This window comes from Stenotrophomonas hibiscicola ATCC 19867, from assembly GCF_000382065.1.
GTDB lineage: Bacteria > Pseudomonadota > Gammaproteobacteria > Xanthomonadales > Xanthomonadaceae > Stenotrophomonas > Stenotrophomonas hibiscicola.
Genome location: NZ_KB907499.1, coordinates 385561 through 441280 on the forward strand (window position 1 = coordinate 385561; position 55720 = coordinate 441280).

Here is a 55720-nt window from a genome sequence, read left to right on the forward strand (position 1 = left end):
AGCGCGCACCGCAGCAATCGAATCGAACGATTCGCCAGCGCGGAAAATGTAGTCACCCGCATGGAACGGACCGACATGGTCCACCAGCACGTGCAGATCGCCCAGTGCTGTCTTGTCGTAACCCTGCGACATGCATGCGTCGGAGAACGCACAGGTGCTGCAGAAGTGCAGTGCGTCGCCATCATCGGCGGCGGCGGGGTTGGGTGTGGCCCGGCCGAGACGGCCCTGCGAAGGCGGAATTGAAGACATCGGTGCAAGACTCAAGCGATGGCGGCCGCCGGCCGGAAGCATGCGGCCATCATACGCCACAGCAGGCGCCCTTCTTCGGCCAGGCGCAGTACGCGCGCATCCCACTGCGCCCAGCCGCGTGCCAGCAACGGCGACAACGCGGGCAGCTGGTCGGCAAAACATTCCTCGAACGGTTCATCGTTGCGCCACTCGAAGGCAGCCGCATCGAGGGCATGGTCACAGGCGATGCTCTGCGCCACTTCGGCCACCAACCGCTCGTCCTCGGACAGGATCAACCCGGCAGACACGCCCATGTGCCCGGCCTGCAGCCGCGCACGCCATTCGCCCAGTTCGTCCTCCAGCCGGTAGAACACCTCGCCGATCTGGCTGCAGGCGGACAGCCCAAGGCCGATGAAATCGCTGCGGTCGCGGCGTGGCACACCGGCAAGATCGCAATGGCGCTGGCCATCGCCCGGACCGTGCGGGTTCGGCAGATCGCCGCGCTGATAGTGATCGCCACCAATCGGTTCGTAACCCGCAGCGCGCAGCAGGCGCCAGGCCTGCAGCCAATGGACGGCCGAGGGATGTTCCGGCAGCGCACACGGCGCCGGCAGCAGGATGCGCTCCGGCGCCTCGGCCAGCACCTCGTGCAGCCGTTCAATGAAGCCGGCGTCCTCGCTGCCGGGTACCCGCAACTGGTAGTAGCGCGCGGTGAAGCCCACCTGTCGCGCCTGTGCCAGCAGGGTCGGCCCCGGTGCATCGGCACGATCGATCACGTTCAAGCGGGTGCAGCCCACCGCACGCAGCTGCGCCGGCGCCAGCGCGCTGCCTGCGTCCAGCCGCACCTCCACCTGGGGCCGCGCCACGGTGCGCAGGTGCTGCGGCACCGCATCCAGCAGCTGGCCCAGCTGCGGCGGCGGCAACGTCTCGGCCAGCCCCAGCTGCAGCACCATCGCCACCACTTCACGGTCCTCGGCCAGCGCGTCGGCCTGCAGCCGCAGCGCCAGCAGCAGGGTATCCAGATACGCCTGCGGTGGCGCATCGCGTCCGCCACGGCCGGCCTGGAAGCCGAGCGTCAAGCCACGCGGGATCAGGTGCTCGTTGCTGGCGCGCACGGCGGCGCGCCACCCGCTTTCGCCAAAGCCGGTGCTGAACTGGTCAGCCGGCGGAAACAGCACGTGCCGGGGCTGCCGCAGCAATGCCGCCTGCAGCGCAGTGTCCTCGCTCTCGTCAACGTGGAAGCTCATGGCAGACATCTTCGGGCGTTCCTCTTCGCGTGGCCCTGATTGAAATCAAGCGCGGCGCATCTGATGGTTGCTGCCGGCCAGCGGCCGGCACTACCACTTCACCCACCATTTGGTAGTGCCGGCCGCTGGCCGGCAAACACCTTCACCCGCCGCGCACCCGCTCGGCGGCGGCCGCATCGATGGCTTCGGGCAGATCGGTTTCGCGGTCGATCTGCGGGAAGTGGCGGCGTTCCATGCGACGGATCGCAAAGTGCATCCACGCCAGTGCAGCCGCCACCAGCACGAACAGCAGCATGAAGCAGCTGCTCCAGATGCCCACCGCGTCATTCAGCGCGCCAAACACGATCGGCAGGATGAAGCCACCCAGGCCACCGATCATGCCGACCACGCCGCCCACCGCACCCACGTGCCTGGGGTAGTACACCGGAATATGCTTGTAGACCGCGGCCTTGCCCAACGACATGAAGAAGCCCAGCACGAACACCAGCACGGTGAACATCACCACCCCGATGGCCAGATGGAAGTGGATCGGGCCATGGATGCCCTTCACCACATACTCGGTATCCGGGTAGGCCAGCAGGAAGGTGCAGATGGCCGACACGCCGAAGGTCCAGTACATCACCCGGCGCGCGCCCATCCGGTCCGACATCCAGCCACCGACCACGCGGAACAGGCTGGCCGGGATCGAATAGCACGCCGCCAACATGCCGGCGTGGCCCACGTCCATGCCATAGGCGCCCACCAGGTAGTGCGGCAGCCACAGCGCCAGCGCCACGAAGCCGCCGAACACGAAGAAGTAGTACAGCGAGAACCGCCAGACCTGCAGGTTCTTCAGCGGCGCCATCTGCTCGGCGAACGGGACCGGCTTCACGCCCTCGCGGCGGCGCTGCTCCAGCGACGGGTCTTCCTTGCTGAAGAGGAAGAACAGCACCGCGGTAACTGCCAGCGCAACGGCCCAGACCTTGGCGACCATGGTCCAGCCGGCCGCCACCATCACCAGCGGCGCCAGCAGCTTGGTCACCGCCGAGCCAATGTTGCCGGCACCGAAGATGCCCAGTGCGGTGCCCTGCTTGCTGGCCGGGAACCACTTCGAGACGTAGGCCACGCCCACCGAGAAGTTACCGCCGGCGATGCCCACGCACAGCGCGGCAATCAGGAACTGGGTGTAGGTCTGTGCGTAGGTCAGCATCCAGGTGGCCACTGCGCCACACAGCATCACCAGCACCATCACCTTGCGGCCACCGAACTGGTCGGACCAGATGCCGAGGAAGACGCGGCTGACCGAGCCGGTCAGCACCGGCGTGGCGATCAACAGGCCGAACTGGGTGTCATTCAATCCGAGCTGTTGACTGATCTGGATACCGATGATCGAAAAGATCATCCACACCGCGAAGCACACGGTGAAGGCGAACGTGCTCAGCCACAGCGCACGTTGCTGCTGCCCGGCACTGGCGGGGGCAAGGGCCTGGTTCATGAATTTTCCTCGTTCAAGGGGGTTCAGCCGATATCCGCTTCGGCTTCGATCTCATCCAGCCCGCGCACCGGGTAGCGCTCCTGCAGCTGCAGCAGGTAGGCCTGCACCTCGCGTTGCCGTACCTGTAGCTCCAGGTAGTCACGCAGCTGCGGCAGCACCGTTTCGAACGGCTGCGGGTGGCCTTGCTCGCGGGCATCGACGCAGACCACGTGGTAGCCCCAGCGCGATTCCACCGGGAAACCGGCCAGGCCCTCGCGCAGGCGGAACACCTGGCGGTCGAACTCCGGCGTGGTCTGCCCACGCTGCAACCAGCCCAGGTCGCCGCCCTCGCTGCTGGATGGGCATCGCGAATGGCGCAGGGCGAAATCGGCGAACAGGTGCGGCGACTCCTTCAGCAGCCCGACCAGTCGCTCGCCCTCGGTGCGTGCGGCAAAGCGCCCGGCCACATCATCGGCCGGCGCAGCCAGCAGGATATGGCGCAGGCGCACGCGGTCGGGGGAGCGGAAGCGCTCCGGGTTCTGCTCGAAGTAGCGCCGGCAGTCTTCATCGGTCGGCACGCGGTCTTCGATCGCATCTTCCAGCAGTTGCTGGATCAGCACTTCCTCGTCGCTTACCCGGTTGCCCTCCGGCGCCTGCAGCCCAAGCCGCTGCGCTTCCAGGCGCAGCAGCTCACGCACCACCAGTGCACGTGCCGCTTCAGCACGTGACTGCTCCGGGCGCATCGCCCGGTGGTGCTGCATCTCGCGGGCGATGTCAGCCTCGCTGATCGCGGTCTCGTCCACGAACAGCCGGCACGGTGCCGGCTGCCCGAGCGAGCGCGGCCCCTGCGCTGCCGCGTCATGGTGGTGCGAATGCGCCTCGGCGGGAACCGGCGCAGCGGAGTCGATCACGGTGATCGGCAGGAATTTCGGCAGGCTGCCCATGGCTTACTCCCGCGGACCGTAGCGCAGCGTGGCCTGGCGGCGGCGCACCACCTGGTAGGGCCTCCACAGGTAGCTGATCGGAATGCTCCACACGTGCACCAGGCGGGTGAACGGCGCGATCAGGAACAGGGTCAGGCCCAGGAAGATATGCATCTTGTACACCCAGCTGACGCCTTCGATGTAATCAGCAGCACCGGCACGGAAGGTCACGATGTGCTGCGCCCACTCGGCCAGCTGCACCATCACCCCGCCGTCCAGGTGCCCGGACGAGATGCGGATGCTGTACAGGCCCAGGCACAGCTGCGCGAACAGCAGCACCAGTACCAGGGTGTCACCGAAGCTGCCGGTGGCCCGCACGCGCGCGTTGAACAGGCGGCGTACCAGCAGGATGCTGATGCCGATGAAGCACAGTGCGCCGAACACACCACCAACCACCATCGCCAGCATCTGCTTCTGCGAGGAGGTGATGAAGTGCTCGTACACCGCGTGCGGGGTCAGCAGGCCGACCAGATGGCCACCGAGGATGGCCAGGATGCCGATGTGGAAGCAGTTGCTGCCGATCCGCATGCCCTTGTCCGACAGCATCTGGCTGGAGCCGGTTCGCCAGGTGTACATGGCCTTGTCATAGCGGGCCCAGCTGCCGATCAGCAGCACCGCCACGGCGATGTACGGGTAGTACTGGAAGGCGAATTGATGCAGGGAGTAACTCATGGCTGGACCTCTCGATGCGAAGGACGGGCCGGCGAACGCACGGGCGGCTTGCAGTCTTCGGCGGGGGCTTCGGCGCCGAAGCGCACCGCCTCCTCCTCCCACAAGCGATCCATGGCCTCGGCGGTATCGTCGCGGACTTCCTCGCTGGCACGCTGGCGCAGCGCCTGCAGATCGGCCTTGCCGTCACCGGCTTCGACCAGGATCTCGAACAGCACCCGGTGCGGCAGCTCACGCTCGGCGGCACGCGCCGCCAGCATCCCGGCGATATGGCCGATGTGGTGCAGCCACTCGCGGGCCTCGCTGCCGGGGCGATGGGCCAGGAACTCCAACAGCAATGGCAGGTAGTCCGGCAGCTCCCGCGCATCCAGTTCGAAGCCGTTGCGGCGGTAGGTTTCGACCAGGTCGACCATGGCCTGGCCGCGGTCGCGCGACTCGCCATGGATGTGTTCGAACAGCAGCAGGCTCATCGAGCGGCCGCGATCGAAACTGGCCAGCCACGCCGCCTGCGCATCCAGCGCATCGGTGGCCAGCAGCTGCTGCACGAAGCTGCGCAGCTGCTGGCGGCGGGCGGCATTCAACGCCGGGGCGTCGCAGGCGGCGAGCAGTTCCTCGCCGTGCTGCCACAGTTCTTCACGGGGGTAGTCCAGCAGCACCCCGACCAGCTTGAGCACGCTCATCACACCACCTCCTTGCGGCGGTGGTTCGGGCCCTTGTCCACCACGAAGGTGGTGGTCTTGCGCTGGCCGAACAGGTCGGCCGGGCTGTCACCATTGCAGCCGTTGCCGAAGGTGAAGCCGCAGCCGCCGCGCTCGCCGAAGGCGTCGTTGGCGTACTCGCGGTGGCCGGTCGGAATCACGAAACGGTCCTCGTAGTTGGCGATGGCCAAGTAGCGGTACATCTCTTCCACCTGGGCGATGCTCAGCCCGGTCTGTTCCAGCACGGCGGTATCTTCCACGCCGTCCACGTTCTTGGCCCGGCGCCAGGCACGCATCGCCATCAGCCGCTCCAGCGCGCGTACCACCGGCGCCTCGTCACCGGCCGTCAGCAGGTTGGCCAGGTAGCGCATCGGAATGCGCAGCGACGCCACGTCCGGCAGCTCGCCGCTCATGCCCACGCGGCCACGCTCGGCGGCGGACTGGATCGGCGACAGCGGCGGCACGTACCAGACCATCGGCAGCGTGCGGTATTCCGGGTGCAGCGGCAGCGCCAGCTTCCAGTCGATCGCCAGCTTGTACACCGGCGACTGCTTGGCCGACTCCAGCCAGCTGTCCGGGATGCCCTCCTTGCGCGCGGCGGCGATCACCGCCGGATCGTTCGGGTCCAGGAAGATGTCCAGGTGGGCCTGGTACAGGTCCTTCTCGGCCGGCACCGAGGCGGCCTCGGCGATGCGATCGGCGTCGTACAGCATCACGCCCAGGTAGCGGATGCGGCCCACGCAGGTTTCCGAGCACACGGTCGGCTCACCCATCTCGATGCGCGGATAGCAGAAGATGCACTTCTCCGACTTGCCGCTCTTCCAGTTGTAGTAGATCTTCTTGTACGGGCAGGCCGACACGCACATGCGCCAGCCACGGCACTTGTCCTGGTCGATCAGCACGATGCCGTCTTCCTCGCGCTTGTAGATCGCGCCTGATGGGCACGCCGACACGCACGCCGGGTTCAGGCAGTGCTCGCACAGACGCGGCAGGTACATCATGAAGGTCTTCTCGAAGGCGCCGTAGATCTCCTTCTGCACCTGGTCGAAGTTGTAGTCGCGCGAGCGCTTGCTGAACTCCGAACCGAGGATCTCCTCCCAGTTGGGGCCCCACTCGATCTTCTGCATGCGCTCGCCACTGATCAGCGAACGCGGCCGCGCGGTCGGCTGGTGCTGGCTGTCCTTGGCGGTGTGCAGGTTCTGGTAGTCGAAGTCGAACGGCTCGTAGTAATCGTCGATCTGCGGCAGGTCCGGGTTGGCGAAGATCTTGGCCAGCATCCGCCAGCGACCGCCAGCGCGTGGCACCAGCTTGCCGCTGCCGGTACGCACCCAGCCGCCGTTCCACTTCTCCTGGTTCTCCCATTCCTTCGGATAGCCGATGCCCGGCTTGGTTTCAACGTTGTTGAACCAGGCGTACTCGACACCCTCGCGCGAGGTCCAGACGTTCTTGCAGGTGATCGAGCAGGTGTGGCAGCCGATGCACTTGTCCAGGTTCAGCACCATCGCGATCTGTGCACGGACCTTCATCACACCACCTCCTTGGCGGCGGCCGGTACGGCCTCGCCATCTAGCCAATCCACCTTGTCCATCTTGCGCACGATCACGAACTCATCGCGGTTGGTACCGCAGGTGCCGTAGTAGTTGAAGCCATAGGCCAGCTGCGCGTAGCCACCGATCATGTGGGTCGGCTTGAGCACGATGCGGGTCACCGAGTTGTGGATACCACCACGGGTGCCGGAAATCTCCGAGCCCGGCACGTTGATGATGCGTTCCTGGGCGTGGTACATCATCGCCATGCCCGGCATCACGCGCTGGCTGACCACCGCACGGGCGGCGATCGCACCGTTGACGTTGAACAGCTCGATCCAGTCGTTGTCGACGATGCCGGCACTGCGCGCGTCGTCCTCGCTGATCCACACGATCGGGCCGCCACGCGACAGTGTCTGCATGATCAGGTTGTCGCTGTAGGTGCTGTGGATGCCCCACTTCTGGTGCGGGGTGATCCAGTTCAGCACGATCTCCTTGTTGCCGTTCGGGCGCTGGTTCAGCAGCGGCTCCACCGTGCGCGTGTTGACCGGCGGCCGGTAGCTCATGAAGGCCTCGCCGAAGTCGATCATCCACTCGTGGTCCTGGTAGAACTGCTGGCGACCGGTCACCGTGCGCCACGGAATCAGCTCGTGCACGTTGGTGTAGCCGGCGTTGTAGCTGACGTTGTCGTCTTCCAGGCCCGACCAGATCGGAGAGGAAATGATCTTGCGCGGCTGTGCCTGGATGTCACGGAAGCGGATCGCCTCGTGCTCCTTGCCCACGGCCAGGTGGGTGTGCTCGCGCCCGGTGAAGGTGCCCAGCGATTCCCACGCCTTCACTGCCACATGGCCGTTGGTTTCCGGCGCCAGGTGCAGGATCACTTCGGCCGCGTCGATCGCGGTCGAGATGGCCGGGCGGCCCTGGCTTACGCCTTCTTCGTGCACGGTGTGGTTCAACTTGCCGAGGAACTCGACCTCGTGCCTGGTATCCCAGCTCATGCCCTTGCCGCCGTTGCCCTGCTTGTCCAGCAGCGGGCCGAGCGAGGTGAACTTGCGGTACAGGTTCGGGTAGTCACGCTCCACCACCGTCATCGACGGCATGGTCTGGCCCGGAATGGCCTCGCACTCGCCCTTCTTCCAGTCGGCCACGCCGAACGGCATGCCCAGCTCGTTGGGGGTGTCGTGCAGGGTCGGCACCAGCACCAGGTCCTTCTCCACGCCCAGCACGCCCGGCGCCATCTCGCTCACGGTGCGGGCCACCTCCTTGAAGATGTCCCAGTCACTGCGCGATTCCCACGCAGGGTCCACCGCCTTGGACAGCGGGTGGATGAAGGGGTGCATGTCCGAGGTATTGAGATCGTCCTTCTCGTACCAGGTCGCGGTCGGCAGCACGATGTCCGAGTACAGCGCGGTGGTGCACATTCGGAAGTCGAGCGTGACCAGCAGGTCCAGCTTGCCTTCCGGCGCCTCGTCGCGCCACTTCACCTCCTGCGGCTTCACTGCGCCCATTTCGCCCAGGTCCTTGCCCTGCAGCCCGTGGCGCGTACCCAGCAGGTGCCGCAGCATGTACTCATGGCCCTTGCCCGAGGAACCGAGCAGGTTCGAGCGCCAGATGAACATCATGCGCGGGTGGTTCTGGCTGGCGTCCGGGTCGGCGAAGGCGAAGTCCAGCGAGCCGTCCTTGAACTTGCCCAGCGCGTAGTCCGCCGGGGCCACGCCGGCCGCTTCGGCCTCGCGTACCAGCTGCAGCGGGTTGCGGTCGAGCTGCGGGGTGCTCGGCAGCCAGCCCATGCGCACCGCGCGCAGGTTCAGGTCAGCCAGGCTGCCGCCGTACTTGCTGGCATCGGCCAGCGGCGACAGCAGCTCGTCCACCTGCAGCTTCTCGTAGCGCCACTGCCCGGTGTTGAAGTAGAAGAACGAGGTGCCGTTCATGTGGCGCGGCGGCTTGCTCCAGTCCAGCCCGAACGCGAGCGGCTGCCAGCCGGTCTGCGGGCGCAGCTTTTCCTGGCCCACGTAATGCGCCCAGCCGCCACCGGTCTGGCCCACGCAACCGCACATGATCAGCATGTTGATCAGGCCGCGGTAGTTCATGTCGTTGTGGAACCAGTGGTTCATGCCCGCGCCGACGATGATCATCGAACGGCCATGGGTCTTGTCGGCGGTACGCGCGAACTCGCGGGCGATCTCGATCACCTCGGCGCGCGACACGCCGGTGATGCGCTCCTGCCACGCCGGCGTGCCCGGCACCATGTCATCGAAGCTCGATGCCACATTGCCGCCGCCAAAGCCACGGTCCACGCCGTACTGGGCCAGCAGCAGGTCGTAGACCGTGGCCACCAGCGTCTCGCCGCCGTCGACCGTGACCAGCCGGCGCACCGGAATGTTGCGGTCCAGTACGTCTTCGGCCGGCGCGGCAGTCCAGCCGTCGCTTTCAATGCCACCGAAGTACGGGAAGCTCACCGCCTCGATGCCGTCGTTGGCGTCGGACAAGCTCAGGCGCAGGCGTGTGTCGGCGCCATTGCTGGCCTTCTCTTCGATGTTCCAGCGGCCCTTTTCACCCCAGCGGAAACCGATGGAGCCATTGGGCACCACGATCTGGCCACTGTTCTCGTCGTAGGCCAGGGTCTTCCAGTCCGGGTTGTTGGCTTCACCCAGCCCGCCCAGCTCACTGGCACGCAGGAAGCGGCCCGCCACCAGGCGGCCATCGTCGCGGCGCTCAAGGCGCACCAGCATCGGCATGTCCGAGTACTGGCGGCAGTAGTCCTGGAAATACTGCGAGGGCGAATCGACATGGAACTCGCGCAGGATCACATGGCCGAAGGCAAAGGCCAGCGCCGCGTCGGTGCCCTGCTTGGGGTGCAGCCAGTGGTCGGTCAGCTTGGCCAGCTCGGAATAGTCCGGGCAGATCGCCACCGTCTTGGTGCCGTTGTAGCGCGCCTCGGTGAAGAAGTGCGCATCGGGCGTACGCGTCTGCGGCACGTTCGAACCCCAGGCGATGATGTAGCGGCTGTTGTACCAGTCGGCCGACTCGGGCACGTCGGTCTGCTCGCCCCAGATCTGCGGCGAGGCCGGCGGCAGGTCGCAGTACCAGTCGTAGAAGGACAGGCAGGCGCCACCCAGCAGCGACAGGTATCGCGCACCGGCAGCGTAGGACACCATCGACATCGCCGGAATCGGCGAGAACCCGACCACGCGGTCCGGGCCGTACTGCTTCACCGTGTACAGGTTGGAGGCGGCGATGATCTCGTTGGCCTCTTCCCACTGCAGGCGCACAAAGCCACCCATGCCGCGGCGGGTCTTGTACGAGCGCGCCTTCTCCTTGTCCTCCACGATGCTGGCCCAGGCATCGACCGGGGCCTTGCTCTTGCGGGCTTCGCGCCACAGGCGCAGCAGCGTGCCGCGGATCAGCGGGTACTTCAGCCGGTTGGCGCTGTACAGGTACCAGGAATAGCTGGCGCCACGCGGGCAGCCACGTGGTTCATGGTTGGGCAGGTCCGGGCGCGTGCGCGGGTAATCGGTCTGCTGGGTTTCCCAGGTGACCAGGCCGTTCTTGACGTAGATCTTCCAGCTGCAGGAGCCGGTGCAGTTCACGCCGTGTGTGGAACGTACGATCTTGTCGTACTGCCAGCGGGCGCGGTAACTGTTTTCCCAGTCGCGGCCCTCGCTCTTGGCAAAACCATGGCCATCGGCAAAGGTCTGGGGGTCACGCTTGAAGAACTGCAAGCGATCGAGGAAATAACTCATCGGGGATCTCCCTTTGCGGACATCGGCATCGTGGCTGTGTGTGTCATCTGGCTGCGGTGCGTTTTCATGTCGTCAGCAGGGTGTCTCGGCACCGCGCCGGTAGTACCACCACCAGGTCACGGCCAGGCAGGTGACATAGAAAACAACGAATCCGTACAGCGCCATGTCGGGGCTGCCGGTCAACGTAATGGACGAGCCGTAGCTCTTGGGAATGAAGAAACCGCCGTAGGCACCGATCGCACCGGAGAAACCGACCACCGCGGCCGACTCGATGCTGGCCTGGTGTGCGGCCGTGGCCTTGCCCTCGGCGTTGTCGTTGGCCGACCAGCGCTCATGCAGGGTGCGGAAGATCACCGGGATCATGCGGAAGGTGGTGCCGTTGCCGATGCCACTGAGCACGAACAGCGCCATGAAGCTGAGCAGGAAGCCATGGAAGTTGCCGCCCTGGCCATGGCTGGGCAGGAAGTGCAGCACGCCGAACACCGCCGCGATCATCAGCGCGAACACCCAGAAGGTCAGGCGGGCGCCACCCCAGCGGTCGGCCATGCTGCCGCCCACCGAACGCATCAGCGCGCCCAGCAGCGGGCCGATGAAGGCGTAGGCCAGCGGGTTCACGTCCGGGAACTGGCTCTTCACCAGCATCGGGAAGCCGGCCGAGAAACCGATGTAGGAACCGAAGGTGCCGATGTACAACCAGCACATCAGCCAGTTGTGCTTGCGGCGGAAGATCACCGCCTGCTCGGAGAACGACGAGCGGGCGCTGGTCAGGTCGTTCATGCCGAACCAGGCCGCGATGGCGTACAGCGCGATGGCCGGCACCCAGATGAAGCCGGCGTTCTGCAGGAACAGCGGTGCCCCACCCTCCACCGCGGGCTGCGGTGCACCACCCAGCGCACCGAACACGCCTACGGTGATGACCAGCGGGATCACCGCCTGCGCCACCGACACGCCCACATTGCCCAGGCCGGCGTTCAGGCCCAGCGCCAGGCCCTGCTTCTGCTTGGGGTAGAAGAAGGAGATGTTGGACATCGACGACGAGAAGTTCGCGCCGCCGAAGCCACACAGGATCGCGATGGCCACGAACACCCAGTACGGCGTGGCCGGGTCCTGCACCGCAAAGCCGAGCCAGAGCGTCGGCGCCAGCAGCGACGCGGTGGACAGCGCGGTCCAGCGGCGGCCGCCGAAGATCGGGATCACGAACGAATAGAAGATGCGCAGGGTTGCGCCGGACAGGCTGGGCAGCGCCACCAGCCAGAACAGCTGGTCGGTACTGAAGTTGAAGCCGATCTTCGGCAGGCTGATCGACACCGCCGAGAACAGCACCCAGACCGAGAAGGCCAGCAGCAGCGAGGGGATCGAAATGACCAGGTTGCGGGTGGCAACCCGCTTGCCGGTGCGCTCCCAATAGCCGGGGTCCTCCGGCGTCCAGTCGCTGATGACGCGACCCGGACGGGCAGTGCTGCGGACAACAGGATCGCTACCGACGGTCATACATGGCTCCAAGGCTGTGGAATGACGTGGGTATTGCTTTCAAGTTGTGACCCGTCGTCATGCAGCCATTAGGCCGTGCAGCAACTACGACGGGGTTGATCTGGATCAATCAGGAGCCGGTTTCCACCCTGCCCCTGACAAATGTCAAATCGATGAAGCGGTATTGCGGCGCGTGACTCCGCGCTGGCGCACGCTATCGCGCACGTCTACATCGAACTGCAGCTGAAGCTGGCTGCCATCTTCCAGGGCAATGTCGAATGGCAGGCCATCCCGGCACGGCAGCCGTGCCGCCAAGGCCTCAACTGCCGAGCGCGGCAGTACCAGGCGGCAGAAGGTGCCACCATCGAGCAGTACCGGTTGATCGCCGCCATGCAGCGACACCGCCATGCCCCAGCCCTCGATACCGCCGAAGCGGGTCATGTTCTCGACCGATTCACCGGCCAGCAGGCGCGCCAGTTCGGCCTCATCCAGGCGAAGCCGTACCGATTGGTCCTGCAACTGCACTTTCATGACGCAACATCCTCCCATTGTTCGGGGGTATTGCAGTTGACCAGGCAGGCTTCGTCAACGCTTTCAAGCGCCAGCACGTGCATCTGCAGGCGACGCTGGAACGCCTGTACAGAGCGCGGCCCTTCCGCATCATCCAGCATCGCGGCCAGCACGCTACGAGTGGCATTGTCCACATTCAACAGCATGGGAAAGGGATGCCCGTCAAAGATCGTGCACGCGCCCCGCCCCTCGGCAGCCAGCCGTTGCAGCAGCCGTGGCGCCAGCAACGGCGTATCCACCGCTACCACCCAGGCCGGGCTGTCGGGCATCTGCTGCATCACGCTGTGCAACCCTCCCAGTGGGCCGCAGCGCGCAACCTGATCGGGGATGCCACCGAAGGTCGGATAGTCACCGCTTACCCATACCCGTTCGGCGCCAGCCTGCATCAACAGGCCACGCATGTGTTCCAGCAGCGTGCGGCCCTGCCACGGCAGCAGTGCCTTGTCGCGACCCATCCGGCTGGACAGGCCACCGGCCAGTACGATGCCGTTGATGCTCATCGCAGTAGAGCCACGCCATGCGTGGCTGCGTCGGCATCAATGTTGATGATCATGCGCATGGTCATCGGCATGTCCGGGTTCGCTGTCCACGTGACACAGGCTGCAACCCTCGCTCCACGCGCTGTCGCCGTCCTCGTAATGCTCCTGCTTCCAGATCGGGCACTGGTGCTTGACCACCTCGATCAACTGCCGGCAGGCGCGGAACGCCTCGTCCCGGTGCGGGCTGCCGGCGGCCACCACCACCGCCACATCACCAATGCCCAACCGGCCCTTGGCATGGGCCACATACAGTATCAGCTTCGGGCCAAACGTCGCCTCGACCTCGGCGGCCAACCGCTTGAACTCGTTCAACACCAGCGGCTCGAACAGGTCGTAGGTGATCCCGGTCACCGGCCGGCCGATGTTGACGTCGCGCACCTTGCCGATGAACACATCGATGCCACCGAAGCCCGGATCGGATACCGCCGCGATGCCTTCGGCCGGATCGATCGCCGCCTGCGCGCGGTCCACCACCTTCGCGATGATCTTCTCGCTCATCGCTCAGCCCCCGCTCACCGGGGGCAGGATCGCCACACGGCCATCCTCGGGCAGCGCCTCGTGGTCGCGCAGCACGCGTTGCTGGTCGGCGAACGCCGAATAATCCAGCAGGCCGGCACGGAATCCCGGCCAACGCAGCGGCAGCAGCTCGCGCAGCGCCTGGCGCAGATCGGCCACGGTGCCACCGGCCACATCCACGGCAATCTCGCGGCTGGCATCCAGATCGGAAAATGCACCGAACAACTGCAGATTCACCTGTTTCATCATGACTCCTGGCTCACCAGCTGCACCGGTTCGTGGTGACCCCAGCCCTGCACGCGCACGTAGGTGCCGGCGCTGGCCAGGTCAACCTCAGCCTCCAGCACCACCCAGGCGTTGGCCTGCAGCATGGACATCAAACGGAACGACTCCTGCCCGGCCAGCACGCGCGCACTCAGGCGACCCTGCGCATCCACTTCCACCCGCGCCCGCGCGTGGAAGCGCAGGCCCGGCGGCGTGCGCACGTCGGCCTGCAGCGGCAACGTCAGCACCGGCTCCGGTGCCAGCCCCAGCAGGCGGCGCAGCACTGGCTCGATGAAGAAGCGCTGGCCCACGGCAGCGGAGACCGGATTGCCCGGCAGGCCGAAATACAGCGCGCCGTTGGGCAGCACTGCAAACAGCAACGGCTTGCCCGGGCGGATTGCCACCTTGTGGAACACGATGCGCGCACCCCGGCCGCGAAGCGCGTCGGGAATGAAATCGTAGCGGCCGGCCGACACCGCGCCTGTGCTGATCAACAGCTGCGCACCCGCTTCCAGCGCTTCATCCAGGACCGCGTTGAACGCCGCCACCTCATCGCCCACCGTGCCCTGCCAGACCACCTCGGCACCGGCGGCCTGCAGTCGGCCGACCAGATACGGCCGGTTGCTGTCACGAATCTGCCCGGATGCCAGCGGCTGCGCCGCCTCGGTCACCAGCTCCTTGCCGGTAGCAATCACCGCCGCCTTTGGCCGCGCCACCACCGCCACCTCGCCCACGCCGATCGCATGCAGCAAGGCGCGCGCGTTGATGTCCAGCACCTGCCCGGCCTGCAGCACGCGCTCGCCGTCGCTCACATCCTCACCACGCAGGCGCACATTCTGGCCCGGCTTTACCGTGCCCTTCAGGGCAATGCGGGTCGGGCGACCATCCTCGCTGGCGAGGATCTCCACATTCTCGACCGGCACCACCGTATCCAGCCCGACCGGCATGCGCGCACCGGTCATGATTTCCCAGGCACCCTCGCCGCCTTCGGCGCCGGCATCGCCTGCTGCCTGCCAGCCCTGCACAGCGAACTCGGTACCAGCTTCGAACGTCGCGCCGTTGGCGCGCAGCGCGAAGCCGTCCATCGCCGAATTGTCGAACGGCGGCAACGACTGCCCGCTGTGGATGTCACGGGCCACCGTGCGGCCCGCGGCCTCATGCAGCGGCAGATGCTCGGCCGGCAGCGGCGTGGCCGCGTCCAGCAAGTGCTGCAGGGCTTCGCTGTAGGGGATCATGCGTGGCCATCCCCCTCGACCATCGCCAGGGCGTGGCCCAGTACCGGCGCCAGGATGTCCAGGCACTGCGCCGCCGCCTTCGGGCTGCCGGGCAGCGCGAACACCAGCATGTTGCCCAGCTGCACCACCTCGGCGCGGCTCAGCCAGGCCATCGGCGTGTGCTGTGCACTCAGTGCCCGCACCATCTGCGCCAGGCCATGTACCGGCCGCGCGTTCAGGGAACGCAGCGCCTCCGGGGTCAGGTCACGCGGGCCCAGCCCGGTACCACCGGTACACAGGCACAGGCGCACGCCCTCGGCGGCCAAGGCCTGCAGGCGGCCCGCCAATGGCTCGATGCCATCGGGCAACACCTCAGCGGCCACCACCTCGCCGCCCAGCTTTTTCAGGCCGGTCACCAGGGTCGGGCCAGAGATATCCTCATAGGTACCGTCGCTGGCGCGATCGCTCAGCGTGATCACCGCGCAGGCCGCGCCCTCCAGGCCCTTCGGCGCACGCGGCTTGAAACGCGTGCGCTCGGCATCGTCCATGCCGTCGGGGTGCAGCCAGACACCGCGCTTGCCGCCTTCCTTGAACAGCAGGCGGATGCCTTCGATGCGCAGGGCCGGTTCCACCGGCTTGCTCAGGTCGTACAGGGTAAGCAGCGCCGCGTTGACGCCGGCCAGTGCCTCCATCTCCACGCCGGTGCGCGCCTCGCTGGCGCACTCGCACCACACGCGGATCGCCTGCCGTTCCGGTACCGGCGTGCAGAACACCTGCACCAGTTCCAGCGGCAGCGGATGGCACAGCGGCATCAGCATCGAGGCCATCTTGGCGCCCTGCAGGCCGGCAATCTCGGCCATCACCAGCGCATCGCCCTTGGGCAGGCGGCGCTCGACGATCAGCGGATAGGCCACTGGACCGGCATGCAGCTCGCCCACCGCCACCGCACGTCGGCGGGTGATGCGCTTGTCGCGGACATCGGCCATATGGAAGGCCGCATTCAATTCCCCACTCATCGTGTTGCTCATCCTCCGATGGAGGCCAGGTGCGGGGTCAGCCCGGTCTGGCCCTGGTGCAGTCCATGCCCGGCCGCTTTCAGGCCAAGCTGTGTGGTGATGCGTGCCAGCAGCGCGTCATGGTCGTCGTCGCTCTGCAGCAGCGGGCGCAGCGGCACGCCGAACTCGCCGAACAGGCACAGCCGCAGGTCGCCCTTGGCGGTCACCCGCAGGCGGTTGCAGCCCTTGCAGAAGTCGCGCGAATACGGGGCGATGATGCCGATGCTGCCGCGATGGTCAGGGTGGCCGAACTCGCGCGCCGGACCGGCATCGGCGGCGCGCGGCCGTTCGTGCCAGCCAGCCGCCAGCAGCTGCTCGATCACCACGTCGGCGCGCAGGTGGTGGCGCTGGAAATAGGCTTCGTTGTCGCCGGTGCGCATCAGTTCGATGAAGCGCACGCTGAAGGGACGATCGCGCAGGTAGTCCATCCACTGCGGCAGCTCGTCGTCGTTCAGGCCACGCAGCAGCACCGCGTTGAGCTTGATCGCCGGCAGGCCCAGCGCCTGCGCCAAGGCCAGGCCCTGTTCGATCTCCGGCAGGCGGTCATGCCCGGTGATGGTCCTGAAGCGTTCGCGCTGCAGGCTGTCCATGCTCACGTTCAGCGCGGTCAGGCCGGCCCGGTGCCACCCCGGCAGGCGCCGCGGCAGCAGCGTGCCGTTGGTGGTGATGGCCACCTTGCGGATGCCCGGCACCGCCGCCACGGTGGCGATGATCTCATCCAGGTCCTTGCGCAGGCTGGGCTCGCCACCCGTCAGGCGGATCTTGCTCATGCCCAGCGCGGCAAACGCACGCACCAGACGCGCGATTTCATCCACCTGCAGGAAGCGCGGGCGGCCATCGGCCTGGTAACCGTTGGGCAGGCAGTAGCTGCAACGGAAGTTGCAGGCTTCGGTCAACGACAGGCGCAGGTACGGAAAGCTGCGTCCGAAACCGTCGGTGAGTTGGCTCATGGCTGGTCCACCTTGTTGCTCCACCGTCTTGCCTGTGCCCGGAACGGCCCGGATACCCTCGCCTGCTGGAACGATTGCCAGAGTACGCGGCCTTCAGTTCCATGGGCATGACTTAAATCAATCGTCTTCGGCCCCGCGCGGCAGGCGTTATGGCAGCATGCGGCTTTCCGTGCAGCGGGCGTGTGACAACCCTCATGATGATGAACGATTTCCAGCAACTGCTGCATGCCGCCGGCCAGCAGGCTGAACCGCAACGCTTGCTGTTCGTATTCGTGCGCGCCGAGCTGCCCGAATCGCCCACCGGTGACCAGCGCGACCGGCATGACCGCCGCGAGGGCGGCACCCTGTCGCCGGTGCTGTGCGTGGACAAGCTGCCGGACGAGGTGCCCAGCTTCCAGGCGCTGGCGGCCGAGTCGACCACCACCGGCATCGACTGGGACCTGGTGTTCGTGGCGGCACTGGATGGCAGAGGTGGTTTCGCACCCAACAGCGACGAAGCCGCGCGCCCGCTGAAGCTGATGGTCAACGCCATCCACGACGGTCAGATCGGCCGCTTCGCCGCCTTCGACCGGGGCGGCGAGCCTGTTCAGTTCTATTGAGCCACCAGCTGCAGGGTCAGAAAGAAGATCACCAGCACAGTGTTCAGCCCCCAGGCCACGGTCAGCCCGCGCGCCGCCACGCCCAGGTTGGGGTTGTGCGCGGTGGGCGCCGCCCGCCACACCGCCGGGATGATCCAGCCGGTATAGAGCAGCAGCACGGCAAATACCCCCAGCAGCAGCGGGGTGCGCTGGTTGGCCAGGGCCCAGAGGGCCACCGCCCACAGAATATTGCTGGGAATGACGCCCTGCAGCCAGAACACACTCCAAAGGCGGGAACGGCCCTGAGTGTCGGGGGTTGGGTGCAGCGAAGCGGTCGCGGTCATAAGTCTCCTTCTGTTTAGGAAACGTGCTGAACAAGCCTGCGCTTGGTGGCTGGGAACGTCAAGGAACAACGGAATCGGTAGCGCCGGGCCATGCCCGGCGGAATCCTCCATGTTCATGCGCCGTCGGCTCGCCGGGCGTGGCCCGGCGCTACCGGTCCTGTTATCCCTGTCGCCATCGCCCCTCCCCACCCGCCCCCTTCCTCCTTCCAACCTCGACACCTGTCGCAGATTGCACGGTGCGGGCGGATCACCGCGCCAGCCTGTGCTGGCAGTGCTTAACAGCGTGGGAGAATGCCGAAAGCGTCTCCAATCGAGTGATCTTTGCAACTCTTCTGATTGGCATTGCACAGCGCCACGGGCTCAGATGGCGTGCCACCGGAAAAGGGTGGCCGGGCTTCGAATCCCGTGTTGGCTTTGAGTAAGTGCGCTTGCCAGCCGGCGTCACCATGCGTGGCGCCGGCTGGCAATCCGTCTGCCGGCTATGGCGGGCGGTGCGTTGGGGGCGTTCGCGCCCGCCGGCTTGAAGCCAACCCGGATTCGAACCACGTACCGCCCGCCACCTTTCGGGTGGCGGCTACCGATTGCCCTGCACGGAGCCTTGCCATGAACGAATCGGACTTCCCGCATCTGCATGCCTACCGCAGCACCGCCCGCGGCGACGGTTCGCCACAGGCTGCGCCGGCTGTGGACAGGAACACCTTCATTGCCAACCTCAACCGCATCGGCTCTGGTGCGGCGGCCGACGGACAACCCTGGCCGGAGCGGCACCAGCTGCCCGGGCGCTGCCTGGCTCTGGCCGATGCCGATTGTGCGTTGAGCGGGTTGCGGGTGGTGCTGGAAATGCTGCTGGCGGCGGAACGCACGCGGCAGAACGGCGAACCGGAAGAGTACGTGGGCGACCGGGTGATGGAGGGATTGGTCATGGCCTGCCAGTCGTTGTGCGCGCAGGCGGTGGGGCGGTTGCAGCCCGAAGGGTGAACGCGATGCGCCACGCCCTTCGGCGAGGACCGCTTTCAGCAGGTGTCAGTGCTCGCTGAAAGCGCTCCTCAGATCGACCCCGATGATCGGTGAGAAGTCCACTTTGCACAGCTCCAGCTCGAAGAGCTGATCGTGATTGTCCAGGCACAGGGTGACTCTCACCGGCACGCCGTCGGCATCGGCAAGCATTGCAGTGGCAATGTCGCTTCCGAAGACCTGGGTCGTGCTGGACAGGAACACCACGCCTCCGAATCCGACGACCTCCACGTCCTCCACCTGGGCGAGCGCCAGATCCTTCAACAACCGTTCGGACAGCTCGGTCGCCCCAGGCAGCAGCCTGTGGATGAGGGAGACCTCGTCGGGGGTGAGGAATCTGGGCACGGGATGTCCTTCAGAGCACCGCGCCCGCCATCAGCAGATGCTCGATCCGCCATGTCTTGGCGTAGATGAGAATGACGCTTCCGGTCGAGCGGGTCTCGATACGGAAACACTTCAGGCCGGACAGCGGATAGCCGACCGCTTTCCAACGATCAAGAAGATCAGCAAGTCCCGGCTCGTTATCGTCAACCCTGGCGAACTCAATTCGCTCTTCACCCAGTAAAACTGGCAGAGCGTTCTGCGCGAGCAGACATCCTGTGCAGCATGAGCCGGATAGGAAACAGCCATGACAACGCATCGATGGAGAACTTCTTCCAGCGACAGTAGCGGGAACATACAAAGCAGAGGATCTAAAGCAATCACGACGAGACACGCGCAAACGTCGCCCTGCACATCGAGATGTTCTAGAACCCAAGACAGCGCCACCGCTCCAGCGACGAGCCGCCCCGATAAAGTTCGAGACGCAGCAGGCACTTGGCGGCTGATGGCTACCCGGGAAACACTGGACGATTAACCTTTGGATCAGGCGCCGCCCAGCTTCTTAACATTCTTCTCCTTCACCACGTCCAGCATCGATTTGACCGCCTCAACTCCAAGATTCAGGGCCACTATTAGAGAATCGCAAAGTTTCAGATCATGATCATCCAACGCCGGGACTAGTTCCTTCAGCAACTTCAGCGCTAGATCCGTCTTCCCCAATAGCGCCAATGCAGTTGCATGATTGATATGAGCGTGAGCACCTCTCAAGCCCCGCGTCTCGAGAAATGATGCAAATTCCATCAAGGTCATTGAAGACTTCGCTTCAATAACGTTTCGCAGCTCGATCGATGAAAGAATGCTCTCAACCACATCATCGTCTGCCATTTGATCCCTTCCGATAAACGGCCGATCCGCGATTCGGCTGCTGTAGGAAAGATGCGGCCCAAAGGAGTCAAACAATGGAAATACAAAATTCCATACATAGAGCCCCCTTGGGACGAACTCCAGAACAATTCCTTGTGCCACATAGTCATAGTCACTTCGGAAAAAATATCCGCTTGACCCGCCGATCAGGCCGGACCTTTTCCGCAGAAGGCTGCAAATGTATCGCTTGTTCATCTTATCAACGGCCTTCAGGCTTAAGTTCCACCACGAGAGTTCCCTCGGGGAGATTCTTGACGTACTTATTGTACTGATCCCAGGAGATGTAAGCCCAACCAGTCTTCAGATCGAAGATGGCTTGAGGTGCATCAACTGGGCCGTACACAGCGTCCGCCCGTGAGGACCCCGGGTACCCATACCTAACAACCCTACGGCCAGCGTAGCTCACCTCAGTCGCATACTGAGACGTCGGGCATGTGGTATCCACCAGGCGCTTGAACTCACTATGGATGAGCGTTCCGCGTATCCAAGGCAGTGAGCAACGCCATCCACAGGTGGCGTCGATGGTGGACGCTGCTTGGTTTGCCAGCCTCTGGAGCCGATTTCCGACCGCCTGCAACTCCGGTGAAACAGGTACGGCCTGAGGTATGTATTTTTTATCGGCCAAGCCTAGCGAATCGACACGGCCAGTGGGATCTCCGCTTCCATACGCGAACGAGTTCAGTCCACCCATCAACCCAATCGGATCGCTCTGGGTATACCGCCCCACTGCCGGGTCGTATTCCCTCCGATAGTTGTAGAACAGCCCACTCGCATCCGTCGCCTGCTGCCCGGCGAAGCGCAGCGCCAACTCGAACGCCACACCATCGCCATCCGGATCAAGACTCGGAATCTGGTTGCCGAACACCTCGCTCTTGTTGCTCCACTCCCATATCGAGACATTCCGCACCGGGTCGATCACCACGCGCGGCGTGCCCAGATGATCCGGCTGCACGTAGGCCAGCTCCGGCACGCCGGTAGCCGGCGTGTTGATCAGCGCCACCGGATAGTTGTCCAGCCAGATGGCCTGCTGCTGCGCCTGGCCCGTGGCCGAGTAGTTACCGAGCCACTGCCCGGCCTCGTCGTACAGGGTGATCTGAGCCGCACCACCGGCTGGGGTGCGCAGCACGCGCTCGCCGCGGTGGTTGTAGGCATAACTTTCCAGCACGGCATCGCCCTGCTTCACGGCGTTCATGCGGTTGGCATCGTTGTAGGTGAACGTCTTGCCGCCGATGCTGGTGGTGTTGCCCACCGCGTCATGGTTGCGCGCCTCGCCATCCACGGCGGTCAGCCGGTGGCTGGTTGCGGGATAGGTGTAGCTGGCGGTGCCTGCTGAGGTGGTCAGCGCAGTGCGATTGCCGGTGGCGTCATAGGCATAGGTTTCAATCGGCGTGCCGGTCGCGCCGTCCTGGGTCTGGGTCAGTCGGCCCAGCGTGTCGTAGGCGTACTTGGCCAGCACCGTCGAGCCTGCGCCATTCTTCAGCTCAGTGATCGAGCCGACCGGATCATAGCCATAGCCCAGCGACAGGCCGCCTGCAGCCGGGTCATGCACCGCTTGCGGGCGATAGTCCAGGTCCAGCGGACGCTGCAGCTGGCGGCCATTGCCATAGGTCCAGCCGGTCGCCGGGCCGAAGGCCGCATAGGTCACGTTGTTCACCACGATCTGGCGCGCCTGGCCGGGGCGGGTCAGGCCGATCTGGCTGATGCGGCCCTGGGTATCGCGCACGTAGTCGGCCACGCTGCCGTCGGGGTAGGTCAACGCGGTCAAGCGACCCGTCTTGCTGTAGGCATAGCGCAGGGTGCTGGCCACACCATTGACGGTCTGCACCTTGCGGGTGACCTGGCCGAAGCGGTCATGGCAGTACTGGGTGCTGCCATTGGCGTGCAGCACCTGCCCCAGGCGGCCCTTGGCAAAGCGCTCGTCGGCGGCACAGGCGGCCGGCGCCACGTCATAGCTGTAGCCCACGTCCAGATTGGGGTCCGGGTAGGCGATGCCGATCAGGCGGTTGAGTGCATCGTAGTGATAGGTGGCAGTGATGCCGCGTGCATCGGTGGCCGTCTTGCGGTTGCCGGCGGCGTCCACGGTGAAGCTGCTGGCGCCACTGTCCGGGCTGACCTGCCCGGTCAGGTCACCGAATCCGTTGTAGGCGTAGGTGGTATGCAGGCCCTTCGGGTCAGTGACCTGGGTGACCTGGTCCAGCGCGTTGTACTGGCTGCGGATCTCGGCGGCCACGCCACCCACGTCCTGCAAGGTCTGGGCCAGGCGGTTCAGCGGGTCGTACTGCTGGCTGGTCACGCGCTGCAGGGCGTCGGTCACGGTCTGCGGGTTGCCGTTAGCATCGTAGGCAAAGCCGGTAGCGTGGTTGCCTGCGTCCTTCAGTGCGGTCAGCTGGCCGAGTGTGTTGAACGTCCGTGCGAGGGTACGGCGCAGGGTACCGCCTGCATCGAGCGTGTCTTCCTTGAGGCGATTGCCGGCATTGTCCAGCGTGTAGTGAATCGTGTTGCCCGCGTTGTCCTCGATATCGGTCAAGCGCAGCGCCGCATCGTAGACATAGGAAACGCTGCTGCCGTCGGGCTCGGTGATCTGTTGCACCTGGCCGGTCGGCCAGTAGCTGATCTGGGTGACCCGATTCTCGGCAGTGGTCGCGCCACGTACGGTGACCGAGGTTGGCCAGCCGCGAGCATGGTAGGTGTAGTCGGTGACCACGCCGTTGGCATCCTTGACCGACAACGGCCGTCCGAAAGCGTCGTAGGCCAGAGTCTCGACCGTCTGGCCCAGCGCATTGGTCACGCTGCGCAGGTCGCCCTTGCGATAGGTGCAGGCACCTCCCGTCGCGCACCCTGCATCATCCGCCGAGTAATAGGCATAGGTAACGGCATCGGCCACATCCGTGCGCGGGCCATCCACACTCTTCAGCAGCCCCTCCACCGGGCAGCTGCCTGCCGCTGCCACATCAGCGGCTTCGCAGTACGTGTAGTTGGTGATGCGCGTCTGACCGGAAGCGGTGTCGGTCACGGTGTTGGCCGTCGGCTGGCGTCGGGAATTGAAGGCCGTGCGGGTTTCGCGGCTACCGATCCGGGTGGTCAGTACCGCATTGGTTTCGACGTCGCGCGCCGTGGTCACCACACGCTGCTCGGGAAAGCCGACCGCTTCGGTCACGGTATGGATGCTGACGGCACGACCGCTCACCGGATCGGTGCCCTGCGCATAGGTGTGCTTGGTCTGGATGCCGCGGCGATCGGTGTAGGTATTCAGACGCCGGCGGAAGTCGACACTCTGGTCGTAGTAGGTTCGGCTGACGGTTCCCTGCGAATCCGTCAGGCCGGTCACCTTGCGCGACGGAGCGCTATCGCCTCCGGGTGTCAGGGTGTAGTCGGTCTGCCGCCCCAGCGCGTCGGTCACGACTGCACCGCCGTTGGGGCTGTAGGCCAGTGTCACACCATCGGCACCGCCGGCATGCTGACTGGAGATCACACGGCCGATGGAATCGTAGGTAAAGGTGCTGTAGCGGCGACCGTCCTCGGCGGTGATACCCGTCAGGTGCTGGGGGAAAGCCTGGTTCTCGTAGTGATACGTGCGCACACCGCCACCCGCATAGGTCACCGTGGCGACCTGGTTCTGCGGCGTGTAGGTATAAGTGGCGAGCGGAATGCCTTCGACCAGCACCGAACTGATCAGCGCCTCATAGTCGTTGGACTGGTAAACGAACTCGAGCGTGCGGCCACTGCTGTGGGTGACGGCTGCAAGGCGGTCGCTGTCGTCATAGATGTAGGTCAGCGACGTGCCATCCGCGAAGCGCTTGGCGGCAAGACGCCCGTCCGCGCCGAAGGTAGAGATGGAATCGGCCGAGTACAGTGTCCAGTTGCCGTTCTGGACCAGACGATCGCCACTGTCGTCGTCCGCCTCATAGGCTTGCCCGATCTTCTTGAATGCACGCTGGAAACCAGTGCTTTCAATGATGCCCACACTGTCAACGCCATCCAGTGCCAGGTGGGCGCCCAGCGAATGGGTCCAGCCATAACCGAAGCCACCGGATGAGGTGGAGATGCCGGAGTGATAGAAGCGCGTCAGCGCGATCCAGCCCAGATCGAAGTCCGGCGCGATCTCGTACTTCTCGCCCGTTTTGACATCACATGGGTTGCCGACATTGCCGTCGCAGGCACCGCCGTTGGAGGCCGGGTCCTTGTCGGGAATCGGACTCATGTTCGCCGCTGTATCGTTGCGGGACATGGGGCAGCTACCGTTGCCGCCGTCCTTGTCGCACTTCTGCGACTTCGAGGTGATGGTCGCAACGAATTCCTCACTGACGCAGGCGTTGTGCTTGTTGGACCACTGCGTGAACGGAATGGGGCAGTTCAAGCGTCGCATGCGAGCGAGCCCTGTCGTTCCTGCGTCGAAGGGTACGCACGGAGACTCCGCCGTATTGCTGCCCAGCATTCCGGTGACGCGATACTCCCTGAACTCCGAAATCCCATCCATCTCGGGGGCAGTCGCGACCCATTCGCCTTCCGGCACAGCGGTTTCCCCGGGGCACTGGGGATTGATGTCTTGCAAGCCTGCAATGAGCGCTTCCAGCACATCCGCTTCGGATAGGAAGCCACTATCGCCTGCGCCGTAGTAGGTCCACTCGGGGTCTGATGGCTGAGTTTTACCCATCCAGTAGGTGATCGACGTGTTGCCGTTCAAGTCCACGACTTTGGACTTGATCTTGTCGACGTACTGCCAGCCGAACTGGAAATCCGGCGGGAACGGGCTGGGTGCCGGCAAGTTCTTGATGGCGGCCACCGCCGCCTGCTGGGTTTTGTACTGGGTCGCGTCGCCGCCGGGCTGGGAAATACGCCAGGTGATCTTGCTTTCCTGCGCCTGTACAACAGCCGGCGCAATGCAGCCAACGGCAACAATCGCCAGCACGGCACACGAAATGGTCTTCAGTCGTTCCAACATCCCTGTTCTCCTTCCTGGACGAACACAGCGCCGGCGGGAACGAGAACGCGGAGGTGTTCCCCGCGTCATGCTTCGGATCGTCCCTGGTCCGGAATGCGGCATTGCCACATGCCGCCTTTATCGTTGAGGACGCTTGCATATTCAAGTGTGGAGTCGCGTAACCGGTCACAGATTCAAGCATCCGTGGCCATTCAGCGGCCTACGCCCCGCTCCCATGACTTCTTCTACAGGGAGGCCGTGTTCATAGCTCACAACACTAGCAGCACAACTGCCGCACACGCCCTGCTCTTCTCGGGCTTCACGCGTGGCTCGCACCGCTACCTGGCAACCGGCCACACCCTCCAGCGCGAGGACCCTGCTGCGGTGGTGACCGCGATTCAATCGGTCTCCGACACCGCGAAGTAGCCGTTCCGGGCAACGGCTTCCCCCATTGTTCCCCGCTACTGCCCGCGCAGCCGCACGGCAAAGTACCGCGCCGGGGAAAGGCCAAGCGCCTTCTTGAACATCGTGATGAAGGCCGTCACCGACTCATAGCCCAGCGTCTCGGAAACGCGTTGTACCGGTGCGCCCGCGGCGAGTTCACGAATGGCGATGAGCAGGTGCAGCTGCTGCCGCCAGCGTCCGAAGGACAAGCCCGTTTCTCGCTCAATCAACCGGGTCAGCGTGCGCTCGCCCAGGGCCAGGCGCATGGCCCAGTGGCTGATGGTGCTGCGGTCTGCCGGATCAGCCGACAATGCCGCAGCCAATGCACGCACCTTCGGGTGATGGCTGACCGGCAGCGAGAGGTGCTCGGCCGGCATCTGTACCAGCTCGTCCAGCAACACCCGCGCCAGCCGGTCGGTGTGGCTGCCATGCGGGTAGTCCAGCGGCGCGTCGGCCAGGTGCAGGATCATCTCGCGCAGCATCGGGGAGATCGCCAGCGTCACGCATTGCATGGGCAGATCGACGATGCCGGGCTCGACGAACAGGTAGCACAGGCGCGCGTTGGCGGTGGCGCGGTTGCTGTGCGGCATGCCACCCGGAATCCAGACGCCACACTGCGGCGGCACGATCCACAGCGCATTGGCCACTTCGCAGGTCACCGCCCCATGCAGCGCAAGAATGAGCTGGCCCTTTCGATGCTCATGCACGGGAATTTCCGCGTCGTGCTCGGCCACCTGCAGGCGGCTGGCAACCGCCGGGCGATCGGTCTCGTCCGGGTCCAGGTCAAAGCCGGGGAGCGAAATGCGAGCCATTCTCACATTGACCGGTTTTAGCGATTGACTGTCATTGTAGCGAAATTCGCCAGTGCGGCCGATCACTAGCATGAGCCGCATGCACTCCCCCACCCCGTTCCGCCCCTACATGCGCCAGGCATTTGCCCGGTTGAAAAACCCTGCCCTCAGGACCGATCAGGAAGCGCTGCTGTTCTCGCTCAAATGTCTGCTCGCCGCGTCGCTGGGGCTGTATGTCTCTCTAAGGGTCGGCCTGAATCGCCCGTTCTGGGTGATCGGCACGGTCTATCTGGTGTCACAGCCCCTTTCCGGGGCAACGCTCAGCCGCGGCCTGTTCCGCCTGCTCGGTACCGTGGGCGGGGCCGTCGCCACCGTCGTGCTGGTGCCACGTTTCGCCAATGCCCCCCTGGTGCTGAGTGCCGCACTCGCCACGTGGATGGCGCTGTGCCTGTATCTGGCGATGCTCGACCGCACGCCACGTGCCTATGCGTTCCTGCTGGCCGGCTATACCACCAGCCTGATTGGATTTCCTGCGGTGATGGTGCCGGGAGACGTGTTCACCATTGCCATCACACGGGTGCAGGAAATCGCCATCGGCATCCTGGCCGCAACGCTGGTACATGCGCTGGTGCTGCCGCGCCGGGTCTCGATGCGCGTGCACGTACGGGTTGCTGCCGTGCTGGATGATGCGGAACGATGGACACGGGACATGCGCGCCGGTGCATCGGACATGGTACTGGCGACGGACCGCTCGAAAGTGGCCGCCGACCTGCTCGAGCTGCATGTGCTGTCGATCCACCTGCCCTACGACAGCGCCCACGGCGTGGCGCAGGTGCAGATCCTGCGCGCCCTGCACGACCGGATGCTGGACGTCCTGATGCTGTCCAGCGCGGTGGAAGATTCCATCGACCGGCTGCGTTCACCACAGGCCGGCGCGATGGATGCAACGGGCTGGCGCGATCTGCTGCAGGCCGGCCTCGCCGCGCAACAGACCGAGCTCGACCTCGCCCACGCCGATTGCCGCGTACTGCAAGCGGAGCTGCACACTGCCCGGCCCGACTGGCGCCGGCATGTACCTGCCCGCCTTGCACGACATGTGCAGGGTGCGGTACTTCACCGGGATCATCGGCTTGCCCTGCGTAGCGCGCTGGGCGCGTTCGCCGGCATCCTGCTGAGCTGCGTTCTATGGATCGCTACTGGCTGGTCGGAGGGCGCCACAGCGGTGTCCATCATCGGCACGGCGTGCGTGCTGTTCGGCACAATCGAAGCACCTGCGCCGCATGTCATGCGCTATCTGGTGGGGTCGTTGATCGGTGTTGCCGTCGGCCTGCTCTACGGTCTGCTGATCTTCCCCACGCTGTCCGATATCACCGGCCTGATTGCCGCGCTCGCGCCGGTGCTGCTGCTGTGCGGATCGTTCCTGGCCAGGCCGCCCTTCATCATGGCCGCCCTGGGCGTGGTGCTGACTTTTCCGCTCATCGCAGGTCTGGGTGCGACCAATACGGTCAACATCGTCGGCGCACTCAACAACAGCATTGCATTGTTCGTCGGTACGGCAATGGCACTGTGCAGCATGCAGCTGTTCCAGACCGCCGATGCGGGCCGCAACCGCGCACGGTTGGAGCGTTCGATCCGTCGGGACATCGCACGACACGCCGCCGGACGAGGTGATGTGACCCGCGCCTGGCTCAGCCGCATGCTGGATCGAATCGGGCTGCTCGCTCCAAGGTTGCAGGGCCGTTCCAGCGCAGCACACGACCTGCGGGCATTGTTTGCGGATGTTCGTGCGGCACGTGCATCCAGCCAGCTCCGCGCAATGGATACGCATCTGGACGATCCGCGCACGCAAGCGCTTCATGCGGCGCTGATCGAACGCGTCGCCGCACATTTCAGGATCCGCGCCCACGCGGCACACAGTGTCGACACCCATCTTCTGGAACTGCTGGACCGCATGCGCGAGACAGCGGCGGCCAGCAGCGGGGCTGAGCAGGAGCATCTGTCGCACCTGCTCTGTGGATTGCGCCGCGATCTGCTCGTTTCCCCGCTTACCCATCGGCACTGACCTCATGCCTTCTGATCTTTCCATTGATGGCGTGCTGATCCCCGGCCTGCTCGCCGTGGCCGCTGCCGCCTTGGCGCTGTCGATACTGACTTCACGCCTGCTCGCCAGCCTCGGTCTGTACCGGTTGTTCGCCGCGCGGCCCCTGGTGGGCCTGTCCCTGTTCGTGATCCTGGCGGAGCTGATGGTCCGGCTCTCGCCCCTGCTCGAGAAATGAAATGAAACACCTGCTTGCTGTCATCGGCCGCTGGAGCGCAACACTGGCGGTGTGTGCGCTTGCCGCGACTGCCGCGCTCTCCCTCTGGAATCGTTACGAAATGCGCCCTTGGACGCGGGACGGGCGGGTGCGCGCCGATGTGGTGCGCGTTGCGTCGGACATGGGGGGGCTGGTCACCCAGGTGCTGGTGCACGACAACCAGCGGGTCAGTGCCGGCCAGCTGCTGCTGGTGCTCGATCAGCCACGCTTCGCCGCCACGCTGGAGAAGGCAGACGCGGCGGTCAGGAGCGCGCATGCCACGCTGGCGCTGGCCCGCCGCGAATCGGCGCGGGACAACGCACTTGGCAACCTGGTCGCTTCGGAAACCCGCGAACGCAATGCCGCCAAAGTCGATACCGAGCTGGCCGCGCTGGCGCAGGCACGGGCCGAACAGCGCGTTGCCCAGCTCAACGTGCAACGCACCGAGGTGCGCGCAACCACCGATGGCATCATCACCAACCTCGACCTGCACGCGGGCGACTACCTGCAACCCGGTGCGCAGGCACTGGCGCTGATCGACACCGGCAGCCTGCGTATCGAGGGCTACTTCGAGGAAACCAAACTGGCCTGCATCACCGAGGGCGATGCCGCCGTGGCCCGGCTGATGGGCGACAACCACGACGTCCGCGGACACGTGGATACCATCGCCGCCGGCATTGCCGACGATCAGCGCTCAAGCACACACAACCTGCTGCCCGCCGTGGCGCCAACTTATACCTGGGTGAGGCTGGCGCAGCGCATCCCGGTACGCATCCGCATCGATGATGCGCCGTCGGATACCCGCCTGATCGTGGGTCGCACTGCGAGTGTGACCATCACACCCTCGGCACCGGGAGCCTGCAAGTGAGCGTGCGAACACTACGCGGTGGGCTGCTTGCCCTGCTGCTGCCCATGACGGCCTGCGTATCCGGCCCCGACTATCACCTGCCTGCGAATGCGGTCGCGGCCTCCCCCCAGGTGGCGCGGGCGTTCGTCTCGGGCCAGGAGGCATCGTTCAGCCAGGACGCGCCACCAGATCAATGGTGGCACCTGTATGGCGACCCCCGGCTTGACGCCTACGTACGCGAAGCACTGGCGGCCAATACCGACCTGCGCGCCGCCGATGCCAACCTTCGGCGCGCCAGCGCAACCGTGCTGGAGTACCGCGCGCGCGGTGCCGTGCAAGCCGACGTGGATGCATCGGGCACGCTCACCCATACAGGTGGTTACGCCCAAGCGTCGGCCGCGCCGCAGTCGTATGCGCTGGGCCTTCACCTCTCCTATCCACTGGATCTTGCAGGCGGCATCCGCCGCGGCATCGAAGCCGCCAACGCGGACGCCGAGGCCGTCGCTGCGGCACGCGACCAGGTCCGCGTGGTCGTCGCTGCTGCCGTCACGCGTGCCTATCTCCAGGTGTGCACCCGCAATCACACGCTCGCCGCAACCCGGCAGGTGCTGGCGATCCAGCACGCCACGCTGGAGGCAACCCGCCGCCTCGCCGCAGGCGGTCGAGGAACGGACTTCGATGTCAGCCGTGCCGGTGCCGCCGTCAACCGCAGCGCGGCGGGGATACCGCACCTGCTGGCCGAACGTCAGGCCGCACTGTTCGAACTGGCCGCATTGATGGGCAGGGTGCCGGCAGACTATCCGAGGGAGGCGGAAGCATGCCCGCGCCCCCCGGAGCTGGAGCAGGCGCTGCCGGTCGGTGAGGGCTGGCAGCTGCTCCAGCGGCGCCCTGACATACGTGCCGCCGAGCGGAGCCTTGCCGCGGCCACGGCGATGATCGGCGTAGAGACCGCGGAACTTTATCCGCGGGTCACCCTGGGCGCATCCCTGGGCACAGCAGGCACGCGAGGGCAGCTGCTTTCGGCCGACGGTTTCGGGGCGAGCGTCGGGCCGCTGCTCTCATGGCACTGGCCCAACCGCCGCGTGGCCAAGGCCCGCATCGCGGCGGCCGGCGCCAATGTGGATGCCGCTCTTGCTTCCTTTGACGGCATCGTGCTGCAGGCACTGCGCCAGACCGAGACCGCGCTTTCTGCCTGCACGCAGGAGCTTGAACGCGAGCGCAGCCTGGCGCAGGCGCGCGGGGATGCGGCGCGCGCAGCCGGACAGGCACAGCAGCTCTACCGCTTCGGCAGGATCGATTTTCTCGACGTGCTTTCGGCCCAGGCCGCGCTGGCAGATGCGGAGTCCGCACTGGCGGCCTCCCGCGCGGAGCGGGTCGACCGTCAGATGGATGTGTTCCTGTCACTGGGTGGCGGTTGGGCTGCAGGGGCCGTCGCCATTGGTGCGGCCCGCTGACGTCGTCTTCGCAGCAGCAGCCGCTACCCGATCTGTTCATGAAAGCCCTGTCCACATCCGTATTCATTCACACGGCCTGCCCTATATTCGCGCTAACAGCGCCGCATATCGCGGCCATGACGGAGGCATCCCGATGACATCCATACGTCTTCTTGCCATTGCCGTGGGCTCAGCCGCAGCACTCGCCGTAGCGCCCGCCTTCGCCGATCCGCCGCACCATGCCCGCGGCAACGGCCCGCCGCCGCATGCAGGCGGCCCGCACCACCGCGATGCGCCGCCGCCGGGTTGGCAGAAGAAGGCCTGGCGCCGTGGCGAGCGCCTGCCCTGGGCCGAAGTGGACCGCCGCTACTGGGTAGACGATTACGCCCGCTATCACCTGCGCGAGCCGGGCCGCGACCGGCGCTGGGTGCGCCAGTCCGACAACGAGTACCTGTTGGTGGAGATCGCCACCGGCTTGATCGTCGACGCCCTGCATCGTTGAAGCGACCTGCAACGTCCCACGCGGGGCGATCTGCCTCGGTGCAGACACCTTACGACCGGGGCCGCCCCGGTCGGCGGTGTCTGCGCCCACGGCGCCCCGCCCGACTCCGCGGCCCGCCATGCAGGCCCTCCCACAGCGCGATATACCCGCACATCAGCGCTGTGGCAAATAGCCCCATCGCCACCAGTATTTCGAATCCCCGATCACCAAAGAGCAGGCGGATGGAGGTCTTCAGTGAGCACAGCCTGCCGCAGCGCAGGCCGTGCTCGTTGAAGCCATGGATGACCACCAGTACGCCCATCAGCCCGCACCACGCCATCAGGGCCAGGCTTGCGATGAAGATGAAAGGTCGATGGATACGCATGCGCTCGTCGCGGTCTTCTACGGTGATGTCCAGCGCGACGTTGCGAGCACGCGATCGGAAGCATCCAGCTCTACCGACCAGGCTTGGGTATCCAGGCGCAGCCGGTTCTCATACCACCATCGCTGCGCACAGCGACCACTGCATCCACGGCTGGCATAGCGGGTAAAGGGAGCACCGGCGTGCTCCACAACGTCAGGGTGCCCCAGCGCCCGCAGTACCTCGGCCCTGCTCGCCCCGACCGAGACCGAGGCAAGCGCGTGGGAATGCCACGCCGAGATCGCCGAGCAACCGGCCACGTACGCCACGAACAGCCCGACCAGCCCCCACATCAGTGTCCTCATTGACAGATCCCCTCCTGCGCCGCGCGCCCGCGCATCATCCGCGCAGACTCTCTTCGACGTCAAACCTCAACGACAAGCGGACCTGTTGCAGCGCCCGGCAACCGTGCTAGCGTGCGCCGACCGATGATTCAGGATGAACGCAGGGACACCCGTCGATGGCAGGCAAGCGCCGGAAGGACAGGATCACGCAGGAGCACGGTCTGTTCGTGAAGCGGTACGGGCCCAAGGGCGGCGCCATGCCAAATCCAGCGACCGGCCCTGCGACTGGAACTGCGAGAGCGGCTCAAGCGTCTGGCGCCAGAAGAGCGGGGCAGGATGCTCCCCGGTGAGGACGACAACGATGATCAGCCCTGCGGGAGTGATCCGGCGCGCCATCTTCGTGACGCTCTGCAGTGTACTGTGCGCCTGCGGCCTGGTGATGGACAGTTCGTTCGACACGCTGCGCGAGGCGCTCGATTCCGACATGGTGAACAAGGGATGGATTCCCGGCTGGGTGCCGCAAGCGGCGACCGACCTGCGGGAGGTACATGACCTCGACTCGAACACCAGCGCGCTTGCCTTCACCAAACCCCCTGCGGTATCACTGCAGCTGCCTGCGGATTGCCAGGCAACGACATTCAGTAGCAGCGATCCTGTTGCGTTCGATCGATACTGGTGGCCGGGCGACTGGACGCTCAAGTCGTCGTACCGCGTCTTTCGCTGCGCGCCCGAATCCGGAAAATCAGTCTTCGTCGCCATCAACAGGACCGAAGACCACGTGCTCTTCTGGCGAACCTACGCGCGGTGATGCGCCAGCGCCCCCCCTATTCCTCCCCAGGACCCCATGATGCCCAACGCACGAGCACGCTTCGCTGCCCTCGCCCTCTTCCTCCCGGCGTGCTTGCCGGCCTACGCCGCAAAGGACGCCCCTGCCGACGTCGAGGCGATCAAACAGGTGGTCGAATCCTTCCGTACCTCGCTGATCAACAAGGACAAGCTGACCTACATGAGCCTGTTCTTCTCTGATAAACCGGAAGACATCGGCTGGCAGTACGTTTCCGAGGATGTGCGCCTGCAGGACATCCGCAGGGCCAAGCCCGATGCGATCAAGGCACGACGGATTCCCGCCAACAACTTCATCGCACTGATCGACGGGGCGGTGGCCTCGCCGAAGCCGAAAGAAGAGACATTCTCCAACACGAAGATCGAGACGGATGGCGATGTGGCCTCGGTGTCGTTCGACTACAGCTTCCACGACGATGGGGTGAAGACCAACTGGGGCAAGGAAATGTGGCAGCTGATCCGGACCGAGCAGGGCTGGAAGATCTTCTCGGTGATCTACTCAGTTCGCGATTCACGCAGCCCGGCCCATTGAACGTCGATTGACGCGGCCGAACCCAGGCCGCGATCCATTCAGCATGCGCATTGGCAATCAGTCAGGGATCGGGCACAGTTCGGCCACGCGCAAGGACGCACGCCATGACCCGCCTGCTGATCATCGAAGACAACCCCGAGCTCGTAGCCAACCTGTACGCTTTCTTTGAGCCTATCGGCTACGTGCTGGACGACGCCCGCGACGGTGCCAGCGGCCTGCGCCGGGCCACGCAGCACGACTACGACGCCATCCTGCTGGACCTGATGCTCCCGCGCCTGGATGGCATGACGCTGTGCCGAAAGCTGCGCCGGGAATTCCAGAACCCGGTGCCGATCCTGATGCTGACCGCGCGCGATCCGGTCGAGGACCGCGTGCAGGGCCTCGCTCTCGGCGCCGATGACTACCTGGTCAAACCGTTCTCGCTGAAGGAACTGGATGCGCGGATCAAGGCCCTGGTGCGACGCGCCCAGGGCCGTCAGGTCGACAGCGTACTGGCGTGGAAGGACTTGCAGGTAGATACGCGCTCGCCGCAGGCCTGGCGACAGGGGCGCTGCATCGCGCTGACGCCTACGTCGCACAAACTGCTGATGTGCCTGGTACGCGCGGCCCCGGCCGTGGTGCGCAAGCAGGAGATGGAATACCTGGTCTGGGGCGACGAGCCACCGGACAGCGGCGCGCTGCGTACCCACATCCATGAGCTGCGCCTGCAGGTGGACCGCAGCTTCGACACCACGTTGATCGCCACGGTGCACAGCGTCGGCTGGCGCATGCCGGCGTGACCCCTGCCGCTCTCTACCGCCGCCTGGCCCTGCGTACCCGCATCACGATTTCGTTCGTGCTGCTGATGGCCGGCGCGATGGGCTTCATCGTCCTGGCCGAACAGGTGGACTACGACCAGGTCAGGGCCGCGGTCATCGCCCGGACCCAGGACAGTGCCGTGCACAAGCTGCAGGCAGCACTGGCCCGTGGCGAGCGCACCGCCCTGCCCCCGGGCAGCCAGCTGTACGACAGCCATAGCGTGCCGATGGTGCTGCGCCAGTACGGCCTGGGCTACCACGGCGAAGCAGGACCCGACGAGTGGCACCTGCGTGTGTTCGACAGTGGCGGCCAGCGCTACTACCTGCTGCAGGACGCTGCACCCTATGGCTACCTGGAACACCTGATCAATGCCTTTGCCGCGGTGGTCATTTCGATCTGCGTGCTCGGCGCCTTCCTGATCGGTCGCAGGGTGGCATCGCACGTCATCGCGCCCATCACGCAGTTGGCCGATGCCGTGCAGAGCGGGCGGAAGCCCTTTCCCTGTCAGGACGCCCGCGACGAGATCGGTGTACTCGCCCGTGCCTTCGCCCGGCACAGTGATGAGCTCGAACGGTTCCTGCATCGCGAGCAATGCTTCAGCGGCGATGCCAGCCATGAGCTGCGCACGCCCTTGGCCATCATCGGCGGCGCTGCGGAAACCCTTGCCTGCCAGCTTCCGTCCGACAGCCACCTGGTCCCCAGCGCGGAGCGTATCCTGCGCACTACCCAGGAGATGCAGCGCCAGCTGTCCTGCCTGCTGCTGCTCTCACGTACCCCCGGCTCCGTGCCGCGCAACAAGGTGGCCCTGCGCCCATTGATCGAATCCTGCATGGAGCGCTGCCAACCGTGGATTTCCGGCAAGCCGGTGATCGTTGCGTTTGATGCCCGGCATGACGCCGTGCTGGACACCAACGCAGATCTGGCGCACAGCGTGATCTGGAACCTGCTGCGCAACGCCTGCCAGTACACCGAAAGGGGCGAAGTGAGGATCACCCTCCACGACACCGCACTCACCGTCGCCGACACCGGACCCGGCCTGCCCTCAAGTATCGACCCACAGCAGTTCCAGCGCTTCGTGCCCGGCAGCCCGCACAATGGCGAGGGACTGGGGCTGTCCATCGTGCAGCGCATCGTCGAGCACCTGGGCTGGAGGATGACGGTGCACTCCTCGCAGCAGGGATGCCGGTTCAGCCTGGAATGGCCCGCCTGACGGTTTCCTGACACGCGCGTGCACATGCTGGGGATTGCTCACTTCACGGCGGAAACGGCATGCAGCACCCCAAGGACAGCGGCAAGTACCCGCATGGCAAGACCGGCCTGGGCCGCATCTTCCACACCCTGATCCATTCGCGAGACGGATTCATCGCTACCTTTCGTGGCGAGGCTGCTTTTCGCCAGCTGCTGCTCCTGCACGCGCTGTTGATCACTGCAGCGTTCGTACTGGACATCAGCAAGCTCGAACGGGCGCTGGTGCTGGCGGTCTGCTTCATCAGCCTGGTGGTGGAACTGCTCAACTCGGCGATCGAAGCAGTGGTCGATCGCATCTCACTGGAACAGCATCCACTGTCCAAGAACGCCAAGGACATGGGCAGCGCCGCGCAGACCACCGCGTTGTTGATGGTCGGCGCAGTGTGGGGCGTGATCCTGCTGGGCTAGTCCGCCCAACCTGACAACTTCCTGATAAAGCGGTTTCGATACTGCGCGCACTCCCGCTCCACGGAACCTGCTCGTGCGTCAACGCCGCCGTTTTCCACGGCCCCATCCGATCGTTCTGGTCTGGGCCACCGCACTGTTCTTCACCACGATTGGAAACATCGCCCTCTGGAAGACGCTGTGGGGGCTGATCGACCTCAACAGCCTGCGCAGCGTGCTGTTCCTGGCCAGCTTGCCGGTGGTGCTTTTCTGCCTGTTCAACCTGATGCTGACGCCACTGCTGGCACTGCCGTTCCTGCGCAGGCCGCTGCTGGTGCTGCTCGTTGTCGTCAGCGCCGCCTGCAGCTACTTCATGCTGCACTACAACGTGCTGATCGATCGCAGCATGGTGCAGAACGTGTTCGAGACCAACCAGGCCGAACTGAACGCCTATCTGTCGCTGCCACTGCTGCTGACCCTGCTGACGCTGGGCGTGCTGCCCGCTGCCGGGCTGGCCCTGGTGCGCACCACCAGCGGGGCCGGTTCGATACGTTCGCTGCTGGTGTGGCCAGTCAGCGTTCTGGCGTCATTGCTGGTACTGCTGGCAATCGGCTTCGCGTTCTACAAGGACTATTCCTCACTGCTGCGCAACAACCGCCACATCCGCGACCAGGTGCTGCCGTTGAACGTGGTGCGGCATACCCACGGTTATCTGAAAGGTCTCTACAGCACCCGCCAGCAACCGCTGCGCGCGATTGGCATGGACGCACAGCGCGCGCCGGGCCCGCGCCCGAAGCTGGTGATCCTGGTCGTCGGCGAGACCGCGCGATCACAGAACTTCCAGCTCAACGGCTACCCACGCGCGACCAATCCCCGGCTCTCGCGCAAGGAAGGCGTCATCAGCTTCAATGATGTCTCCTCATGCGGGACCGCCACGGCCATCTCGGTGCCGTGCATGTTCTCGCAGATGACCCGAGGCCAGTACGACGACGTGCGCGCCGCAACCGAGGAGAATGTGCTCGACATCCTGCAGCGCACCGGCATCAGCGTGCTCTGGCGCAACAACAACAACGGCGGCTGCAAGGGCGTGTGCGAACGCGTACCGACCGAGGACATGCCTGCGCTGAAGGTGGCCGGCCAGTGCGTCAACGCCGACGGCACCTGCTACGACGACGTGCTGCTGCACCAGTTGGGCGCACGCATCGATGCCATCAACGGCGACGCCCTGATCGTGCTGCATCAGCTCGGCAGTCATGGGCCGACCTACTTTGAACGGTATCCCGCAGCGTCGCGGGCTTTCAGCCCGACCTGCGACAGCAACCAGATCCAGCATTGCAGCAACGAGGCGCTGGTCAACACCTACGACAACACTCTGGTCCACACCGACCACCTGCTGGGCAAGGGCATCGACCTGCTGCAGGGCTATGCGGACCAGCGTGATGTCGCACTGATCTATGTGTCCGACCATGGCGAGTCGCTGGGCGAACGCGGGATGTACCTGCACGGCACGCCCTACTTCATCGCCCCGCGCGAGCAGACCCAGGTGCCGATGGTGATGTGGTTCTCACCCGAATTCAGCCGCAACGCAGGCCTGGACCTGGCCTGCCTGCACCAGAATGCCCTGCACCGGGCGCACAGCCACGACAACCTCTTCCACTCGCTGCTGGGCCTGTTCGGGGTCAGCAGCACGGTATACCAGCGCGATCTGGATGTGTTCGCCGGTTGCCGCGCGTCGGCTTCGCCGGCTGTGGCCACCTCACCGGCGAAAGAAAGGCGCCGGCTGATGCCGGTCGCTGCCCGGAACGTGGCGCGCTACTGCGCCGCCAGGGCGAAATCCAGGCCCGCACACACCGCCGCCACCTGGGCGTCGTTGCATTCCTGCGGGTTGGTGCGCGGGCTGTCCGGGTAGACCTCGGTGGTGGTGGCAAAGCGCGCATCGGTGAAGCCAGCGCAGGCGCCGATCGAACGGGATTCGCCCCAGACCACGCCCGGCGACTGCAACGGCAGGCCGACCAGATTGCCTTCGGCGTCGGCCGGGGCGATGTGGGTGATGGGCGCCACTGCGGCGATCAGTGCCTTCTGGAACTCGGCCTGCGGATCTTCACTGTTGCCGATCACGTAGAAGCCATCGGGAATGGTGTCGCGCTCGAACGGCTTGCCGTCGCGGGCGCAGCGCGCCGGATCGAACTCGTTCAGGTCGCTGTCGGTGGTCTCGTGCAGGTCCAGGTGCACCAGCAGGTTCGGCTTGCGCTCGGCCACCCAGCGCATCAGCGCGGCGGCTTCCTCGATCTGGCCGCCGTCACGGAAGCTGCGGTTGGGGTCGATGGCGTCCGGGTTCCAGCGCTGGATGCGCTCGTAGCCCCACGGGCTGACGCAGGGCGCGACGATCAGGTTCATCCGGGCCAGGTAACGCTCGGCCTGCTGTTCCAGGAACTGCAGGGCGCCGTGCACGCCGCTGGTTTCGTAGCCATGCACGCCACCGGTGATCAGCGCGGTCGGCAGCGCCGGGTTCCAGTCGTGGTTGACCACGGCGAACAGCGGGTAATGGTCCGGCGCATAGTCCAGCTGGCCGTACTGGATCACGTCGAAAACGCTGTCGTCCAGGCGCTCAAGGGCGGCCACCACGTCATCATGGTAGCTGCGCTGGCGCTGCTGGCGGGCCCGCCACTGTGCGCGTTCCGCGTCGCCCCAGGGCTGTCCGGGGGTGCCGATCGGGTAGAACTGCGCAACAGTCATGGGGGTACTCCAAGGATCGAACGGGTGGATGCAGCCGGACATTCTAAGCCTTGTCGCGCCTGCGGGTACCGCCCCCCAGGCCCCGCCTTCATCCAGCCGGGGTCATCTGGTTGTAAAATCAACGGTTTTTGGCCCCTCACCCCTTGATGGCGAACGCAGCGCAGCCGGTCCTGGGTGGACCGGAGTTCCTCCGCCTGCTCGCCCGTCTCAGCGACGGCGCGATGCCGGCCAGCAGTCCCGCCCTGACCGATCGCCTCGGCCAGTGGGTGGACTGGAGCCGTGCCGTGGCCCTGTCCGGGGCGCTCGGAGGACGCCTGCCCGAGCCCGGTGAAGCCGTCGAAGCGGTCGAGGATGTGCTGGCCGACTGCGCCCAGGCGCACGCCAGCCTGCGCGCCTCGATCAGTGAGGACGCCGAGGCCGAGCGCCTGCTGGACCTGGCCGAGGCCGCTGCCGCACCCAACTTTGCCTCGCTGCGCCAGCGCTACCGGGTGTTGCAGCAGGCCATCCAGACCGCCACCGGGCGCCTGCGCGGCCGCCTGCGCGACCAGCTGGTACAGGTCTCGCCGGAGCTGGCGCGGCTGGCCGAGGTCGATGCAGTGATGGAACAGACCCTCACCCCGCGCGAGCACAGCCTGCTGGCCACGGCGCCGGCCGTGCTCGGCGCCCGTTTTGACCGCGTGCACGGCCAGCCCGGCTGGCGCGCGGCCTTCCGCCATGACATGCGCACCCTGCTGCTCGCCGAGCTGCAGCTGCGCTTCCACCCGCTCGAAGGGCTGCAAGACGCCCTGCGCTCCCACTGACCGGAACACCATGTCCAGAACTGCTTTCCATGTCGTTGTTTTCCTTGTCGGCCTGCTGGCCGTGTGCTGGATCGGCATCGGCTACGTTTCGGTGCATCCGCTGGGTGCAGCGGTGGCGGCGATCATCGCGGCCTGCTACATCGCCGGCGGCGTGGAGCTGTACCGCTACCGCCAGGCCAGCAACGGCCTGCGCAGCGCACTGAGCGACCTGTCCAGCGCGAAGGAAAGCCTTGCCGCCTGGCTGGAACGCGTGCCGCTGGGCCTGCGCAACGCCGTGCGCCTGCGCGTGGAAGGCGAGCGCACTGCCCTGCCAGCACCGGTGCTGACCCCATACCTGGTCGGCCTGCTGGTGCTGCTGGGCATGCTCGGCACCCTGCTGGGCATGATGGACACGCTGCGTGGCACCGGCCTGGCCCTGCAGAGCGCCACCGACATGGCCGCCATCCGCGGCTCGCTGGCCTCGCCGGTGCAGGGCCTGGCGGTGGCCTTCGGTACCTCGATCGCGGGCGTGGCCAGCTCGGCCATGCTCGGCCTGTTGGCCGCGCTGCTGCGCCGCGACCGCCTGCAGGCCGTGCAGCAGCTGGACCGCGCCAGTGCCGGCGACCTGCACCCGTATTCGCAGGCCTGGCAGCGCGCCGAATCGCTGCGCCTGCTGCAGGCACAGTCCGCCGCGCTGCCGGCGCTGGTCGACCGCCTGCAGGCGATGACCAGCACCTTTGAACAGCACAGTGCGGCCGCCAATGAGCGCCTGCTGGCTGGCCAGGCCGAGTTCCTGACCCAGAGCCAGGCCCTGCAGGAACGCCTGGCGGTCTCGCTGCAGCAGTCGCTGCGCGAAGGAGCTGAAGCCAGCGCCGCCGCCATCGGTGGCGCGCTGCAGCCGATGGCCGAGACCACCCTGGCTGGCCTGGCCCATCACGGCGAAGCACTGCATGCCCGCGTCGAGCAGGCCGTGCAGCAGCAGCTGGCCGGCCTGAGCGACGGTTTCGAACGCAGCCGGGTCGCCACCGAAGCCAGCTGGGCCAAGGTGGTGAGTGAACAGACCCAGGCGCAGCAGGCGCTGGTGAGTGATCTGCGCCAGCACCTGCAGGCCTTCAGCGATGGCCAGGGCACGCATGCCGAAGCACTCGTCGCGCGTATCGGCGAGCGCCTGCAGGCCGATGCCAACGGCAACGCCGAGGCCTGGCGCGCCGCCATCGAGCAGCAGCAGGCACTGAACAGCGCGCTGATCGAGCGCCAGCAGCAGGCGCTGCTCGCAGCCGGTCAGCAGCTGAACGAGCACGCGCAGGCGTTGCTGCAGGCACTGGAGCAGCGCCACAGCGCCAGCCAGGCGCTGCTGCAGGACCACGAACAGCAGCGCTCGCAGCAGTGGCAGGCCGCCCAGGTTGCCGCCGCGACTGCGCACGCCGAACTGCAGGCCAACCTGGACAGCCGCGAGCAGCAGCGCCAGGCGCGCTGGGACGCGGTCAGCGCCGAGTTGCAGCAGGCCCACGCCGCCCTGCAGGCGCAACTGCAGGCTGGCGACGAACAGCGCCTGCGGCGCTGGAGCGATGCCTTGCAGCATGTTTCCACCGAGCTGGCCGAGCGCCTGCAGGCCAATGGCGAACGCCTGGCTGCACAGCAGCAACAGGTCTGCGACGCGCTGGCGGCCACCGCACAGCAGATCGGCGAGAACGGTCGCGCGCAGGCCAGTGCCACGCTGGCCGAAGTGTCCACCCTGCTGCAGACCGCGGCCGCCGCTCCGAAGGCTGCGGCCGACGTCATCAACGAGCTGCGCAGTACGCTGTCCGAAAGCCTGGTGCGCGACAACGCGATGCTGGAAGAGCGCGGCCGCCTGCTGGCCACCGTGCAGACCCTGCTCGATGCGATCAACCACGCATCGCACGAACAGCGCACCGCGGTGGACGCACTGGTTGGCGGTTCGGCCGAGCTGCTGGAGCGCGTTGGCAATCGCTTTACCGACCATATCGCCGCAGAGACCGGGAAGCTGGACGGCATCGCCGCAGCGCTCCACGGCAGCGCCGGTGAAGTGGGCCAGTTGGCCAGCACCTTTGGTGAAGCAGTCGCGCAGTTCGGCAGTGCCGCCACCGCGCTTTCCGGCCGCCTGGAACAGATTGGCGGCGCACTGGACGCCTCGCTGGCCCGCAGCGATGAGCAGCTGGCCTACTACGTGGCGCAGGCGCGCGAGGTGGTCGACCTCAGCCTGCTGTCGCAGAAGCAGGTGATGGAAGAACTGCAGCAGCTGGCCACGCGCCGCGGCAAGGCCGGCAGCGCATGAGCGACGAACTGGAGGTCGATGGCGGATCGCACGCCCCGATCTGGGCCGCCTTTGGCGACCTGATGTCGGTGCTGCTGGGTGCATTCGTGCTGATCCTGGTCGGCGTAGTTGCCGTGCAGCTGGAACTGTCGCAGCGGCTGGACCAGGAAGTGAAGCAGCGCCAGGCCGAAGCCAAGCGCCTGCAGACACTGGAGCAGGCACTGGCTGGCCCACTGGCCGCCGGTCGCGTGACCCTGGTCGATGGCCGCATCGGCATCAGCGGCAGCGTGCTGTTCGCACTGAACTCGGACCAGCTGCAGCCGGAAGGCCAGGAGCTGCTGCGCAGCCTGGCCGCACCGCTGGCCGCCTATCTGGGCAGCCGCGAAGAGATCCTGATGGTCAGCGGCTTCACCGACGATGCGCCGGTACGCGAAGGCAACCGGCGTTTCGCCGACAACTGGGAGCTGTCCGCGCAGCGCTCGCTGACCGTGACCCGCACCCTGATCGCCGATGGCGTACCGGCCGACGCCGTGTTCGCCGCCGCGTTCGGCAGCGAGCAGCCGGTCAGTTCCAATGCCAATGAGGAAGGCCGCGCACGCAACCGTCGCGTGGAGATCGCGCCGATTCCCAAGCCCAAGGGCCCGGATGCCAAGTAAGCCGCCAGCGCTGGAGGGCCTGCGCGCATTGGTGCGTGACCTCGATGCGGGGTCGCGCTCGCTGCCGCATTACCCGCAGGTGCCGATGCTGCAACAGGTGCAGCGCGAATGGTCGGAGCTGCGCAGCGAACTGCAGGTGCGCCGCTCGCTGCGCGCCGAGGCCCCGGCTGACGGCGGCCCGCTGAACTCGGCGGTGCTGGTGCAGCGCATGCTGGACACGATGCAGGCCACCAGCCCCGGCTACCTGCGCCACTTCATCGACTATGTGGACACCTTGTCCTGGCTGCAGGCGCTGCAGGATGGCGCCGCCAGCGGCGGTGATACCGCAAAGCCGAAACGGACACGCAAGCCGCGCAGCGCGGGTTGAACACAATACGCCGACCTCGTTCGGCGCCCCTTGGACACGACAATCCTGATCCACGCTGCTGGTTACGCCAACATTGCTTGGCGCTTATCGACTCCCAGCAGCGCTGCTGTCCAATCGCTACCGCGAGCCAACCACGTCAATGGTTGACCAACTTGAACAGCTTGGGGCGACTGCCATTGACGTCGAATGACGAATTCCACAGTGTCTGACTGCCCTCATTGCACACGAATTCAATCTCAACAAATGCAGCCTTCAGTAGAAGCCAGGCTTCTCAAGCTCCGCGCGAATCTCAACGAAGCCGAGATGTACCTTGGCCCTCCACTTGGACGTTCTGACGTCGACGCGCTCCAGAGCTTGGTGCTTTCTACGCTAGGTATCACCCTGCCGGAGTCCTATCTGGGCTTTCTTTCACGCCACGATGGCTTGGCAGCAGCAGGAGTCTTCCTCTACTCGAGCACTTCACGCTCATACCGCGATGGCGGGTCAGCGCTTGCTTTGGTGGAAATGAACCTTCTCGCTTGCGACCAGGGATCCATGGGCGGCTATGTAGAACTCGGAGAGAGCGATATGGATTGCTACGTCTTTGAATTCGCAACAGGGCGGTACCAGGTCCGTGACAAAGTAGCGTTCGATAATGTCTACGAAGAATTCACTTCATTAGATGGCCTACTCGGTCACATCATCGGTCTGATCGAACAGCATTGCTGAACAAACAGATTCAAGAATGCCCATGCCACGCCGGGTTGGCATTCACAGCTACACCGGCTGCCTTCTGAACCAGCCGAGTCATGGGTTCGGCTCTGAGGACCTCAGCCGCGCAGGGTGGCGCCACCGTCCACGTACAGGTCGCTCATCGCTACGTGCCCGGCCTGCTCGGAGAGCAGGAACATCACCGACTGCGCGATGTCTTCCGGCGTAGCGAGTTTGCGCAGTGGAATGCCGGCCTTGTAGGTCTCAAGGCTGCCGACGATCACCCGTTCGGCGCCGTGCTCGTCCTGCCACATGCCGGTCTGCATCGGGGTCAGCGTGGACCCCGGGGCGACGATGTTGCAGCGGATGCCCAACGGCGCCAGCTCCAGCCCGAGGCAGCGGGTGAACATCGTGGCGGCGGCCTTGGACGCGGCATACGCCGCCATGCCGTGCCGCGGCACGCCAGCCGCATTCGAGCTGACGGTAACGATTGCGCCCTGCCGGCGCGGTGACATCACCCGCGCCAGCGCACGACCGATATGGAACACGCCATCGGCATTGACCGCGAATACACGGCGCCAGTCGTCGTCGCCGGTCTCGGTGACACCGCCCACATGCAGTACGCCGGCCACGCTGGCGGCCAACATGACCGGCCCGATGCTGGACTCGACCTGGTCCACCAGGGCGTCCACGGCGGCACTGTCGGTCACGTCCAGCGCAAAGGGGTGCACACGCACATCTGCCGTAGCAGGCGCGTCGCGATCGGTCGCCACCACGGTGCAACCGGCCACGGCCAGAAACCGTACCAGTGCCTCGCCGATGCCGCCGGCAGCGCCGGTCACCAGTGCCACGCGACCTTCAAAGCCGGTCAACTGCATGTTGCGATCTCCTGTTGCTCGTCCCATTGGCGCAACCGCGCCGACAACCACGGCGCCAGCTGCGCCACCGCATCGCGGCCGGTCAGCTCGGCGTGCAGGAACGGCAGTTCCAGGGCTTGCACCTTGCGCGCGTGGGTCCGCCACAACGCCGACTGCAGCTGTGGTCGCGCCTGGTGATCCCGGCCCGCACGCACATGCACCAGCGTGCCCTCGAACGGTTGGTGGATGTGTTCGCGGATCAATCGATTGGTGCCGGTGACCGCGCGCACCACGCCATCGAGCACCACATCCGGCAAGCTGCCGAGTGCACTGCCACCACGCCGCAGGAACGCGAGAATGCGTTCACGGCTGTCCAGTTCCGGATGCGCATCCGGGTCATGACCGGCAATCGCCAGCAGTGCCCGCAATGCAGCGATGGCATCGGGTTCCGGGTCGGCCCGCCAGCACTCGCTGGGATAAGCGTCCAGCAGCACCAGCTCGCCAACCTCGCGCCCGATCTCATGCAGGCGCACTGCCATCGCCTGGGCGAGGATGCCACCCACCGACCAGCCCAGCAGATGCACCGGCCCCTTCGGCTGCAGTGCAACCACGCGCTGTACGTAATCGTTGGCCATCGCCTCGATGCTGCTCGGCAGCGGCAGCCGCGCGTCCAGGGCCGGCGACTGCAGGCCATACACCGGGCGTGCCGGCTGCAGTGCCCGGGCCAGGGTGCGGTAGTTCCAGGCGATGCCCCCGGCCGGGTGCAGCACGAACAGCGGCATGGGCCCGGCAGCGTCGGTTGCGGCCAGCGCGATCACCGGCCCCAGCGCGTGATCGGCCAGCGCGGGTGGCGCGGCAATACGAACCGTCAGCGCGGCCACGGTGGGCTGCGCGAACAAGGCGCCCAAACCCAGATCGCAGCGCCAGCGCTGCTCGATGGCCAGCAGCAGGTGCACCGCCGACAGCGAGTCACCGCCGAGACTGAAGAAGTCCGCATCCACCGCCACCGGCGCCTCACGCCCAAGCGCCTGGGCAAACAGCAACGCCAGCTCCTGTTCCAACGGCGTGCGCGGCGCCAATCCGGCGACCTCATGTTGTGATGGTTTCGGCAACGCGTTGCGGTCGAGCTTGCCGTTGGCGGTCACCGGCCAGTGGTCCACGCCGACAAACGCCGAGGGCACCATGTAGTCCGGCACACGCGTGGCGAGGTGGCTGCGCAGCATTACGGCATCGGCAAGCGCGGTCGGCACATAGGCCACCAGACGCGCTTCGCCGGGCGCATCCTGACGTAGCAGCACTTCCACCCGCTCCATGCCCGGCAGTTCGCGCAAAGCCGCCTCGATCTCGCCCAACTCGATGCGCAGGCCGCGCAGTTTCACCTGATGGTCGCTGCGGCCCAGGTACTCGACCGCACCATCGCGGCGCCAGCGCGCCACGTCGCCGGTGCGGTAGATGCGCTCGCCCGTCAGGAAGGGATCGGCAAGGAAGCGCTCGGTGGTCAGATCATCGCGACCGAGATAGCCACGCGCCAGCTGGACGCCACCCAGGTACAGGTCACCGGGCACGCCCACCGGCACCGGCTGCATCCGGGCGTCCAGCACGTACAGGCGGGTGTTCCAGACCGGGAACCCGATCGGCACCGGCCGCGAACGATCCTGCGCCGACGCCGGCCAGTAGCTGACATCCACCGCAGCTTCGGTCGGGCCATACAGGTTGTGCAGCTCGGCGTGCACACGCGCGTGGAAGCGGTCGCGGGACGAAGCATCCAGCGCCTCGCCACTGGTGAACACCCGTCGCAGCTGCAGCCCTTCGGAGGCCGGTGCAGCGAGGAAGGCATCCAACATCGATGGTACGAAATGCGCCGTGGTGATGCCATGCTCGCGGATCAGCCGCGCCAGTTCAGTGGGATCGCGATGCGCGTCCGGCCCGGCGACCACCAGCGTGGCCCCGCACAGCAGCGGCAGGAAGAACTCCCAGACCGAGACGTCGAAGGTGGCCGGGGTCTTCTGCAGCACGCGGTCATCGGCGCGGATGTCGTAGTGCTCGCGCATCCACAGCAGGCGGTTGACGATGGCACGGTGTTCGATGACCACGCCCTTGGGCTCGCCGGTCGAGCCGGAGGTATAAATCACGTAGGCCGCATCGTCAGGTGCCGGATCGGCCCACGGTGCGGCAAAACTCAGCGCAGTCCACTGCTCCGGCGCGAGCACCGGTACGCCGGCCACGCGCGCCGATACGTCCGCCGCAGCCAGTACGCACACCGGCTGTGCCGACGCGAAAATACGTGCCAGCCGCTCATCGGGATGGGCCAGGTCCAACGGCAGGTAGGCGGCTCCGGCACGCAGCACCGCCAGCAGCGCGATCACCAGCTCCAGCGAGCGCGGCAATGCCACCGCCACCACGCTGCCCGGGCCGACATCCATTGTCCGCAGCTGTGCCGCCAGCGCGAAGCTGCGCGCCTCCAGCGTTGCGTAGTCCAGCGTAGTGTCGCCGAACACCAGTGCCGGCGCGTGCGGGTCCCGATCCATGCCCTGCTGCAGCAGCTCGACCAGGGTCGTCTCCGGCAGGGCGTGCGCGGTGGCATTGAAGCCTTGCAGAACCTGCTGCGCCTCGTCGGTCGTCGCCAGAGGTGCGGCTGCGATATCGTCAGCCTGCAGTGCCGAGGACACGAAATGCAGCAGCCGCGCCGCGTGCGCCTCGACATCCTCGCGACTGTACAGCGCGGGATTGGCCTCGATCTCCAGATCCAGCAGCGCCTGGCCATCGCCACGGAAGCCCAGCGTCAGATCATCCACCGGCCCGGTGCACAGCACCTCCAGCGTGGCCTGCACGCCTGGCAGGGCCAGCGGCTTGTAGAACGGCTGCACATTCACCAGGGGGCCGTGCAGGCGCTGCTGCGCGCCCACCAGGCCCAGGTCCCGGCGCAGTTGCTCGCCTCGGTAACGGCCGTGCTTGCGCCCTTGGCTGAGCTGCCGGCCCAGGCTGCGGGTAAAGGTTTCGACGCTGCCCTCGCCGGCGGCCACGCGCAGCGGCAACACATTCATCACCATCGCCGGTACCCGTGCCGACGCGTTGCCGAGCCGGCCCATGTAGGGCACGCCCAGCACCACTTCATCGGCCGCGCTCATCCGCCGCAGGTACTCGGCCGACAACGCGGCCAGCACGTCTGGCCAGGGCTGCAACCAACGTACCGATGCCTGCAGCAACTGCTCACGGAATGCCGCATCGAGCGGCTGCACCCAGCGCAGCGCGTCGTCACTGGCCGCGAGCGTACCGGCCAGGCCCATGCCCGCCGGTGCACCCTGCATGTGCTCGCGCCACCATTGCCCGGCCTGCGTGCGGCGCGGGTCGGCACGATAAGCAGCATCGTCGGCCAGCACCCCCGCCAGCCCCGGCAGAGGCTCACCCGTACGACCGGCATACAACGCGCACACGCGATCAGTGAACAGCGCCATGCCGTAACCATCGGCCGCCAGGTGATGCACGCGCAGGTACCAGACCCAACGCTGCCCGCCCAGTTCAAGCAGCACCTGCTGGCTGATCCGGTCCCGGGTGGGATCGACCGGGCTCAGCCGGTCGGCGTGCATCAGGTTGCGTGCCGCAGCGGCGGGATCCGCCTCGGTAGAAACATCGCGCACCGAAAGCAACGGCACGTGTGCCGTGTCATGCCACTGCAGCGGCTGGCCATCGGCACCTTCGGCAAAGCGCAATGCGAAGGCCTCGGCCTCGCGCGCAGCCTGGTCTGCCGCTGCGACAAATGCGGCCACGTCCAGCGGGCCGTCGATCCATACCGCGTGCGCGGTATTGAATGACGGATTGTCCGGTGCCAGCCGCTGTGCGAACCACAGCCCGGCCTGGGCCTCGGTCAACGCCACCGGCGTGGCCAGCGCTGCGGCGTTCATGCGTTCTGCGCGGCCTGCAGTTGCTGCACCACACCCCACCACTGGCGCAGCGTGGTGTGCTCGGCCAACTGCGAGAACTCGAGCGGAAGGCCGGTGTTGCCCCAGGCCAGGACCAGGCCGAGCATGCGCATTGAATCCAGGTCCAGGTCGATCAGGTTGTCGTCGTCACCGATCTCGGCCGGCGTGCACTCCAGCACGCGCGCTACGTCGGCGCGCATCCGCTCCAGATCCAGCGCCTCACCCATGGCAGCCATCACAGCACCTTCAGCAGCTGATCGGTGGTCATCGGCACACCACAGGTGCGCGCGATCCAGTGCAGCGCCTGATCGTGGTCGGCGCGCGAGAAGTCCGCCACCGCATCGGCGGCGATGAAGGCCTCGATATCACGCTGGAAGGCCTCGACCACGGTCGCGGTGCAGCCGATATGGGCGTACACGCCCGTCACCAGCAGCTGGTCACGGCCGCGCACCCGCATCAGCGTTTCAAGGTTGCTGCGCTGGAACGCGCTGTAGCGGTGCTTCACCAGCACGTGCTCCCCTGGCTGCGGTGCCAGTGCTTCGATGATCGGTTCGTGATCGGCGCTGCGGCGCATGCCCGGCCCCCACAGGTCAGCCTGAAGGCCACGGTCACGGCGGTCCTGGTCGCCATGCTGAGCGGTGTAGAACACCGGAATGCCGTGCGCGCGGCAATGCGCCAGCAGGCGTGCGATGTTGTCCACGGCCGGCCGCAGCGGCGCGTTGCCAGCGTCGAATGCGGCCAGGAAGTAACGCTGCATGTCGTGCACCAGCAGCGCGACACGATCGCGCCGGGGGCGCCAGGGGCCACGCGCCTGCGGCAGTTCAGCGGCAGTCGGCAAGGGGTAATCGGTGATACGGGGCAGCGCCATCAGCGCGTTCCTCCTGTCTGTTGCAGATGACGCGCACGCAGCTGCGCGCGCAGTTCGCGGCGGCTGATCTTGCCGACCGCGGTGGTATCGAAGCTGTCGACGAACACGATCTGGTCGGGCACCTTGAATGCGGCCAGGCCGCGCCCGCGCATCCAGGACTTCAGAGCCGGTGCCTTGAACGGCTCGCCCTGCGGAATCACGAAGGCGCAGCTGCGCTCGCCCAGGTACTCGTCGGGAATGGAGACCACGGCCGCATCGAACACTCCCGGATGTGCCAGCAAGTGATCCTCGATCTCTTCGGCAGAGATCTTCTCGCCCGCCCGGTTGATGTGGTCACCCGCACGCCCCTGTACCACCAGGTAGCCCCCGGGCAGCTGCTGCACGCGGTCACCGGTACGGTAGAAACCGTCGTCGGTGAACGAGCGCGCATTGGCCACCGCATCGTTGTGGTAGCCACGGATGGTGTACGGGCCACGGGTGAGTAGATGCCCCACCTCGCCCTCGGCCACCGGCTGGTCATGGTCATCGACCACGCGCACTTCATCATCCGGACTGATCGGTCGCCCCTGGCAGGCCACGATCAGTTCTTCCGGATCATCCAGGCGGGTGTAGTTCACCAGCCCTTCGGCCATGCCGAATACCTGCTGCAAGGTACAGCCGAGGCCGTCGATCACCCGCCGCGCGGCTTCCGGCACCAGCTTGGCGCCGCCCACCTGCAGTACCTGCAGGCTGGACAGGTCATGCCTGCTGGTGGCGGCGGCCTGCGCCCACAGCAACGCCAGAGGCGGCACCAGGCCACAGCAGGTCACCCGCTCCCGTGCGATCAGCGGGAAGGCCGCATCCGGTCCGGGGCCGGGGCTGAGCACCACGCGGGCACCGGCGTACAGCGCGCCGAAGAAGCCGGGCGAGCTCATCGGGAAGTTGTGCGCAGCCGGCAGCGCGACCAGGTAGACGCTGTCGCGGTCTATGCCGCAGAGGTCATTGCTGGCGCGGAACGAGTAGATGTAGTCGTCGTGGGTACGCGGAATCAGCTTGGACAGCCCGGTGCTGCCTCCGGAAATCTGCAGGAACGCTACCGATTGCGGGTCCGGATCGACCGGCAGCTGGCTGCGATCGCCCTGCAGCGCCTCCAGCGCGACGAACTCCGCCGCATCGCCGTCGATCACCACATGGCGAACCGCCGGGACCTCGGCCTGCAGCGCCCGCGCCAGCCCGCGGTGATCGAAGCCGTCGTGCAGTGCCGTGGTGATGTAGGCACTGGCTTCGGCCTTGCTGGCGAAGTGCACCAGCTCGGTGATGCGGTGCGCCGGCAACGCGTACACCGGCACCAGCCCGGCGCGGAACAGGCCGCAGACTGTGGTGACGAAGCCTGCGGTGTTGCCCAGTTGCACCAGCACCCGCTCGCCCGGCTGCAGGCCGAGGGCCAGCAGGCCGGCGCCGATGCGTCCGGCCTCATGCCACAGCTGTGCGTAGCTCAGGCGGACATCACCGGCGACTACCGCGATGTCGTCGGCATAGCGTTCCGCACGTTCGCGCAGGAACGCCGGGAAGGTCTCGCCACGCCAGTGACCGGCCTCGCGATAGCGCGCCACCAGCGCGTCGGGCCACACCTGCTGCAGTGGCAGGCGGGAGGATTCAACGGAAGCATTCATGCGGCAGGCTCGATGGCGGGCGCGGATTCATGGACACCCAGCGCGTTCAACAGGGCAGCGAACTTCGCTGCGGTTTCGGCCACCTCGGCCTCGGGGTGTGACTCGGCGACGATGCCGGCACCGGCATACAGGCGCAACTGCGTGCCCTGCAGGCGCGCGCAGCGGATCGCCACGTACCAGTCGCCGTCACCCTGCGCGTCCAACCAGCCCACGGCACCGGCGTAGAAGCCGCGCGGCACCGGCTCCAGCTCGCGGATGCGCTGCAGCGCCGCCAACCGTGGCGTACCGCAGACTGCCGGCGTGGGGTGCAGCTGCGCCAGCAGTTCGGCGGCAGACGTCTGCGGATCCTTCAGGGTGGCGTGGATGCGGGTGCCCAGGTGCCACATGCTGGCGGTGGCATGCAGCACCGGGCGCGGCTGCGCATCGATGTGGCTGCAGTACGGTGCCAGGCCTTCGACGATGGCTTCGACCACGTGGCGGTGCTCGTCGTGGTCCTTGGTCGAGGCCAGCAGCGCCTGCGCCGCATGCTCGTCCTCGGCGGCATCGGCACTGCGCCGCGCGGAACCGGCCAGCGGATGCGACAACAGTTCGGCGCCTCGCTTGCGCAGCAGCAGTTCCGGCGTCGCGCCCACCAGCCAGGCCGGCGCCTGGCCCAGCTCCACCGGAAGCGGCACCGCGTAGGTCGCCACCGACGGATCCGCGCCCAAACGTGCCAGCAGCACGTCCGGAGAAAGCACCTGGCGGGTGCGTGCCAGCAGGCTGCGCGCCAGCACCACCTTATGCAGGTTCTGCTCGGGCGCACGCAAGGCCTGCACTGCCGCAGCGACTGCAGCGGCATAGTCCTGCGGCACAGGTTCGGCACGCAGGGCGCCGTCCAGCGGCGGTGCGGCCTGCGGCTGCAGTGCCAGCACCGGCAGCAGGCGCTCGGGCTGGTAAAGCGCATCGTCCGCACGCGGCTCGAACGGCACCGCGCCAACCAGCAGGCCCGGGCCGCCACGCTGCTGGGCAAAGAACTCCGAAACGCGTTCTGCCAATGTCGCCAGTGCACCGGCCGGCAACGTGGCACGGCAACCGCGTGCGTGCACGTGCTGGCCAGCGTGCTGCAGCAGGAACAGCGACGCGTCGTCGCTGCTCTCCTGCGGCGCTGGCGCAGCCTCCGGCCACGCGCCCTGCATCAGGGAATCGTTCATGGGGTCTCCTTCATCCGATGCGCTGCAGCCAGCGCGCACAGCAACAGCAGCAGCGCGCCCACCAGCAGGTAAGGCAGGCTTGGCCCGCCGCGATACAACAGCGTGCCGAGCATCGGCCCGGCCACCATGCCCAGCCCTTGCGCGGCCGCCACGGTGCCTGCGGCGGCGCCCTGCTCGTGCGCCTCTACCGCATCGGCGGCCAGCGCCTGGAACGAGGGGAATACGAAGCCCATGCCGAACGCAGCCAGCGCATACGCCGCAGGCAATTGCCAGGCCTGCTGCACGCCCGCCACCGAAGTGAAGCCGATGCCGGAAATGAGAGCGCCGAGGACGATCCAGCGACGTGGATGCACCTCCAGCTTCATCACCAGCGCCTGCGCCAGGATCAGGCCGACGCCAACGGCGGTGAGTGCAATGCCGGCCATGCGCGCGCCGGTCGCCGCATCCAGACCCAGGCGATCAATTGCGAAGAAGCCGACCGTGACCTGCGCGATAGTCACCGAGACCATGGCGATGAACGCTGCCAGCTGCGGCAGGCACAGGCGCACGTCGAGGCGGCTCATCGGCGTTCGGCGCTTTGCGGACGCGCCCACCACGGGCGGTGTAGCCGGCAGGCGCCAGGCCAGCAATGCCAGTGCCAGCAACGGCAGCAGCGCGGCCACATACAGCGCCAGCGAGAGATTCGTATAGGCCAGCCAGCCAGCGGCGGCCGGGCCGAGCACCATGCCCAATGCATTTGCGCTGCCCAGCCGCGCGAGGAATTTTGCACGCTGTCCGGTGGGTGCCTTGTCGGCGATCAGGGCCGCAGCGGTAGGAGGCACAGCCGCGTAGAACAGGCCGATCAGGCCACGCGCACCGACCAGCACCAGCACTGACACCAGCACCGGCGGCACTGCCTGCAGGGCGACATCGATGAACACCGCCAGCGCGATATAGACGACGGTGTAGGCGCTCATCGCCAGCATCAGCACGCGTTTGCGGCCGATGCGGTCGCTGAGCTGGCCCCAGGGGCGCGCGGCCAGCATCCACAGCACGCCTGCAGCGGTGACCGACAGGCCGGCATGCCACTCGGACAGGCCGAGCATGCGGACCACCGGGCCGATCACAGCGACGAAGGACATCATCGCCATGGTGCCGATCAGGGCAGCCAACACCAGCGCCGGCAAGCCGGGAACGACGGGACGTGCGTGCATGAAACACCAGCCGTAACAGGAAAGGATTGGCCGGGCGCGTCTGCACGCCCCGCCCGGCACCCGCCCCACTCAGGACCGGATGCCACCCTTAAATGATAACGGCTCGTATTTGCATTTGATACCCATTCTCTTGAATGGGCATGCAACAGTGGGTTCAGCGCATTGCACGCAGGCCCAGCAGGCCACGGCGCTTGAACCACCACTCCAGCGGCAGCGTCACCAGCGGCGGGATGGCCGCCAGCAGGGCCAGGGCGCTGGCCCACCACGGCCAGCGCAGGCGCACCGCCGCAAACAGCGTGACCGCCACGTACACCAGGAAGGCCACGCCGTGCAGGGGCCCGAACAGCTTCACCAGCGCCACGTTGGTCATGGGGCCGTACTTCATCCACATGCCGATGAGCAGGCCGGCCCAGGTCACGGCCTCGATGAAAGCGACCGCGGCGAACAGACGTCCGGTCGGGTGCATGGGGGAACGTTGGGTCACGCGGGGCTCCGGCATCGGGGTATCAAATGCGAATGATACGCAGATGCACGCCTCGGCAGGTAGCGCCGGGCCATGCCCGGCGGGCGCACCGTCATCAGCAACACGGCGTGTCCACCAAGGTGGACACCTACCGAAGCACATCCGGCAGCACCTGCTCTCCAATTTCGCGCATCACCGCGTCCATCGGCCTCCCGTTGTCGACCAGGTTGAACATCACGTGCCCCACGCCCTGCGCATGCACGCGCAGCAGGTAGTCACGCAGGCCATCGCGGCCGACCTTCAGGCCCAGCGGCAGCGGCTCGGCTGGCGCCTGCGGATCTGCCTGCAGATCCAGCAGCATCGACTGCACGAATGGCTTGCCCGGCCCACCGCGCTGCACCAGCGCCTGCTGCCACAGGCCGATGCGCCCTTGCTGCGCGGCCTCTTCGCGGTGATAGGTGGCCCAGCCTTCGGCTTCGCGTGCGATCCACTGCAGGCTCTGCCGCGCAGTGCCCACCACCAGCATCGGAATGCGCGTGGCCGGGGCCGGCAGTACGTCGAAGCCACCGGTGGCTTGCACTACCGCGACCCTTTCTTCGGACTCCGGTGACAACGCCGCGCGCAGCAAGGTCCAGCGTTCGCGGAACGTCGCCGCCCTGCCCTGCAGATCCTCGCCGAATGCGGCGAACTCTTCCGGCCGATCGCCAGACCCGAGGCCCAGCACGAAGCGGCCATCGCTGATCCGGTCCAGGCTCAAGGCCGACTTCGCCACCTGCAGCGGATGGCGCAATGGCAGCACGATGGCCGCGCTGCCGACCACGATGCGCTCGGTCGCCGCAGCCAGCATGCCCAGCCACAGGAACGGGTCGTCCAACGCGCTCGTTGTCGCGTCCGGACCCTGCGGCACCATCAGCGGCACGTCGCGCGTCCACAACGCGGCAAAGCCCAGGTCATCGGCCAGTCGCGCGATACGTCGCGCCTCACGTGGATCGGCCAACCCATGCGACGCCACGGGCGTCATCAGGCCCAGGCTCAGACCCTGCTGCGGAAACAAGGCAGCGTACGCGGGATTGAAATCACTCATGCCGCCAGCTTAGCGTGAAGGCCTGCGGCAACAATGACGCGCCGCCCACCACCGGAAGAACACTGCATGCCGACGATCCGCCCCGCCCACGTCGATGACCTGCCCGCGATCAGCACGGTGTGCCTGGCTGCCTTCACTGCGGCGGTCGCACCTTCGCTCAGCGCGGCCGGCATCGCCACCTTCGGCAGCGTCGCCGCGGCCGAAGCGTTCGGCGCGCGCCTACACGGCGACAACCACATCCTGGTGGCCGAGCAGGACGGCCGCGTCGTCGGCGTGATCGAACTGAAGGAAGGCCGGCACCTGGCGATGCTGTTCGTCGATCCCGGATACCAGGGCCAGGGCATCGGCCATGCTTTGTTCGACGCGGTGCTCCCGCAGGTGCGCGAGCCGGTCCTGACCGTGCGCGCCTCACTCAATGCAGTGCCAACCTACCTGCGCTATGGCTTCGTGCTGGACGGCGACGTCGGCGAGTTCAATGGGCTGGTGTATCAGCAGATGGTGCGGGCAGCGGCCTGAAGGCATCCGCCGGCCAATACCCGGCGGGCGTCATGCCCTGCGGCACGCCCGTCATAAGCAAACTGAATCAGCAGGCTCCCCGGCCGTTCCTACAATGGCCTGCCACCCTGCCCTTCGAGATGCTGCCGATGCGCGTCGCGCTTTCTATGTTGCTGCTAGCTTCGGCGTTGAGCGCCTGCACCCCGGCCCCGGTTTCCATCGCCAACTCCGCCGAGGTGCCCGCGCCGGCCAAGGCAATCGCCTGGCGCCAGGGCGATGTCGATGATGCCTTCGCCGAGGCCGCCGACAGCGGCAAGCCGGTGCTGCTGTACTGGGGCGCCGTCTGGTGCCCACCGTGCAACCAGCTCAAGGCGGGCCTGTTCAAGGACCCGGCCTTCATCGCGCTGACCAGCAAATTCGTTCCCGTCTACCTGGATGGCGACGAGGAAGGTGCGCAAGCCTGGGGTG

53 protein-coding genes and 2 pseudogenes (2 of these 55 running past the window's edge) are annotated in these 55720 nt (G+C 66.3%); 22 read left to right on the forward strand and 33 right to left on the reverse strand.

Annotation, left to right across the window (positions count from 1 at the left end; translation table 11 throughout):
• From G370_RS0106615 to moaA, 16 genes are all read right to left on the reverse strand, one after another.
• Positions 1 to 249: the start of a helix-turn-helix domain-containing protein gene (locus G370_RS0106615; RefSeq protein WP_010485317.1), read on the reverse strand. 528 nt of this gene lie to the left of the window's left edge; 249 of the gene's 777 nt are visible here — the first part of the coding sequence; its start codon is at positions 247 to 249; its stop codon lies beyond the left edge, outside the window.
• 11 nt (positions 250 to 260) lie between these two features.
• Complete coding sequence (locus tag G370_RS0106620; protein ID WP_019337806.1) at positions 261 to 1475, reverse strand: oxygen-independent coproporphyrinogen III oxidase; 1215 nt, start codon at positions 1473 to 1475, stop codon at positions 261 to 263.
• Positions 1476 to 1617: 142 nt separating this feature from the next.
• Positions 1618 to 2949, reverse strand: coding sequence for an MFS transporter (locus G370_RS0106625; RefSeq protein ID WP_010485315.1), 1332 nt, complete (start codon positions 2947 to 2949; stop codon positions 1618 to 1620).
• A gap of 23 nt (positions 2950 to 2972) precedes the next feature.
• The gene (locus tag G370_RS0106630) at positions 2973 to 3872 is read right to left on the reverse strand and encodes a peptidylprolyl isomerase (RefSeq protein ID WP_010485314.1); all 900 of its coding nucleotides are present in this window, start codon (positions 3870 to 3872) and stop codon (positions 2973 to 2975) included.
• A gap of 3 nt (positions 3873 to 3875) precedes the next feature.
• Positions 3876 to 4583 (reverse strand): respiratory nitrate reductase subunit gamma, encoded by a 708-nt coding sequence (gene narI, locus G370_RS0106635; RefSeq protein ID WP_010485313.1) that lies wholly within the window; start codon positions 4581 to 4583, stop codon positions 3876 to 3878.
• Positions 4580 to 5260, reverse strand: a complete 681-nt coding sequence (narJ, locus tag G370_RS0106640) for a nitrate reductase molybdenum cofactor assembly chaperone (RefSeq protein WP_010485312.1) — start codon at positions 5258 to 5260, stop codon at positions 4580 to 4582. Before narJ ends, narI begins: the two co-directional genes overlap by 4 nt.
• Positions 5260 to 6804 carry a nitrate reductase subunit beta gene (narH, locus tag G370_RS0106645; protein WP_019659887.1) on the reverse strand — a complete coding sequence of 515 codons (1545 nt, stop codon included), beginning with the start codon at positions 6802 to 6804 and terminating at the stop codon, positions 5260 to 5262. The genes narJ and narH overlap by 1 nt, the downstream gene beginning before the upstream one ends.
• A complete protein-coding gene (locus G370_RS0106650) occupies positions 6804 to 10547 on the reverse strand; it encodes a nitrate reductase subunit alpha (RefSeq protein WP_019337809.1) in 3744 nt (1247 codons plus the stop codon). Before G370_RS0106650 ends, narH begins: the two co-directional genes overlap by 1 nt.
• 72 nt (positions 10548 to 10619) lie before the next feature.
• Positions 10620 to 12038, reverse strand: coding sequence for a NarK family nitrate/nitrite MFS transporter (locus G370_RS0106655; protein ID WP_019659888.1), 1419 nt, complete (start codon positions 12036 to 12038; stop codon positions 10620 to 10622).
• 144 nt (positions 12039 to 12182) lie between these two features.
• Positions 12183 to 12548 carry a DUF7009 family protein gene (locus G370_RS0106660; protein WP_010485308.1) on the reverse strand — a complete coding sequence of 122 codons (366 nt, stop codon included), beginning with the start codon at positions 12546 to 12548 and terminating at the stop codon, positions 12183 to 12185.
• Positions 12545 to 13087 carry a molybdenum cofactor guanylyltransferase gene (gene mobA / locus G370_RS0106665; RefSeq protein WP_019659889.1) on the reverse strand — a complete coding sequence of 181 codons (543 nt, stop codon included), beginning with the start codon at positions 13085 to 13087 and terminating at the stop codon, positions 12545 to 12547. Before mobA ends, G370_RS0106660 begins: the two co-directional genes overlap by 4 nt.
• Positions 13088 to 13123: 36 nt before the next feature.
• Positions 13124 to 13624 carry a molybdenum cofactor biosynthesis protein MoaE gene (locus G370_RS0106670; RefSeq protein WP_019659890.1) on the reverse strand — a complete coding sequence of 167 codons (501 nt, stop codon included), beginning with the start codon at positions 13622 to 13624 and terminating at the stop codon, positions 13124 to 13126.
• Positions 13625 to 13627: 3 nt separating this feature from the next.
• A complete protein-coding gene (locus G370_RS0106675) occupies positions 13628 to 13888 on the reverse strand; it encodes a MoaD/ThiS family protein (RefSeq protein WP_019659891.1) in 261 nt (86 codons plus the stop codon).
• Positions 13888 to 15141 (reverse strand): molybdopterin molybdotransferase MoeA, encoded by a 1254-nt coding sequence (locus tag G370_RS0106680; RefSeq protein ID WP_019659892.1) that lies wholly within the window; start codon positions 15139 to 15141, stop codon positions 13888 to 13890. The genes G370_RS0106675 and G370_RS0106680 overlap by 1 nt, the downstream gene beginning before the upstream one ends.
• Positions 15138 to 16136 carry a bifunctional molybdenum cofactor biosynthesis protein MoaC/MoaB gene (gene moaCB, locus G370_RS0106685; RefSeq protein ID WP_019659893.1) on the reverse strand — a complete coding sequence of 333 codons (999 nt, stop codon included), beginning with the start codon at positions 16134 to 16136 and terminating at the stop codon, positions 15138 to 15140. The genes G370_RS0106680 and moaCB overlap by 4 nt, the downstream gene beginning before the upstream one ends.
• 8 nt (positions 16137 to 16144) lie before the next feature.
• Positions 16145 to 17125 (reverse strand): GTP 3',8-cyclase MoaA, encoded by a 981-nt coding sequence (gene moaA, locus G370_RS0106690; protein WP_010485296.1) that lies wholly within the window; start codon positions 17123 to 17125, stop codon positions 16145 to 16147.
• Between the two features lie 194 nt (positions 17126 to 17319).
• Between moaA and G370_RS0106695 the strand changes: the two genes are divergently transcribed.
• A complete protein-coding gene (locus tag G370_RS0106695) occupies positions 17320 to 17724 on the forward strand; it encodes a hypothetical protein (RefSeq protein WP_019337817.1) in 405 nt (134 codons plus the stop codon).
• On the opposite strand, the gene G370_RS0106700 is transcribed toward G370_RS0106695, so the two are convergent.
• Positions 17718 to 18047, reverse strand: coding sequence for a hypothetical protein (locus G370_RS0106700; RefSeq protein ID WP_019659894.1), 330 nt, complete (start codon positions 18045 to 18047; stop codon positions 17718 to 17720). The two genes, G370_RS0106695 and G370_RS0106700, sit on opposite strands and share 7 nt — an antisense overlap.
• Before the next feature lie 603 nt (positions 18048 to 18650).
• Here G370_RS0106700 and G370_RS0106705 point away from each other — a divergent pair.
• Entirely contained in the window at positions 18651 to 19025 is a 375-nt protein-coding gene (locus G370_RS0106705) for a hypothetical protein (protein ID WP_019659895.1), read from the forward strand.
• 45 nt (positions 19026 to 19070) lie between these two features.
• On the opposite strand, the gene G370_RS0106710 is transcribed toward G370_RS0106705, so the two are convergent.
• On the reverse strand, positions 19071 to 19406 hold the full coding sequence (locus G370_RS0106710; protein WP_019659896.1) for a DUF6984 family protein: 336 nt from the start codon (positions 19404 to 19406) through the stop codon (positions 19071 to 19073).
• 220 nt (positions 19407 to 19626) lie between these two features.
• On the opposite strand from G370_RS0106710, the pseudogene G370_RS1000000121880 reads away from it, so the two are divergent.
• A pseudogene (locus tag G370_RS1000000121880) lies at positions 19627 to 19888 on the forward strand (IS3 family transposase); the annotation flags it as partial.
• A 37-nt stretch (positions 19889 to 19925) separates the two neighbouring features.
• Here G370_RS1000000121880 and G370_RS1000000121885 read toward each other — a convergent pair.
• Together G370_RS1000000121885 and G370_RS0106725 are read right to left on the reverse strand one after the other, a co-directional pair.
• On the reverse strand, positions 19926 to 20501 hold the full coding sequence (locus G370_RS1000000121885; protein ID WP_224328223.1) for a hypothetical protein: 576 nt from the start codon (positions 20499 to 20501) through the stop codon (positions 19926 to 19928).
• A 4-nt stretch (positions 20502 to 20505) separates the two neighbouring features.
• Positions 20506 to 25248 carry an RHS repeat-associated core domain-containing protein gene (locus G370_RS0106725; protein ID WP_019659899.1) on the reverse strand — a complete coding sequence of 1581 codons (4743 nt, stop codon included), beginning with the start codon at positions 25246 to 25248 and terminating at the stop codon, positions 20506 to 20508.
• A gap of 270 nt (positions 25249 to 25518) precedes the next feature.
• Between G370_RS0106725 and G370_RS1000000121890 the strand changes: the two are divergent.
• A pseudogene (locus tag G370_RS1000000121890) lies at positions 25519 to 25653 on the forward strand (alpha/beta fold hydrolase); the annotation flags it as partial.
• 35 nt (positions 25654 to 25688) lie between these two features.
• On the opposite strand, the gene G370_RS0106735 reads toward G370_RS1000000121890, so the two are convergent.
• A complete protein-coding gene (locus tag G370_RS0106735) occupies positions 25689 to 26483 on the reverse strand; it encodes a helix-turn-helix domain-containing protein (protein ID WP_019659901.1) in 795 nt (264 codons plus the stop codon).
• Positions 26484 to 26592: 109 nt separating this feature from the next.
• Between G370_RS0106735 and G370_RS0106740 the strand changes: the two genes are divergently transcribed.
• From G370_RS0106740 to G370_RS0106760, 5 genes are all read left to right on the forward strand, one after another.
• Positions 26593 to 28524 (forward strand): FUSC family protein, encoded by a 1932-nt coding sequence (locus tag G370_RS0106740; RefSeq protein WP_080112508.1) that lies wholly within the window; start codon positions 26593 to 26595, stop codon positions 28522 to 28524.
• Between the two features lie 4 nt (positions 28525 to 28528).
• The gene (locus G370_RS0106745) at positions 28529 to 28738 is read left to right on the forward strand and encodes a DUF1656 domain-containing protein (RefSeq protein ID WP_019659903.1); all 210 of its coding nucleotides are present in this window, start codon (positions 28529 to 28531) and stop codon (positions 28736 to 28738) included.
• A gap of 1 nt (position 28739) precedes the next feature.
• Positions 28740 to 29624: an HlyD family secretion protein gene (locus G370_RS0106750; protein WP_026347010.1), complete on the forward strand. Its 885-nt coding sequence runs from the start codon at positions 28740 to 28742 to the stop codon at positions 29622 to 29624.
• Positions 29621 to 31057: an efflux transporter outer membrane subunit gene (locus G370_RS0106755; RefSeq protein WP_010485272.1), complete on the forward strand. Its 1437-nt coding sequence runs from the start codon at positions 29621 to 29623 to the stop codon at positions 31055 to 31057. The genes G370_RS0106750 and G370_RS0106755 overlap by 4 nt, the downstream gene beginning before the upstream one ends.
• Positions 31058 to 31190: 133 nt before the next feature.
• Positions 31191 to 31538, forward strand: a complete 348-nt coding sequence (locus G370_RS0106760; protein ID WP_019659905.1) for an RcnB family protein — start codon at positions 31191 to 31193, stop codon at positions 31536 to 31538.
• 49 nt (positions 31539 to 31587) lie between these two features.
• On the opposite strand, the gene G370_RS0106765 is transcribed toward G370_RS0106760, so the two are convergent.
• Both G370_RS0106765 and G370_RS0106770 read right to left on the reverse strand, forming a co-directional pair.
• Positions 31588 to 31902 carry a hypothetical protein gene (locus tag G370_RS0106765; RefSeq protein WP_019659906.1) on the reverse strand — a complete coding sequence of 105 codons (315 nt, stop codon included), beginning with the start codon at positions 31900 to 31902 and terminating at the stop codon, positions 31588 to 31590.
• Positions 31903 to 31919: 17 nt separating this feature from the next.
• Complete coding sequence (locus G370_RS0106770) at positions 31920 to 32243, reverse strand: hypothetical protein (RefSeq protein ID WP_026347011.1); 324 nt, start codon at positions 32241 to 32243, stop codon at positions 31920 to 31922.
• A gap of 340 nt (positions 32244 to 32583) precedes the next feature.
• Between G370_RS0106770 and G370_RS0106775 the strand changes: the two genes are divergently transcribed.
• The 6 genes from G370_RS0106775 (at position 32584) to eptA (ending at position 37936) form a co-directional block, all read left to right on the forward strand.
• Positions 32584 to 33030 (forward strand): YbbD-related protein, encoded by a 447-nt coding sequence (locus G370_RS0106775; RefSeq protein WP_019659908.1) that lies wholly within the window; start codon positions 32584 to 32586, stop codon positions 33028 to 33030.
• Between the two features lie 36 nt (positions 33031 to 33066).
• Complete coding sequence (locus tag G370_RS0106780) at positions 33067 to 33597, forward strand: hypothetical protein (RefSeq protein WP_019659909.1); 531 nt, start codon at positions 33067 to 33069, stop codon at positions 33595 to 33597.
• Positions 33598 to 33701: 104 nt separating this feature from the next.
• Positions 33702 to 34376, forward strand: a complete 675-nt coding sequence (locus G370_RS0106785) for a response regulator transcription factor (RefSeq protein ID WP_019659910.1) — start codon at positions 33702 to 33704, stop codon at positions 34374 to 34376.
• Positions 34373 to 35605 carry a HAMP domain-containing sensor histidine kinase gene (locus G370_RS0106790; RefSeq protein WP_019659911.1) on the forward strand — a complete coding sequence of 411 codons (1233 nt, stop codon included), beginning with the start codon at positions 34373 to 34375 and terminating at the stop codon, positions 35603 to 35605. Before G370_RS0106785 ends, G370_RS0106790 begins: the two co-directional genes overlap by 4 nt.
• A 59-nt stretch (positions 35606 to 35664) precedes the next feature.
• Positions 35665 to 36051 carry a diacylglycerol kinase gene (locus G370_RS0106795; RefSeq protein ID WP_019659912.1) on the forward strand — a complete coding sequence of 129 codons (387 nt, stop codon included), beginning with the start codon at positions 35665 to 35667 and terminating at the stop codon, positions 36049 to 36051.
• 73 nt (positions 36052 to 36124) lie between these two features.
• A complete protein-coding gene (eptA, locus tag G370_RS0106800; protein ID WP_019659913.1) occupies positions 36125 to 37936 on the forward strand; it encodes a phosphoethanolamine transferase EptA in 1812 nt (603 codons plus the stop codon).
• On the opposite strand, the gene G370_RS0106805 is transcribed toward eptA, so the two are convergent.
• Positions 37840 to 38763: a M14 family metallopeptidase gene (locus tag G370_RS0106805; protein ID WP_019659914.1), complete on the reverse strand. Its 924-nt coding sequence runs from the start codon at positions 38761 to 38763 to the stop codon at positions 37840 to 37842. The genes eptA and G370_RS0106805 overlap by 97 nt on opposite strands.
• 146 nt (positions 38764 to 38909) lie before the next feature.
• On the opposite strand from G370_RS0106805, the gene G370_RS0106810 reads away from it, so the two are divergent.
• The 5 genes from G370_RS0106810 (at position 38910) to G370_RS0106830 (ending at position 43548) form a co-directional block, all read left to right on the forward strand.
• The gene (locus G370_RS0106810) at positions 38910 to 39563 is read left to right on the forward strand and encodes a DUF3348 family protein (RefSeq protein WP_019659915.1); all 654 of its coding nucleotides are present in this window, start codon (positions 38910 to 38912) and stop codon (positions 39561 to 39563) included.
• Between the two features lie 10 nt (positions 39564 to 39573).
• The gene (locus tag G370_RS0106815) at positions 39574 to 41838 is read left to right on the forward strand and encodes a DUF802 domain-containing protein (RefSeq protein WP_019659916.1); all 2265 of its coding nucleotides are present in this window, start codon (positions 39574 to 39576) and stop codon (positions 41836 to 41838) included.
• Positions 41835 to 42473, forward strand: a complete 639-nt coding sequence (locus G370_RS0106820) for an OmpA family protein (RefSeq protein ID WP_019659917.1) — start codon at positions 41835 to 41837, stop codon at positions 42471 to 42473. Before G370_RS0106815 ends, G370_RS0106820 begins: the two co-directional genes overlap by 4 nt.
• Entirely contained in the window at positions 42463 to 42840 is a 378-nt protein-coding gene (locus G370_RS0106825) for a DUF2894 domain-containing protein (protein WP_019659918.1), read from the forward strand. The genes G370_RS0106820 and G370_RS0106825 overlap by 11 nt, the downstream gene beginning before the upstream one ends.
• A 186-nt stretch (positions 42841 to 43026) precedes the next feature.
• A complete protein-coding gene (locus G370_RS0106830; protein WP_229301545.1) occupies positions 43027 to 43548 on the forward strand; it encodes a YrhA family protein in 522 nt (173 codons plus the stop codon).
• A gap of 101 nt (positions 43549 to 43649) precedes the next feature.
• Here the strand turns inward: G370_RS0106830 and G370_RS0106835 are convergent, their stop codons facing one another.
• The 9 genes from G370_RS0106835 to G370_RS0106875 form a co-directional block, all read right to left on the reverse strand.
• Entirely contained in the window at positions 43650 to 44408 is a 759-nt protein-coding gene (locus G370_RS0106835) for a 2,3-dihydro-2,3-dihydroxybenzoate dehydrogenase (protein WP_019659920.1), read from the reverse strand.
• On the reverse strand, positions 44399 to 48289 hold the full coding sequence (locus G370_RS0106840) for an enterobactin synthase subunit F (RefSeq protein WP_019659921.1): 3891 nt from the start codon (positions 48287 to 48289) through the stop codon (positions 44399 to 44401). Before G370_RS0106840 ends, G370_RS0106835 begins: the two co-directional genes overlap by 10 nt.
• On the reverse strand, positions 48286 to 48543 hold the full coding sequence (locus tag G370_RS0106845; RefSeq protein WP_019659922.1) for a phosphopantetheine-binding protein: 258 nt from the start codon (positions 48541 to 48543) through the stop codon (positions 48286 to 48288). The genes G370_RS0106840 and G370_RS0106845 overlap by 4 nt, the downstream gene beginning before the upstream one ends.
• Positions 48543 to 49175 (reverse strand): isochorismatase family protein, encoded by a 633-nt coding sequence (locus G370_RS0106850; RefSeq protein ID WP_019659923.1) that lies wholly within the window; start codon positions 49173 to 49175, stop codon positions 48543 to 48545. Before G370_RS0106850 ends, G370_RS0106845 begins: the two co-directional genes overlap by 1 nt.
• Positions 49175 to 50827 carry a (2,3-dihydroxybenzoyl)adenylate synthase gene (locus G370_RS0106855; protein ID WP_019659924.1) on the reverse strand — a complete coding sequence of 551 codons (1653 nt, stop codon included), beginning with the start codon at positions 50825 to 50827 and terminating at the stop codon, positions 49175 to 49177. Before G370_RS0106855 ends, G370_RS0106850 begins: the two co-directional genes overlap by 1 nt.
• Positions 50824 to 52017, reverse strand: a complete 1194-nt coding sequence (locus G370_RS0106860) for an isochorismate synthase (RefSeq protein ID WP_019659925.1) — start codon at positions 52015 to 52017, stop codon at positions 50824 to 50826. The genes G370_RS0106855 and G370_RS0106860 overlap by 4 nt, the downstream gene beginning before the upstream one ends.
• Positions 52014 to 53210, reverse strand: coding sequence for an MFS transporter (locus G370_RS0106865; protein WP_019659926.1), 1197 nt, complete (start codon positions 53208 to 53210; stop codon positions 52014 to 52016). Before G370_RS0106865 ends, G370_RS0106860 begins: the two co-directional genes overlap by 4 nt.
• 154 nt (positions 53211 to 53364) lie before the next feature.
• Positions 53365 to 53676, reverse strand: a complete 312-nt coding sequence (locus G370_RS0106870) for a DUF3817 domain-containing protein (RefSeq protein ID WP_010485221.1) — start codon at positions 53674 to 53676, stop codon at positions 53365 to 53367.
• Between the two features lie 145 nt (positions 53677 to 53821).
• Positions 53822 to 54757: a TIGR03571 family LLM class oxidoreductase gene (locus G370_RS0106875; RefSeq protein ID WP_019659928.1), complete on the reverse strand. Its 936-nt coding sequence runs from the start codon at positions 54755 to 54757 to the stop codon at positions 53822 to 53824.
• 66 nt (positions 54758 to 54823) lie between these two features.
• On the opposite strand from G370_RS0106875, the gene G370_RS0106880 reads away from it, so the two are divergent.
• Positions 54824 to 55273, forward strand: a complete 450-nt coding sequence (locus G370_RS0106880; protein WP_010485217.1) for a GNAT family N-acetyltransferase — start codon at positions 54824 to 54826, stop codon at positions 55271 to 55273.
• Positions 55274 to 55392: 119 nt separating this feature from the next.
• Positions 55393 to 55720: the 5' portion of a thioredoxin family protein gene (locus G370_RS0106885; RefSeq protein ID WP_019659929.1), read on the forward strand. It continues 1193 nt past the right edge of the window; 328 of the gene's 1521 nt are visible here — the first part of the coding sequence; the start codon lies at positions 55393 to 55395; its stop codon lies beyond the right edge, outside the window.

What these genes read in the sequence shown, in the direction of transcription:
- G370_RS0106620 (WP_019337806.1), bottom strand. Translation starts at nt 1,475, where the DNA reads ATGAGCTTCCACGTTGACGAGAGCGAGGACACTGCGCTGCAGGCGGCA.
- G370_RS0106625 (WP_010485315.1), bottom strand. Translation starts at nt 2,949, where the DNA reads ATGAACCAGGCCCTTGCCCCCGCCAGTGCCGGGCAGCAGCAACGTGCG.
- G370_RS0106630 (WP_010485314.1), bottom strand. Translation starts at nt 3,872, where the DNA reads ATGGGCAGCCTGCCGAAATTCCTGCCGATCACCGTGATCGACTCCGCT.
- narI (WP_010485313.1), bottom strand. Translation starts at nt 4,583, where the DNA reads ATGAGTTACTCCCTGCATCAATTCGCCTTCCAGTACTACCCGTACATC.
- narJ (WP_010485312.1), bottom strand. Translation starts at nt 5,260, where the DNA reads ATGAGCGTGCTCAAGCTGGTCGGGGTGCTGCTGGACTACCCCCGTGAA.
- narH (WP_019659887.1), bottom strand. Translation starts at nt 6,804, where the DNA reads ATGAAGGTCCGTGCACAGATCGCGATGGTGCTGAACCTGGACAAGTGC.
- G370_RS0106650 (WP_019337809.1), bottom strand. Translation starts at nt 10,547, where the DNA reads ATGAGTTATTTCCTCGATCGCTTGCAGTTCTTCAAGCGTGACCCCCAG.
- G370_RS0106655 (WP_019659888.1), bottom strand. Translation starts at nt 12,038, where the DNA reads ATGACCGTCGGTAGCGATCCTGTTGTCCGCAGCACTGCCCGTCCGGGT.
- G370_RS0106660 (WP_010485308.1), bottom strand. Translation starts at nt 12,548, where the DNA reads ATGAAAGTGCAGTTGCAGGACCAATCGGTACGGCTTCGCCTGGATGAG.
- mobA (WP_019659889.1), bottom strand. Translation starts at nt 13,087, where the DNA reads ATGAGCATCAACGGCATCGTACTGGCCGGTGGCCTGTCCAGCCGGATG.
- G370_RS0106670 (WP_019659890.1), bottom strand. Translation starts at nt 13,624, where the DNA reads ATGAGCGAGAAGATCATCGCGAAGGTGGTGGACCGCGCGCAGGCGGCG.
- G370_RS0106675 (WP_019659891.1), bottom strand. Translation starts at nt 13,888, where the DNA reads ATGAAACAGGTGAATCTGCAGTTGTTCGGTGCATTTTCCGATCTGGAT.
- G370_RS0106680 (WP_019659892.1), bottom strand. Translation starts at nt 15,141, where the DNA reads ATGATCCCCTACAGCGAAGCCCTGCAGCACTTGCTGGACGCGGCCACG.
- moaCB (WP_019659893.1), bottom strand. Translation starts at nt 16,136, where the DNA reads ATGAGTGGGGAATTGAATGCGGCCTTCCATATGGCCGATGTCCGCGAC.
- moaA (WP_010485296.1), bottom strand. Translation starts at nt 17,125, where the DNA reads ATGAGCCAACTCACCGACGGTTTCGGACGCAGCTTTCCGTACCTGCGC.
- G370_RS0106695 (WP_019337817.1), top strand. Translation starts at nt 17,320, where the DNA reads ATGATGATGAACGATTTCCAGCAACTGCTGCATGCCGCCGGCCAGCAG.
- G370_RS0106700 (WP_019659894.1), bottom strand. Translation starts at nt 18,047, where the DNA reads ATGACCGCGACCGCTTCGCTGCACCCAACCCCCGACACTCAGGGCCGT.
- G370_RS0106705 (WP_019659895.1), top strand. Translation starts at nt 18,651, where the DNA reads ATGAACGAATCGGACTTCCCGCATCTGCATGCCTACCGCAGCACCGCC.
- G370_RS1000000121885 (WP_224328223.1), bottom strand. Translation starts at nt 20,501, where the DNA reads ATGAACAAGCGATACATTTGCAGCCTTCTGCGGAAAAGGTCCGGCCTG.
- G370_RS0106725 (WP_019659899.1), bottom strand. Translation starts at nt 25,248, where the DNA reads ATGTTGGAACGACTGAAGACCATTTCGTGTGCCGTGCTGGCGATTGTT.
- G370_RS0106735 (WP_019659901.1), bottom strand. Translation starts at nt 26,483, where the DNA reads ATGGCTCGCATTTCGCTCCCCGGCTTTGACCTGGACCCGGACGAGACC.
- G370_RS0106740 (WP_080112508.1), top strand. Translation starts at nt 26,593, where the DNA reads ATGCGCCAGGCATTTGCCCGGTTGAAAAACCCTGCCCTCAGGACCGAT.
- G370_RS0106745 (WP_019659903.1), top strand. Translation starts at nt 28,529, where the DNA reads ATGCCTTCTGATCTTTCCATTGATGGCGTGCTGATCCCCGGCCTGCTC.
- G370_RS0106750 (WP_026347010.1), top strand. Translation starts at nt 28,740, where the DNA reads ATGAAACACCTGCTTGCTGTCATCGGCCGCTGGAGCGCAACACTGGCG.
- G370_RS0106760 (WP_019659905.1), top strand. Translation starts at nt 31,191, where the DNA reads ATGACATCCATACGTCTTCTTGCCATTGCCGTGGGCTCAGCCGCAGCA.
- G370_RS0106765 (WP_019659906.1), bottom strand. Translation starts at nt 31,902, where the DNA reads ATGCGTATCCATCGACCTTTCATCTTCATCGCAAGCCTGGCCCTGATG.
- G370_RS0106770 (WP_026347011.1), bottom strand. Translation starts at nt 32,243, where the DNA reads ATGAGGACACTGATGTGGGGGCTGGTCGGGCTGTTCGTGGCGTACGTG.
- G370_RS0106775 (WP_019659908.1), top strand. Translation starts at nt 32,584, where the DNA reads ATGATCAGCCCTGCGGGAGTGATCCGGCGCGCCATCTTCGTGACGCTC.
- G370_RS0106780 (WP_019659909.1), top strand. Translation starts at nt 33,067, where the DNA reads ATGATGCCCAACGCACGAGCACGCTTCGCTGCCCTCGCCCTCTTCCTC.
- G370_RS0106785 (WP_019659910.1), top strand. Translation starts at nt 33,702, where the DNA reads ATGACCCGCCTGCTGATCATCGAAGACAACCCCGAGCTCGTAGCCAAC.
- G370_RS0106795 (WP_019659912.1), top strand. Translation starts at nt 35,665, where the DNA reads ATGCAGCACCCCAAGGACAGCGGCAAGTACCCGCATGGCAAGACCGGC.
- G370_RS0106805 (WP_019659914.1), bottom strand. Translation starts at nt 38,763, where the DNA reads ATGACTGTTGCGCAGTTCTACCCGATCGGCACCCCCGGACAGCCCTGG.
- G370_RS0106810 (WP_019659915.1), top strand. Translation starts at nt 38,910, where the DNA reads ATGGCGAACGCAGCGCAGCCGGTCCTGGGTGGACCGGAGTTCCTCCGC.
- G370_RS0106815 (WP_019659916.1), top strand. Translation starts at nt 39,574, where the DNA reads ATGTCCAGAACTGCTTTCCATGTCGTTGTTTTCCTTGTCGGCCTGCTG.
- G370_RS0106820 (WP_019659917.1), top strand. Translation starts at nt 41,835, where the DNA reads ATGAGCGACGAACTGGAGGTCGATGGCGGATCGCACGCCCCGATCTGG.
- G370_RS0106825 (WP_019659918.1), top strand. Translation starts at nt 42,463, where the DNA reads ATGCCAAGTAAGCCGCCAGCGCTGGAGGGCCTGCGCGCATTGGTGCGT.
- G370_RS0106830 (WP_229301545.1), top strand. Translation starts at nt 43,027, where the DNA reads ATGACGAATTCCACAGTGTCTGACTGCCCTCATTGCACACGAATTCAA.
- G370_RS0106835 (WP_019659920.1), bottom strand. Translation starts at nt 44,408, where the DNA reads ATGCAGTTGACCGGCTTTGAAGGTCGCGTGGCACTGGTGACCGGCGCT.
- G370_RS0106840 (WP_019659921.1), bottom strand. Translation starts at nt 48,289, where the DNA reads ATGAACGCCGCAGCGCTGGCCACGCCGGTGGCGTTGACCGAGGCCCAG.
- G370_RS0106845 (WP_019659922.1), bottom strand. Translation starts at nt 48,543, where the DNA reads ATGGCTGCCATGGGTGAGGCGCTGGATCTGGAGCGGATGCGCGCCGAC.
- G370_RS0106850 (WP_019659923.1), bottom strand. Translation starts at nt 49,175, where the DNA reads ATGGCGCTGCCCCGTATCACCGATTACCCCTTGCCGACTGCCGCTGAA.
- G370_RS0106855 (WP_019659924.1), bottom strand. Translation starts at nt 50,827, where the DNA reads ATGAATGCTTCCGTTGAATCCTCCCGCCTGCCACTGCAGCAGGTGTGG.
- G370_RS0106860 (WP_019659925.1), bottom strand. Translation starts at nt 52,017, where the DNA reads ATGAACGATTCCCTGATGCAGGGCGCGTGGCCGGAGGCTGCGCCAGCG.
- G370_RS0106865 (WP_019659926.1), bottom strand. Translation starts at nt 53,210, where the DNA reads ATGCACGCACGTCCCGTCGTTCCCGGCTTGCCGGCGCTGGTGTTGGCT.
- G370_RS0106870 (WP_010485221.1), bottom strand. Translation starts at nt 53,676, where the DNA reads ATGCACCCGACCGGACGTCTGTTCGCCGCGGTCGCTTTCATCGAGGCC.
- G370_RS0106875 (WP_019659928.1), bottom strand. Translation starts at nt 54,757, where the DNA reads ATGAGTGATTTCAATCCCGCGTACGCTGCCTTGTTTCCGCAGCAGGGT.
- G370_RS0106880 (WP_010485217.1), top strand. Translation starts at nt 54,824, where the DNA reads ATGCCGACGATCCGCCCCGCCCACGTCGATGACCTGCCCGCGATCAGC.